Source organism: Streptomyces sp. NPDC028368, from assembly GCF_055565615.1.
Window position 1 is genome coordinate 170,797 of sequence record NZ_JBVHTY010000004.1, and the last position, 57,671, is coordinate 228,467.

6 protein-coding genes (2 of these 6 only partly in view) are annotated in these 57,671 nt (G+C 73.3%); all 6 read left to right on the forward strand.

The features are described 5' to 3' along the window. Positions 1-2,639, forward strand: the 3' portion of a protein-coding gene (locus ACZ4S3_RS10990) for a helix-turn-helix transcriptional regulator (RefSeq protein WP_467930293.1). 148 nt of this gene lie to the left of the window's left edge; only the last 2,639 of its 2,787 coding nucleotides appear in the window; the start codon falls outside the window, past its left edge; it ends in the stop codon at positions 2,637-2,639. Positions 2,640-2,939: 300 nt separating this feature from the next. After that, positions 2,940-3,689, forward strand: coding sequence for a LuxR C-terminal-related transcriptional regulator (locus tag ACZ4S3_RS10995; RefSeq protein ID WP_467930298.1), 750 nt, complete (start codon positions 2,940-2,942; stop codon positions 3,687-3,689). A gap of 353 nt (positions 3,690-4,042) precedes the next feature. Further along, a complete protein-coding gene (locus ACZ4S3_RS11000; protein WP_467930302.1) occupies positions 4,043-32,617 on the forward strand; it encodes a type I polyketide synthase in 28,575 nt (9,524 codons plus the stop codon). Between the two features lie 56 nt (positions 32,618-32,673). Next, positions 32,674-39,036 (forward strand): type I polyketide synthase, encoded by a 6,363-nt coding sequence (locus ACZ4S3_RS11005; RefSeq protein ID WP_467931532.1) that lies wholly within the window; start codon positions 32,674-32,676, stop codon positions 39,034-39,036. Between the two features lie 36 nt (positions 39,037-39,072). After that, positions 39,073-51,240 carry an SDR family NAD(P)-dependent oxidoreductase gene (locus ACZ4S3_RS11010; protein ID WP_467930307.1) on the forward strand — a complete coding sequence of 4,056 codons (12,168 nt, stop codon included), beginning with the start codon at positions 39,073-39,075 and terminating at the stop codon, positions 51,238-51,240. Positions 51,241-51,448: 208 nt separating this feature from the next. After that, positions 51,449-57,671 carry the 5' end (the start) of a type I polyketide synthase gene (locus tag ACZ4S3_RS11015; RefSeq protein WP_467930311.1) on the forward strand. 14,237 nt of this gene lie beyond the right edge of the window, so 6,223 of the gene's 20,460 nt are visible here — the first part of the coding sequence; the start codon lies at positions 51,449-51,451; its stop codon lies beyond the right edge, outside the window.

The following is a 57,671-nucleotide window of genomic DNA, read 5'->3' on the forward strand; positions in this document are numbered from 1 at the left end:
ATACCTTAAGGGTGTTACGGGCCAACGCCGCATCCATGGAGCAGAACTTCGCCTTCGGCATCGTCCACCAGCTCTTGGGCCCCCTCCTGGCCGGTGGCCTCACCGTCCCCGGCGGCCAGGACGCAGGCGGCGCCGCCCGGCCGGACCCCACCGGCGCCCTCCCCGCTCCCGGCGACCAGGACGCCCCCGCCTCCGAAGCCGTCCTGCACGGCCTGTGGTCCCTGCTGGCCGAAGCCTGCGCCACCACCCCCGTGCTCATTCTCGTCGATGACCTGCAGTGGGCCGACCTCCCCTCCCTGCGCTGGCTGGCCTACGTGGCCCGGCGCCCGCACGGGCTGCGCACCGCCCTCGTGTGCACCCTGCGTGACGGCGATCCCCGCGCCCAGCACCCGCTCATCCGCGACATCGCGGACGTCGCCGACATCCTGCGTCCCGCCCCGCTCTCGCTCGACAGCACCCGGGCCCTGATCCACCGCCACCTGGGCGAACCCGCCGATGACAGCTACGCCCACGCCTGCCACGACACCTGCGCCGGCAACCCCCTCTTCCTCCAGTCCGTCCTGCGCGACCTGGCCCTGAGCGGCCACCGCCCCACCGTCGAATACGCCCACCAGGCCCGCGTGCAGCGCCCTGCCCAGCTCCGCGACCGCCTGGCGGGCTGCCTGTACACCCAGCCCGGCCCCGTACACGACCTGGCCGCGGCCATCGCCGCCTTCGGCGGCCACGGTGAGCCCGACCTCATCCAGCGCCACGCGCGGCTGGACACCATCGGCTACCAGCAGGCCGTGCGCACCCTGCACCACCTCGGCCTGCTCGCCCCCCACGACGGCACCCCGCGCTTCCTCCACCGCGTCGTCCGCGACGCCGTCGAATCCGCCCTCACCGTCGCCGAACGCGAACGCTCCCGGTACGCCGCGGCCGAACTCCTCCACCAGGCCGGCCGCCCCGCCGAACACGTCGCGGACCTGCTGATGTCCGTCACCGCCACCCACCGCCCGTGGGCCGTAGAGGTACTGCGGTCAGCCGCGCGCGCCGCGCTGCGCCGCGGCGGGCCGGACACCGCCGCCCGCTACCTGCAGCGCGCCCTGCTGGAGAGCACCGCGGGCGACGGCGAGCGCGCACGCCTGCTGATCGAGCTGGCCGGCGCCGAACGTGGCAACGACCCCGCCGCCTGTGAACGCCACATCAGCCAGGCCGTCCGCCTCCTGCCCTCGGCCACCGACCGGGCCGCCGCCACCTTGCGCATCCCGCCCAACTTCCTGGGCGAGGCACCCCCCTCGGTGGTGGACCTGCTGCGCCGTGCCTCCGAAGACCTCGACTCCACGGCACCGCACCAAGGACGTGCTCGCGAGATCGCCCTGCGCCTGGAAGCGCGCCTGTGGCACGCCGGGCACGAGAACCCGACGGAACTGACCGGTGCGGTGGAACGCCTGCGCGCACTGGGCACCCCGCCCCCCTTGGACACCGGCGGCGCCCGCGAACTGGCGGCCGTTCTGACCAACGTGGCGGTTCTCTCGAGTGCCTTGCCGGCACCGGACGTCGCGGCCCTGGCCGGGCAGATCCTGGAACGCGAGCCGGTGACCGCCGCACGCGCCTGCACCGCGCTCCCGCTGGTCGCGGTGGCCCTGTACGCCGCCGACGCAGTGGAGGGCATCAACACCGGCCTGTCCAGCGAGCAGCACTCCGACCGCCCGCACGCGATGGTGTACGCCGAGAACGCCCTGATCCAGCTCGCCCGCGGCCGCCTGACCCAGGCCCGCGAACAGGGTGACCGGGCCGCCGAACTGGCCGACGCGGACTGGCGCGAGCCCACCGCCGTCATCCGGGCCGCGGTGGCCATGGAAACCGGCGACATCCAGCTGACCGAACGCCTCCTTGAAGACGCCGGCCGGCGCCGGCCGGACAGCCTCGCCCTGACGGCCATGCTGCAACTCCTCAAAGCTTCGCTCGACGCCCGCCGCGGCCGCGGCGCCCACGCCCTGGAATCCCTCTTGGCCTGCGGCCGCCAACTGGAAGCGGCCGGCTGGCGCAACTCCGCCCTCTATCCCTGGCGGCCCCGCGCCATCGTCCTCCACCACCGCCTGGGCGAGCCCCGCCCGGCCCTGGCCCTGGCGGAAGAAGAACTGGCCTGGGCGCGGCAGTGGGCGGCCCCCGCCGCCCTCGGCCGCGCCCTGCGCCTGAAGGCCCTCCTGCCCGGCGGAGGGGGCGTCCCCGTCCTGCGCGAGTCCGCCGAGATCCTCCGCACGTCCGCCAACACGCTCGAGCTGGCCCGTACGCTCCTCCAGCTGGGCCGAGCCATGGAGAGCGGCAACGAATCGAAGGCGGCGCTGCGCGAGGCCGCCGATCTCGCCACCGCCTGCGGCGCCCCCTGGCTGACCGAACGCGCCTGCGCGGTCCTGGGTACCGCCGCCCCGAGCGTGGAGGCATCGCTCACCAACAGCGAGCGGAAGGTCGTCTCTCTGGTGGGCCGGAGCCTGACCAATCAGGAAATCGCCGATGAACTGGGTGTGAGTACCCGTGCGGTGGAGAAGCATCTGACTTCGTGTTACCGGAAGTTGGGTGTTGTGGGGCGCCGCGAGCTGCTGGGAGGCCGAAGTGCGGGCAGGGCGTACGTGTCCGCGCTGAGTGCGCCGACGTGAGTGCCGCATACGGTGCGGCTTACCGGCGGTAAACGGTGCGGGGTGTTCGGGGGACCGAAAGGGCAGGGCGGGACCGTACCCTGCGGGAGTGCGACCACAGGTTTAGCGGTGGGGGACCGGGTCAGCGTTGACGCTTGTCGGATTCGCTCCTTAGTGTCGATTGTGTCGGGGGGATCGGAATTCATTCCCGACAGCTTCAGGGCCTTCGGTTTACCTGGCCCGTTTCATTCTCCGTGTTTCTCTCTCGATCTCTCTTGTGTTTCTGGTTTGCAGACGGGGGTTGGAAAGGATGTAGGTCTCTTGATGTTTTCTGCTCTGGAGGATTCTCCGCAGATTTCGGCAGGCCGGAGTGCGGTCGGCGCGCTCGACGAGGCCGGACGGCGGGAAGGGCGGCCGTCGCCCGACCAGCCGGGCATGTGCATGGCCGTACTGGACCCGGCGCTGACAATCCGTCAGGCCAACCAGGACTTCTTCCGTCACTTCGCGACCGACACCGCCGCCTCCGTCGACGTCCTCGCCTCTCCCACCTCCGATTCCTCGACAACGGCACCCGACGTCTGCGGGCGCAATTTCCGCGATCTGGTGCACCCCAGCGTGCGGCAGCCGCTCATGCGGCAGTTCGAGCGGCTGCTGATGGGCCGCCGAGACCGGTTCGCCGCGCACGTGGTGGCGCTGCGGCCGAAGGGTGACGCGTTCACCGGCTGTCTCACGGCCGCCGCCGTGAGCGGCGATGGCCCCGACCCCGCCGCGGTTCTCGTTCTGATGCGGTCAGGCCAGGGCTCGGAGGACGACGCGGTGGTGGCGCCGCGAAAGAAATTACTCAGCGAGATCGACGCGCGAATACTGGAGGGAATCGCGGCGGGCCTGTCCACGGTTCCGCTGGCGTCCCGGCTGTATCTCAGCCGGCAGGGAGTGGAGTATCACGTCACCGGACTGCTGCGGAAACTGAAGGTTCCCAACCGCGCGGCCCTGGTTTCCCGCGCGTATGCGATGGGGGTGCTGACGGTGGGGACCTGGCCGCCCCGTGTCGTGGACGACTTCATCAAGTAACACACCCGCTTCCCGAGGTTTGCCGCGCGGACTCGCGGGCCAGGGCCTGCCTTTGGGACCCGGACAGGTCCGAAAGCGAGCCAACGGGACACAAGGCGCCGGGGCGCCGCGGAGCATCCGCGGCGCCCCGGCGCCTTGGCGCGCGGCCGACCCCGGGGTCCGGCGGACTCTAGGGAATTCCATGGCCATTCCTGTCGAGAATGGGCGTGTGGCGTGCGGGAAGTCGAGCTGCCTCGTGCAGGGCACGCAGATAACTCAGTCGCTGTGGCACGACCGTCCCAGTGCCGGATGCCCACATCGAAATCCTCTGCTGTCCGCCGGTCTTGAGATGGGTTGGGTTGAACGTGGCGAACATGGACCAGGAACAGAAACTCCGCGACTACCTGAAGCGGGCCGGTGCCGATCTGCGGCGCTCCCGGCAGCGGGTGGGCGAGCTGGAGGCGGCTGCCCGCGAGCCGATCGCGATCGTGGGCATGAGCTGCCGCTTCCCGGGAGGCGTGAGCAGCCCCGAGGAGCTCTGGTCCCTGCTCGCCGCCGACGGGGACGGCATCACGGCGTCCCCCGCCGACCGCGGCTGGGAGCTGCTGGCCGAGGACGCGGGGGAGTTCTCCGGCGGATTCCTCCACGACGCGGCCGAGTTCGACGCCTCCTTCTTCGGAATATCCCCCCGCGAGGCACTCGCCATGGACCCGCAGCAGCGACTGCTGCTGGAGTCCTCCTGGGAAGCCTTCGAGCGGGCCGGCATCGACCCGGCGGCGGTCCGGGGCTCCCGGACGGGCATGTTCGTCGGGGCGATGCCCCAGGAATACCGGGTGGGCCCGGACGACGACGTCCAGGGCTTCGCCCTGACGGGCACCACCACCAGCGTCATCTCGGGCCGGCTCGCGTACTTCTTCGGGGCTGTGGGCCCGGCGGTCACCATCGACACCGCCTGCTCGTCCTCCCTCGTGGCCCTGCACCTGGCCGCCCACTCGCTGCGCCAGGGCGAGTGCTCCCTGGCGCTGGCCGCCGGCGTCACCGTGATGTCCAGCCCCACCACCTTCGTGGAGTTCAGCCGCCAGGGCGGGCTCTCCGCCGACGGGCGCTGCCGCTCCTTCGCCGACTCCGCGGGCGGCACCGGCTGGGCCGAGGGCGTGGGCGTCCTGGTCCTGGAACGCCTCTCGGAGGCCCAACGCAACGGCCACGAGATCCTGGCCGTCATCCGGGGCTCCGCCGTCAACCAGGACGGCGCTTCCAACGGCCTGACCGCACCCAACGGCCCCTCGCAGCAACGGGTGATCGAGCAGGCGCTGGTCAGCGCGCGGCTCTCGGCCGACGAGGTCGACGTCGTCGAGGCGCACGGCACCGGCACCACCCTGGGCGACCCGGTCGAGGCCCAGGCGCTGCTGGCGACCTACGGCCAGGGCCGCGACGCCGACCACCCGCTGCTGCTGGGCTCCGTCAAGTCGAACCTCGGCCACACCCAGGCGGCGGCCGGCGTGGCCGGCGTCATCAAGATGGTGCTGGCCATGCGGCACGGCCTGCTCCCGCGCACGCTCCATGTGGACGCGCCGTCCTCGCACGTCGACTGGACGCAGGGGGCCGTGCGCCTGCTCACCGAGCAAGTCCCGTGGCCGCGGGGCGAACAGCCGCGCCGGGCCGGCGTCTCCTCGTTCGGGCTCAGCGGTACCAACGCGCACACGATCCTGGAGGAGGCCCCGGCCGCCCCGTCGCCCGAGGCCGGCCAGGGGGACCAGGAAGACACCGCACGGCCGGCCGCCGCCGAACCCGTGGCGGCGGGCGCCGTCCCGTGGCTCGTCTCCGGCCGCACCCGCGAGGCGCTGCGCGCCCAGGCGGCGCGGCTGCTCGAACACCTCACGTCCCGCCCCGATCTCGCGCCCGTGGACGTGGCCCGCTCCCTGGCCACGGCCCGCTCCGGCCTGGAGTACCGCGCCGCGTTCACCGCGGCCGACCTGGACCGGGCCCGCGCCGCCCTCACCGCGCTCGCCGACGGCGCGCCGGCGCCGGGACTGGTGCAGGACACCGCCCGGACGCGGTCCAAGCTCGCCTTCCTCTTCGCGGGCCAGGGCTCCCAGCGGCCGGGCATGGGGCGTGAACTGGCAGCCCGCTTCCCCGTCTTCGCCACCGTCCTCGACGAGGTCCTCACCCACCTCGACCAGGGTCTTGAACGGCCCCTGAAGGACGTGCTGTTCGCCGCCGAGGGCACGCCCGAGGCCGCCCTGCTCGACGAGACCGGCTACGCCCAGCCCGCGCTGTTCGCGGTCGAGGTGGCGCTGTACCGGCTCGCCGAGTCCTTCGGCATCAAGCCGGACTTCCTCGCCGGGCACTCCATCGGCGAGATCGCCGCGGCGCACGTGGCCGGGGTCTTCTCCGTGGCCGACGCCGCGGCCCTGGTGCTCGCCCGCGGCCGCCTCATGCAGGCGCTCCCCGAAGGCGGCACCATGGTCTCCCTCGAGGCCACCGAGGAGGAGGTCCGGCCCCTCCTGGAGGACCGGCAGGACCGCGTCTCCATCGCCGCGGTCAACGGGCCCGCCGCCGTCGTGGTCGCCGGTCGGGCCGACGACGTCACCGCCGTCGCCGAGCACTTCGCCGCGCTGGGCCGCAAGACCAAGCGGCTGCGCGTCTCGCACGCGTTCCACTCCCCGCTCATGGAGCCCATGCTGGAGGAGTTCCGCACCGCCGTCTCCCGGCTCACACCGCAGGCGCCCGTGATCCCGGTCGTCTCCGGCCTGACCGGCACCCTCGCCACGGTGGAGCAGCTGACCTCCCCCGACTACTGGGTGGACCACGCCCGTCACGCCGTACGGTTCGCCGACGCCCTCGCCTGGCTCGACGGCCACGGCGCCGCCACCTTCCTGGAACTGGGCCCCGACGGCGTCCTGTCCGCCATGGCCCAGACCTGCCTGGCCGCGGCCGGCACCGCCGACGGTGCCCCGGGCTCCGACGGCACCCCCGGCTCCGCAGACGGCGTGTCCGCCACGCTCGCCGTGCTGCGGCCTGGCCGCCCCGAGGCCGAGACGCTCACCGCCGCGCTGGCGGGTCTGCACACCCGCGGCGTGGCCGTCCAGTGGGAGCCCTACTTCCAGGGCACCGGCGCGCGGCGCACCGACCTGCCCACCTACGCCTTCCAGCGCCGCCGCTACTGGCCCAAGAGCGCTCCCGCGACGGGCGGTGACATGCGCGCCGCCGGCCTGGGCGCGGCGCACCACCCGCTGCTGACGGCGGCCGTGTCGGTCGCCAACTCCGACGGCCTGCTGCTGACCGGCCGGCTGTCGCGGCGCACCCACCCCTGGCTCGCCGACCACGCCGTGCGCGGCACGGTGCTGCTGCCGGGCACCGCCTTCCTGGAGCTGGCCGTGCGCGCCGGGGACGAGGCCGGCTGCGGTCGCGTGGAGGAACTCACCCTGGCCGCCCCGCTGGTGCTGCCCGAAGAGGGCGGCGTCCAAGTGCAGGTGTGGGTGGGCAGCCCCGACGAGTCGGGCCGCCGCGCCGTGAGCGTCCACTCCCGCCCCGACGGGCCGGAAGAGCTCCCCTGGACCCAGCACGCCGCCGGCACCCTCGTCGCCGGCGAGCACCACGCCGGCTTCGACGCCACCGCCTGGCCCCCCGCCGACGCGCGTCCCCTGGACCTCGACGGCTTCTACGACCGCATGGCCGACACCGGCTTCGGATACGGCCCCCTGTTCCAGGGGCTGCGCGCCGCCTGGCGCAGCGGCGACGACGTCTACGCCGAGGTGACCCTGCCTCAGGCGAACAGCTCCGACACGGCGTCCGGTGCGTCGTTCGGCATTCACCCGGCCCTGCTGGACGCCGCCCTGCACGCCGCGGCCTTCGCCGACCTGGGCGAGCACGCCCGCGGCGGCCTGCCCTTCTCGTGGCAGGACGTGACCTTGCACGCGAGCGGCGCGAGCACGGTCCGCGTGAAGCTGACCCCGGCCGAGGACGACGCGGTGGCGATCGCCGTCGCGGACACCAACGGCGCCCCCGTCGCCTCCATCGGCTCGCTGGTCCTGCGCACCATGCCCGACGAGCGGATCGGCGCCGCCAACTCCCTCGTCCGCGACGCCCTGTTCGAGCTGCGCTGGACCGAACCGCGCCAGGCCGCCCAGGCGGCGCCCGCCTCGGCCGCCGTCCTCGGCCCGGACCTCTTCGGCCTGGAGCGGGCCCTTTCGTCGCCGGACCTCACGGTCACGGCGCTGCCCGGCCCGGACGCCGCCACCAACGCCCCGGAGGTGGTCCTCGCCTCCGTCGCGGGTGCGGACGGTGACGCGGTCGTCACCTCCGTGCACGCCCGCACCGCCCACGTCCTTCAGCGCCTGCGGACCTGGCTGGAGGACGAGCGGTACGCCGCGTCCCGGCTGGTCTTCGTCACCCGTGGCGCGGTCGCCACCGACGCGCGGCAGGCGCCCGACCCGGTGGCCGCCGCCGTCTGGGGCCTGGTGCGGGCCGCGCAGAGCGAACACCCCGGCCGCTTCGGACTGCTGGACCTCGACCCCGCCTCCGCCGAGCCCGCCGCCCAGCCGGTGCTGCGGGCCCTGGCCCTGGACGAGCCGCAGGCCGCCGTCCGCGGCACCGCCGTGCGCACCGCGCGGCTCGCCCGCGCCCAGGCGCCGCAGGCCGCTGCGGAGTGGGACCCCGAGGGCACCGTGGTGCTCACCGGGGCCGCCGGCGGCCTGGGCCGGGTACTGGCCCGGCACCTGGTTGCCGAGCGCGGCGTACGGCACCTGCTGCTCGCCGGCCGCCGCGGCGCCGACGCCCCCGGCGCCAGGGAACTCGTGGCCGAACTGGCCGAGCACGGTGCCCAGGTGGCCATCACGGCATGCGACCTGGCCGACCGCGCGGCCGTGCAGCGGCTGCTGGCCGGTGTGCCCGCCGAGCACCCCGTCACCGCCGTCGTACACAGCGCCGGCACCCTCGACGACGGTGTGATCGAGTCGCTCACCCCCGAGCGGATCAGCGCGGTGCTGCGGCCCAAGGCCGACGCCGTCTGGCACCTCCACGAGGCCACCCGGGACCTGGACCTGGCCGCCTTCGTCGTCTTCTCCTCCCTCTCCGGCACCGTGGGCGCGGCGGGCCAGGGCAACTACGCCGCCGCCAACGCCTTCCTCGACGCGCTCGCCCAACTGCGCCGCGCCCAGGGCCTGCCGGGGCTCTCCCTGGCCTGGGGCCCGTGGGAGCCCACCGCCGGAATGACCGGCGGCCTGACGGACGAGGACCTCGAGCGCCTGGCCCGTATGGGCACGCCCGCGCTCACCGAGGAACAGGGCATCGCCCTCTTCGACGCGGCCACCGCCATGGACGCCGCCGTCCTGCTGCCGACCCGGCTCGACCTCTCCGTCCTGCGTGTCCAAGGTCTCCAGGGCGCAGTACCGCCGCTGTGGCGCGGCCTGATCCGCACCCCGGCCCGCCGCTCGGTGGTCTCGGGCTCGGAGGCCGCCGTCACCCTCGTACAGAAGTTGTCCCGGCTGGCGGAGACCGACCGCCGCGAGGTCGTGCTCGACCTCGTGGCCGGCCAAGTGGCCGCCGTACTCGGCCACGCCGGCACCGCCGACATCGACGCGCGGCGCCCGCTGCGGGACCTGGGCTTCGACTCGCTGACCGGCGTGGAACTGCGCAACCGGCTCAGCGCGGCCACCGGCCTGCGCACCGCCGCGACGGTCATCTTCGACTACCCGACGGTGGACGCTCTCGCCGCGCACCTCCTCGCCGAACTCATGGGCTCCGAAGCCGCCGCCGCGGCCGGCGCCCCCCGGGCCGCCGGCACCGCCGGCACCGCCATCAGCGAAGACCCCATCGTCATCGTCGGCATGAGCTGCCGCTACCCGGGTGGCGTCGCCTCGCCCGAGGACCTGTGGCGGCTGGTCAGCGAGGGCACCGACGCCATTTCGGGCCTGCCCACCGACCGCGGATGGGACCTGGACGCGCTCTACGACCCGGACCCGGACCGCACCGGCACCTCCTACTCCCGCTTCGGCGGATTCCTGCACACCGCCGCCGACTTCGACCCGGCCTTCTTCGGCATGAGCCCCCGCGAGGCCCTGGCCACCGACACCCAGCAGCGACTGCTCCTCGAAGCGTCCTGGGAGGCCATCGAGCGCGCGGGCATCGACCCGGTGTCCCTGGGCGGCAGCCAGACCGGCGTGTTCGCGGGCGTGATGTACAACGACTACGCCACGGTGCTCTCCGGCGGGCAGTTCGAGGGCCACCAGGGCAGCGGCACCGCCCCGAGCGTCGTCTCCGGGCGCGTCTCCTACACCCTGGGGCTCGAAGGCCCCGCCGTCACCGTCGACACGGCGTGCTCGTCCTCGCTGGTCGCCATGCACTGGGCGATGCAGGCGCTGCGCGCGGGGGAGTGCTCGCTCGCGCTGGCCGGCGGCGTCACGGTCATGTCGACGCCGGGTGCGCTCATCGAGTTCTCCCGGCAGCGCGGCCTGTCCCCGGACGGCCGCTGCAAGGCGTTCTCCGACAGCGCCGACGGCGTCGGCTGGTCCGAGGGCGTCGGCGTGCTCGTCCTGGAACGCCTCTCCGACGCCCGCCGTAACGGGCACCGGGTCCTGGCCGTGGTACGCGGCTCCGCCGTCAACCAGGACGGCGCCTCCAACGGCCTGACCGCCCCCAACGGCCCCTCCCAGCAGCGGGTGATCCGGCAGGCGCTGTCCGCCGCCGGCCTGTCCGCCACGGACATCGACGCGGTGGAGGGCCACGGCACCGGCACCACCCTCGGCGACCCCATCGAGGCCCAGGCCCTGCTCGCCGCCTACGGCCAGGACCGCGACCCGCAGAGCCCGCTGCTGCTGGGCTCCGTCAAGTCCAACGTCGGCCACACCCAGGCCGCGGCCGGCGTCGCCGGCGTCATCAAGATGGTCATGGCCATGCGCCACGGCGTGCTGCCCCGCACCCTGCACGCGGACGTGCCGTCCTCGCATGTGGAGTGGGGCTCCGGAGCGGTGCGTCTGCTGACCGAGGAGACGCCCTGGCCGCAGGCCGACCGGCCGCGCCGCGCCGCCGTCTCCTCCTTCGGCTTCAGCGGTACCAACGCCCACCTCATCGTCGAGGAGCCGCCGGCCGCCCCCGACCAGCGCGAACAGCCGGCGCTCACCCCGGCCGTCGTGCCCTGGACGCTGTCGGGCAAGAGCCGGGCGGCGCTGCGGGACCAGGCCGCCCGCCTGCGGTCCTTCCTCGACGAGCGCCCCGCCCTCGACCTGGCCGACGCCGCCCTCTCCCTCGCCACCACCCGCTCGGCCTTCGACCAGCGCGCCGTCGTCACCGGCGACCGCGACGAACTGCTGCGCGCACTGGCCGACCTGGCCGCCGACCGGCCCGGCTCCGCACTCACCGAGGGCGAGATCGGCGGCGCGGGCAAGCTGGCCGTGCTGTTCGCCGGGCAGGGCAGCCAGCGCCCCGGCGCGGGCCGTGAACTCGCCGCCCGCTTCCCCGCGTTCGCCCAGGCCCTCGACGAGGTGACCGCCGCCCTCGACGTGCACCTGGACCGTCCCCTCAAGGACGTCCTGCTCGCCCCGGAGGGCAGCCCCGAGGCGGCGCTGCTGGACCGCACCGAGTGGACCCAGCCCGCTCTGTTCGCCTTCGAGGTCGCGCTCTACCGGCTGCTGCGCACCTGGGGGATACGCCCCGACGTCCTGCTGGGCCACTCGGTCGGTGAGATCGCCGCCGCGCACGTCGCGGGCGTCCTCTCGCTCCCCGACGCGGCCCGTCTGGTCGCCGCGCGGGCACGGCTGATGCAGGCACTGCCCGCCGACGGCGCGATGATCTCCCTCGAAGCCACCGAGGACGAGGCCGCACCGTTGCTCGCCGGGCGCGAGCACGAGGTGTCCCTCGCCGCCGTCAACGGCCCCCGCGCCGTCGTCGTCGCCGGAGACCTGGCCGCGGCCGAGGAGATCGCCGCCCACTTCGCCGCACAGGGCCGCAAGACCAAGCGCCTGAAGGTCAGCCACGCCTTCCACTCGCCGCTCATGGAGCCCGCGCTCGACGGCCTGCGCGAGGTCGCCGCGCAGCTCACCTACGGCGCGCCGGAGGTGACCGTCATCTCCGGCCTCACCGGACGGCCCGCCACCGACGACGAACTGCGCTCGGCGGACTACTGGGTCGCACACGCGCGCGACGCCGTCCGCTTCGCCGACACCGTGCGCGCCGCGCAGACCTGCGGCGCCGGCACCTTCCTCGAACTCGGTCCCGACAGCGTGTTGTCGGCCCCGGCCCAGGACACCCTGGGCGATGACCCGGACGCGGACTTCGTCCCACTGCTGCGCGCCGGGCGCGGCGAGGAGCGCTGTGTGGCCACCGCGCTGGCCCGCCTGCACGTACGCGGCACGGCCGTCGACTGGCCCGCGTACTTCGCCGGCACCGGAGCACGCACGGTCGAGCTGCCCACCTACGCCTTCCAGCACGAGCGCTACTGGCCCGAACCGGCCCAGGTCCGCCTCGCGCAGGCCGCCGCCGACCCCGCGGACGCCGAGCTGTGGGGCGCCGTCGAACGCGGCGACGCCGCGGAGCTGGCCGCTCTCCTCGGGCTGCGCGACGAACAGCACGCCTCCCTGTACGCGCTGCTGCCCGCGCTGTCCTCCTGGCGCCAGCACCGGCACGAGAAGGCGCTGCTGGACTCCACCCGCTACCGCGTCGCCTGGCGCCCCGTGCAGGCGGCCGCCGCGCCCGTACTCGACGGCACCTGGCTGCTCGTCACCGCCGACAGCATCGACAGCGACGAGATCCTTGACGCGCTGCGTGGCCACGGCGCCCAGTTCGAGACCCTCGTACTGGACGATGCCTGCCGCGAACGCGCCGAACTCGCCGCCCGGCTCGACGCCGCAGGCGCGGCGACAGGCGCCTTCTCCGGCATCCTGTCCCTGCTCCCGCTCGCCGACCGGCCCGGCCACCGGCCCGGCGCCGAACCGTCGGCCGGGCTCGCACTCAGCCTCGTGCTGACCCAGGCGCTCACGGACACCCGGCTCGACGCCCCCCTGTGGACCTTGACCCGCGGCGCGGTCACCACCGGCCCGGCCGACCCGCTCACCAATCCCCTCCAGGCGGCGGTCTGGGGGCTGGGCCGGGTCGCCGCCCTGGAGCACCCGCAGCTGTGGAGCGGCCTGATCGACCTGCCGGCCACCCTCGACGCCCCCGCCACGCAGCATCTCGTCAGCGCGCTGGCAGCACAGGGCGGCGAGGACCAGATCGCCGTCCGCGGCACCGGAGCACTCGGCCGGCGCCTGGTGCGCCACCCACAGGCAGAACTGCCGCCCGCCGACGCGTTCACCGCGCGCGGCACCGTGCTCGTCACCGGCGGCACCGGAGCGCTCGGCGCCGAGGCCGCCCGCTGGCTCGCCCGCAGCGGCGCCGACCACCTCCTCCTCACCAGCCGCCGCGGCCCCGACGCCCCCGGGGCCGCTGAACTGGCCGCGGAAATCGAGGAGCTGGGTGCCAAGGTCACCGTCGCGGCCTGCGACACCGCCGACCGCGGCGCGCTCACCGCACTCCTGGCCTCCGTACCCCCGAAGCACCCGCTGACCGGCGTCGTGCACGCGGCCGGCGTCGGCCAGAACGCCCCCCTGACCGAAACCCCCCTGGACGCCGCCGCACAGGCGATGGCCGCCAAGATGCTCGGCGCGGCCCACCTCGACGCCCTCCTGGACGGCCACGACCTCGACTTCTTCGTCCTCGTCTCCTCGATCGCCGGAGTGTGGGGCAGCGCCGGGCAGAGCGCCTACGGCGCCGCCAACGCCTACCTCGACGCCCTCGCCGAGCAGCGGCGCGCCCGCGGCCTGCCCGCGACCTCGGTGGCCTGGGGACCCTGGGCCGAGGCAGGCATGGCCACTCACGAGGCCGTCACCGACCAGCTCCACAAGCGCGGACTGCGCTTCCTCGCGCCCGCGAGCGCCCTGGCCGAACTGCGTCGCGCACTCGTCCACGACGATGTCACGGTCACCGTCGCCGACATCGACTGGGAGCGCTACCACCCCGTCTTCACCTCCGCCCGCCCCAGCGTCCTGTTCGACGAACTGCCCGACGTCCAAGCCCTCGGACGCGCCGACGGCGACGCCGAGAGCGCCGCGCCTCAGTTCGCCGCACGCCTCAGCGGCCTGGACCGGGACGAGCAGGAGCGGCTGCTGGCCGACCTGGTGCGTGCCGAGGCGGCCATCGCCCTCGGCCACGACTCCGCGGACGCCATCGCGGAGCGGCGGGCCTTCCGCGACGCCGGCTTCGACTCACTCACCGCCGTGGAACTGCGCAAGCGGCTGGCCGCCCGCACCGGCCTGGCCCTGCCCGCCACCCTCGTCTTCGACCACCCGACCCCCGCCGTCCTCGCCCGCCACCTGCGCGAGGAACTCCTGGGCACCGGCGGCGATCCGACCGCGGCCGTGGCTGTGTCGTCATCGGGCCGCTTCGACGAGCCCATCGCCATCGTCGGCATGAGCTGCCGCTTCCCCGGCGGCGTCCGCTCCCCGCGGCAGCTGTGGGACCTGGTCAGCGAGGGCGTCGACGCCATCACCGACTTCCCCGTCAACCGCGGCTGGAACACCGGCCTCTACCACCCCGACCCGGACAACCCGGGCACGACGTACTCCACCCAGGGCGGATTCCTGCACGACGCGGGCGAGTTCGACGCCTCCTTCTTCGGCATCTCGCCGCGCGAGGCCCTGTCGATGGACCCCCAGCAGCGGCTGCTGCTGGAGACCACCTGGGAGGCGTTCGAGCAGGCCGGCATCGACCCCACCACCGTCCACGGCACCGCGACCGGGACCTTCATCGGCTCCACCTACCAGGAGTACGGACTCGGCGTCGAGGACAGCTCCGCCGGCCACCTGGTGACCGGCACCAGCCCCAGCGTGCTCTCCGGGCGCCTGGCCTACCTCTTCGGCCTCGAAGGTCCTGCGGTCACCGTCGACACCGCCTGCTCCTCGTCCCTGGTCGCCCTGCACCTGGCCTGCCAGTCACTGCGCAACGGCGAGAGCGCGCTGGCGCTGGCCGGCGGCGCGACCGTGATGACCAACCCCAACCCGTTCGTCGCCTTCAGCCGGCAGCGGGCCCTGGCCGGCGACGGCCGCTGCAAGGCGTTCTCCGACAGCGCCGACGGCATGACCCTCGCTGAAGGCGTCGGCGTCCTCGTCCTGGAGCGCCTCTCTGACGCCCAGCGCAACGGGCACGAGATCCTCGCCGTCGTACGCGGCTCGGCCATCAACCAGGACGGCGCCTCCAACGGCCTGTCCGCCCCCAACGGCCCCTCCCAGCAACGCGTCATCCGCCAGGCCCTGGCCAACTCGGGGCTGGCCCCGGCGGACATCGACGCCGTCGAGGCCCACGGCACCGGCACCGCCCTCGGCGACCCCATCGAGGCCCAGGCCCTGCTCGCCGCCTACGGCCAGGACCGCGACCCGCAGAGCCCGCTGCTGCTGGGCTCCGTCAAGTCCAACATCGGCCACACCCAGTCGGCGGCCGGCGTCGCCGGCGTCATCAAGATGGTCCTGGCCCTGCGCCACGGACAGCTGCCGCGCACCCTGCACGCCGACACCCCCTCCAGCCACGTCGACTGGGCCCCCGGCACCGTTTCCCTGCTGCACGAACCCGCCGACTGGCCCGAGGGCGAGCGCCCGCGCCGCTGCGCGGTCTCCTCCTTCGGCATCAGCGGGACCAACGCCCACACCGTCCTCGAAGAGGCCCCCCGCCCGCACGAGACAACCCCCGCGCGGGCGGTACCCCCGGCCGGCGGCGCCATCCCCTGGGTGCTGTCCGCCCGGACCCCGGGCGCGCTGCGCGCCCAGGCGGTCAACCTCGCCGCCCGCCTCGACGGCGAGCAGGCACCCGACGCCCTCGACGTCGGCCACACCCTGGTGGCCACGCGCACCCTCTTCGACCACCGCGCCGTCGTCGTCGGCACCGACGACCAGACCCGGCGCGCAGCCCTCGACGCCCTCGCCACCGGCGGCTCCGCACCCGGCGTCGTCCAAGGTGCGGCCGGCACCGACGGCAAGACCGTCTTCGTCTTCCCCGGCCAGGGCTCCCAGTGGATCGGCATGGGAGCGCGGCTCCTCGAGGAGTCCCCGGTCTTCGCCGAGCGCCTGACCGAATGCGCCACCGCCCTCTCGGAGTTCGTCGACTGGTCCCTGCTCGACGTGCTGCGCCAGGCCGAAGGCGCGCCGACCCTGGACCGCGTCGACGTCGTCCAGCCCGCCTCCTTCGCCGTCATGGTCTCCCTGGCCGCGCTGTGGACCTCCCACGGCATCACCCCCGACGCCGTGGTCGGCCACTCGCAGGGTGAGATCGCCGCGGCCGCCGTCGCCGGGGCGCTCTCCCTGGAGGACGCGGCCCGCGTCGTCGCGCTGCGCAGCCAGGCCATCGCCCGCGGGCTGGCCGGATCCGGCGGCATGCTGTCGGTCCCGCTGCCCGTCGCCGACGTCGAACAGCGCCTCGGCGCGTACGAGGGCCTGTCCGTCGCCGCCGTCAACGGGCCGCGGTCCGTCGTCGTCGCCGGCGCCACCGCGCCGATGGACGCCCTGGTCGCCGAGCTGACCGCCGAGGACATCCGCGCCAAGCGCATCGCCGTGGACTACGGCTCGCACTCCGCGCAGGTCGAGCTGCTGCGGGACGAACTCCACACCGTCCTCGCGCCCATCAGCCCGCGCCCCGCCCAGGTGCCCTTCTTCTCCACCGTCACCGGCGACTGGCTGGACACCACCGGCCTCGACGCCGACTACTGGTACACCAACCTCCGCCAGACCGTCCGCTTCGAACCCTCCATCCGTGAACTCCTCGCCCACAACCACCGCTTCTTCATCGAGGTCAGCTCCCACCCCGTCCTCTCCATGGCCATCCAGGAGACGGCCGAAGGGGCCGGCGGCCCGGCCGCCGTACTCGGCACGCTGCGGCGCGAGACCGGCGGCATGGACCGCTTCTTGACCTCGCTCGCCGAGGCGTTCGTCCGTGGCGCCGACGCCAACTGGACCGGAGTCTTCGCCGCCACCGGCGCCCGCCGGGTGCCGCTGCCCACGTACGCCTTCCAGCGCGAGCACCTGTGGGCGATCCCCGACCGGTCCCAGGACCGGCGCGAAGCGGACCCCGCGGACGCGGAGTTCTGGACGGCGGTCGAGGAGGAGGACGTCGACGCGCTCGCCTCCAGCCTGCGCCTGGACCGCACCTCCCTGGCCCCGGTCCTTCCGGCCCTCTCGCACTGGCACAAGCGCCGCCGCGACCTGTCCACCGTGGACTCCTGGCGCTACCGCGCCACCTGGAAGCCGCTGACCAGCCTGCCCACGGCGGCCCTGACAGGCACCTGGCTCGTCGTCGCCCCCGAAGGGGCCGATACCGACACCCTCACCGGTGTCCTCACCGCCCACGGCGCCGACCCGCGCACCCTCGTCCTGGACGACGCCTGCGCCGACCGCGCGACCCTGACCGCGCGCCTGACCGGCCTCGGCGACGCGGCGGACCTCACGGGCGTGGTGTCCCTGCTGGCCGAGGCCGAGGAGGGGAGCGCAACGCACCCGGCGCTCACCCGCGGACTCGCCCTGACCCTCGCGCTCGTCCAGGCACTCGGCGACGCCGGAATCGACGCACCCCTGTGGTGCCTGACCCAAGGAGCCGTCTCCACCGGCCGCGCGGACCGGCTGACCCACCCCGACCAGGCCCAGATCCTCGGCCTCGGCTGGACCGCCGCCCTCGAACACCCGCAGCGCTGGGGCGGCCTGGTCGACCTGCCCGAGCGGCTCGACCAGCGAGCCGGTGAGCGCCTGGCCGCCGTCCTGACCGGCCGCAGTGGCGAGGACCAACTCGCCCTGCGTGCCTCGGGTGTCCTCACCCGCCGCGTCGTACGCGCAGCCGGTGCCGTCCCCGCCCCGGCTCGCCCCTGGACGCCGCGGGGCACCACCCTCGTCACCGGCGGCACCGGCACCCTCGCCCCGCACCTGGCCCGCTGGCTCGCCCAGCAGGGCGCCGAGCACATCGTGCTCACCAGCCGCCGCGGCCCGGCGGCACCCGGCGCCGACGAACTCGTCCGGGAACTGGCCGAGTCGGGCTGCGAAGCCAGTGTCGTCGCCTGTGACCTGACCGACCGCGACGCGGTGGCCCAGATGCTCGCCGCGCTGGAGGCCGAGGGCCGCAGCGTACGCAATGTCGTGCACACCGCCGTCACCATCGAGCTGGCGGCGCTGGACGAGACGACTCCCGACGACTTCGCGAAGGTCATGGACGCCAAGGTCACCGGCGCCCGGCATCTGGACGAACTCCTCGGCGACGACCTCGACGCCTTCGTCCTGTACTCCTCCACCGCCGGCATGTGGGGAAGCGGCGCGCACGCCGCCTACGTCGCCGGCAACGCCTACCTGAACGCCCTGGCCGAAAACCGCCGCACCCGCGGCGCCCGTGCCACCGCCGTCTCCTGGGGCATCTGGGCCGACGACCTCAAGCTCGGCCGCGTCGACCCCGGCCAGATCCGCCGCAGCGGACTGGTCTTCATGGACCCCCAACTGGCCCTCACCGGCCTGCGGCAGGCCCTCGACGACGACGAGACGGTCCTGGCCATCGCGGACGTGGACTGGGAGCGCTACTACCCCGTCTTCACCGCCGCACGGCCCACCCCGCTCTTCGAAGACCTCCCCGAGATCCGGCAGTTGGAACAAGAGGGCACCGAAGGCTCGGACTCCCGCAGCGAGTTCGCCACCCGGCTCCTCGGGCTGGAAGCCGTTGAGCAGGACCGGCTTCTGCTGGACCTCGTCCGCACCGAGGCGGCCACCGCACTCGGCCACGCCTCACCCGAGGTCCTCTCCGAACAACGCGCCTTCCGCGACGTCGGCTTCGACTCGCTGACCGCCGTCGACCTGCGCAACCGCATCGCCGCCGTGACCGGGCTCGCCCTGCCGAGCACCATGGTCTTCGACTACCCCAACCCGCTCGCGCTCGTCGCCTTCCTCCGCGAGTCCATCGCCGGGTCCGCCACGGGCACCGCCGCCGCCACAACCACGACCACCGCCGTCGCCGACGACGAGCCCATCGCCATCATCGGCATGAGCTGCCGCTACCCCGGCGGCGTCGGCTCCCCGGAGGACCTGTGGCGCCTGGTCGCCGAAGGCGGCGACGCCATCAGCGAGTTCCCCGCCGACCGCGGCTGGGACACCGAGGGCCTGTACGACCCCGACCCGGACCGGGCGGGTCACACGTACTCGGTCCGCGGCGGATTCCTGCACGACGCCGCCGACTTCGACGCCTCCTTCTTCGGCATCTCGCCCCGAGAGGCCCTGGCCATGGACCCCCAGCAGCGCCTGCTGCTGGAGACCTCCTGGGAGGCGATGGAGCGCGCCGGGATCGACCCCGCCACCCTGCGCGGCAGCGGCACCGGCACGTTCATCGGCGCCAGCTACCAGGACTACGGAGCCTTCGGCGCGAGCCCGGACAGCGCCGAGGGCCACCTGATCACCGGCACCATCTCCAGCGTCCTGTCCGGCCGGCTCTCCTACACCTACGGCTTCGAGGGCCCGGCCGTCTCCCTCGACACCGCCTGCTCCTCCTCCCTGGTCGCCCTGCACCTGGCCTGCCAGTCCCTGCGCAACGGCGAGAGCTCCCTGGCCCTCGCAGGCGGCGTCAGCATCATGTCCACGCCCGGCGCGTTCGTCGGCTTCAGCCGGCAGCGCGCCATGGCGGCCGACGGCCGCTGCAAGGCCTACTCCGACCAGGCCGACGGCATGAGCCTGGCCGAAGGCGTCGGCCTCGTCCTCGTCGAGCGGCTGTCCGACGCCCGCCGCAACGGACACCAGGTCCTGGCCGTCATCCGGGGCTCCGCCGTCAACCAGGACGGCGCCTCCAACGGACTGACCGCGCCCAACGGCCCCTCCCAGCAGCGCGTCATCCGCCAGGCCCTGACCAACGCCGGCGTCCCGGCTGCCGAGGTCGACGTCATCGACGGACACGGCACCGGTACCGCCCTCGGCGACCCCATCGAGGCCCAGGCCCTGCTCGCCACCTACGGCCAGGACCGCGACGTACACAGCCCGCTGCTGCTGGGCTCCGTCAAGTCCAACATCGGCCACACCCAGATGGCGTCCGGCGTCGCCAGCGTCATCAAGATGGTCATGGCCATGCGCCACGCCACCGTGCCGCAGAGCCTGCACATCGACCAGCCCTCCTCGCACGTCGACTGGGGCTCCGGCGCCATCCACCTGCTCACCGAGCCGCTGCCCTGGCCGAGCACCGGACACCCGCGCCGCGCGGGCGTCTCCTCCTTCGGACTCAGCGGCACCAACGTCCACACCATCCTCGAACAGGCCCCGGAAGACCGGCCCGAGACAGACGAGGAAGGCACTGCCACCGCACCGGCCCGCCCGGCCGACCCCACCCCCCTCCCCCTGACCCTGTCCGGACGCACCGAAGCGGCCCTGCGGGCCCAGGCCGGACGGCTCCTGACCCACCTCGCCGACCACCCCCACCTCCCGCTCACCGACCTCGCCCTCTCCCTCGCCACCTCCCGCGCCGCCCTGGAGCACCGCGCGGCCGTCGTCACCGACGACCCCGACACCCTCACCCGCGCCCTGACCGCGCTGCGCGACGCGGCCCCCGACGGCTCACTGCTCACCGGCAGCCCGGACCGCGGCCGGCTGGCCTTCCTCTTCACCGGCCAGGGCAGCCAGCGCCCCGGAATGGGACGCGAGCTCTACGACCGCCACCCGGTCTACGCCGAGGCCCTGGACGCCGTACTGGCCCGCTTCGACCTCGAACTCGACCGCCCGCTGCGGGAGATCCTCTTCGCCGAGCCCGGCACCCCCGAGGCCGAGCTGCTGGACGACACCGGCTACACCCAGCCGGGCCTCTTCGCCCTCGAAGTGGCGCTGTTCCGCCTCGCCGAGTCCTGGGGCCTGCGCCCCGACTACGTCGCGGGCCACTCCATCGGCGAGTTCGTCGCGGCGCACGCCGCCGGAGTCCTCTCCCTGGAGGACGCCTGCACCCTCGTCGCGGCCCGCGGCCGCCTGATGGCGGCCCTGCCCCCGGGTGGCGCCATGGCCTCCGTCGAGGCCGCCGAGGACGAGGTGCTGCCCCTCCTCCCGGAGTACGAAGGGCGCCTGTCCGTCGCCGTCGTCAACACCCCGACGTCCCTGGTCGTCTCGGGCGACGAGGACGCGGTACGCGCCGTGGCGGCCCACTTCCACGAGCTCGGCCGCCGCACCAAGCGGCTGCGGGTCAGCCACGCCTTCCACTCGCCGCACATGGACGCGATGCTGGACGACTTCGCCCGCGCCGCCGAAGGCGTCACCTTCCACGCGCCGTCGCTGCCGCTGGTGTCGACCCTGACCGGCGAGCCGACCACGGCCGATGAACTGTGCTCGCCGCAGTACTGGACCCGGCAGGTCCGCGACACCGTCCGCTTCGCCGACGCCGTACGGCACCTCACCGAGCACGGTGTGACGACCTTCTTCGAGCTCGGCCCGGACGCCGTACTCAGCGGCGCGGTACGCGAGTGCACCGGCGAGCAGACCTCCGCCACCGCCATCCCGGCCCTGCGCCGCGACCGGCCCGAGGCCCCGGCACTGACCACGGCACTGGCCCGGCTCCACCTCAACGGGGTACGCGTCGACTGGACCGCCGTGTTCGCGGGCAGCGGCGCCCGGCGGATCGATCTGCCCACCTACCCCTTCCAGCGCGAGCGCTACTGGCCCGAGGCAGCCGCCGAAACCGCCGCACCCGCACACCCCGCCGACGCGGCGGACGCGGAGTTCTGGTCGGCCGTCGAGCGCGCGGACCTCGAGTCCCTGGGCTCCTCGCTGGACCTGGACGACGACACCCTCACCGCCGTCGTGCCCGCCCTCTCCTCCTGGCGGCGCAAGAGCCGGGAGCGCTCCACCGTCGACGGCTGGCGCTACCGGACCACCTGGAAGCCCCTGACCGGCACGTCCGCCGCCGGACACCCGGCCGGGACCTGGCTGGTGCTCGCACCGGCCGACGGCGACCGCGCCTGGACCGACTCGGTCGTCGGCGCCCTGGGGACCGACTCCGTACGGGTCGAGGTGACCGCTGCGCAGCGCCGGGACCTGGGCGAGCGACTGAGTGAACTCGCCGTCGAACACGGTGAGTTCGCGGGCGTCCTGTCCCTGCTGGCGACGGCCGGCGAAGGCGCCGAGGGCGACGATGACGCCACGAACGCGGGCCTGCTGCTGACGGCGACCGCCGTCCAGGCCCTGGGTGACGCCGGCATCGAAGCCCCGCTGTGGTGCGTGACCCGCACCGCCGTGGCCGTGGACCGCGCCGAACACCCGGCCCGCCCCGCCCAGGCCGCAGTCTGGGGCCTGGGCAGAGTGGCCGCGCTGGAGCACCCGCAGCGCTGGGGCGGCCTCGTCGACCTCCCCGACGAGCTCGACGGCACCACCCTGCGCCGCCTGGCCACCGTCCTGGCCGACAGCGGCGGCGAGGACCAGCTCGCCCTGCGCACCACCGCGGCCTTCGTCCGCCGGCTGGTACACCACCGCGTCGCACCGGCCCCCGAGGCGGCCGCGTTCCCCGTGTTCCGCCCCACCGGAACCGTGCTTGTCACCGGCGGCACCGGCGCGCTGGGTGGCCACGTCGCCCGATGGCTGGCCGGTGCGGGCGCCGAGCACCTGCTCCTGGTCAGCCGTCGCGGAACCGACGCCCCCGGCGCCGGTGAACTGACCGTAGAACTCGAGGACTTGGGCGCCAAGGTCACCATCGCGGCGTGCGACACCGCCGACCGCGACGCGCTCGCCGCCGTACTGGCCTCGATCCCCGACGAGCACCCGCTCACCGCCGTGTTCCACACCGCCGGCACCGTCGACGACGGCACCCTGGACACGCTCACCCCCGACCAGTTCACCTCCGTCCTGCGCGCCAAGGTCACCGCCACCCTCAACCTGCACGAGACGACCCGCGACCGGGACCTGACCGCCTTCGTACTCTTCTCCTCCGTCGCCGGCACTCTCGGCGCACCCGGCCAGGGCAACTACGCCGCCGCCAACGCCTTCCTCGACGCCTTCGCCGAACACCGCCGCGCCCACGGCCTGCCCGCCACCTCGCTGGCCTGGGGCCCCTGGGCCGAGACCGGCATGGCGGCCGACGGCACCGGCATCCAGGACCGCGTCCGCCGCGGCGGCTTCACCCCCATGGCACCCCCACTCGCCCTCACCGCCCTGCGCCAGGCGATCGAACAGGACACCACGACGCTGACCCTCGCGGACATCGACTGGCAGCGCTACGCGAGCGTGTTCACCGCACTGCGCCCCAGCCCCTTCGTCGGCGACCTGCCCGAACTGCTCCGGGCCGCGCCGCCCGCCGGGACACCGGAAGCCGCCCTGCGGGAACCGGCCCTGCGCCCGCGGCTCGCCGGACTCTCCCCGGCCGCCCGCCCGCGCTTCGTCCTGGACCTGGTACGCACCCAGGTGGCCGCCGTCCTCGGACACACCGGCACCTCGGACATCGGTGCCGACCGCGCCTTCAGCGACCTCGGATTCGACTCGCTGACCACCGTCGAACTGCGGAACACCCTGACGGCCACCACCGGCCTGAAGCTGCCCGCCACCCTCGTCTACGACTACCCGACCCCGACCGCCCTCGCCGACTTCCTGCTCGCCGAACTCCTCGGCACGCTGCCCGAGCCCGGCACCGGCACCCCGGCCCTCGCCGGCCGCGCGGCGGACGACGACCCCATCGCCATCGTCGGCATGAACTGCCGCTTCCCCGGCGGCGTACGGTCCCCCGAGGACCTCTGGCAGCTGCTGAGCCGCGGTGAGGACGCGATCGGCGGATTCCCCGCGGACCGCGGCTGGGACCTGGACGCGCTCGCCCAGGGAGCCTCCGCGACCCTCGAAGGCGGATTCCTCGACGGCGTCGGCCTCTTCGACGCCCCCTTCTTCGGCATCGCGCCCCGCGAGGCCCTGGCCATGGACCCCCAGCAGCGCCTGCTGCTGGAGACCTCCTGGGAAGCGTTCGAGCGCGCCGGAATCGACGCGACCACCCTGCGCGGCAGCCGCACCGGCGTCTTCGTCGGCACCAACGGCCAGGACTACGCCACGCTCCTGCGCCAGGGCGCCGGCACCGCCGACGTACGCGGCCATGTCGCCACCGGCAACACCGCCAGCGTCATGTCAGGACGCCTCTCGTACGCCTTCGGCCTGGAGGGCCCGGCCGTCACCATCGACACCGCCTGCTCCTCCGCGCTGGTCGCCCTGCACATGGCCGCAGGCGCCCTGCGCAGCGGCGAGTGCACCCTCGCCCTGGCCGGCGGCGTCTCGGTCATGTCCAGCCCCGACTCCTTCACCGAGTTCACGGTCCAGGGCGGGCTGGCCCCCGACGGGCGGTGCAAGCCGTTCGCCGACGCGGCCGACGGCACGAGCTGGTCCGAGGGCGTGGGCGTCCTCCTCCTGGAACGCCTCTCCGACGCGCGCCGCAACGGCCACGACGTATGGGGCATCGTGCGCGGCACCGCCGTCAACCAGGATGGCGCCTCCAACGGACTGACCGCGCCCAGCGGACGGGCCCAGCAGCGCGCCATCCGCCAGGCCCTCGCCGACGCCGACCTCACCCCCGCCGACGTCGATGTCGTCGAGGCGCACGGCACCGGCACCACCCTCGGCGACCCCATCGAGGCCAACGCCCTGATCGCCGCCTACGGACAGGACAGGCAACACCCGCTGCTGCTCGGCGCCGTCAAGTCGAACCTGGGCCACACCCAGGCCGCCGCCGGCGTCGCCGGCACCATCAAGGTGCTCCTGGCGATGCGCCACGGCGTCCTGCCCAAGACCCTGCACCTCAACTCCCCGTCCTCGCACGTCGACTGGACGGACGGCACGGTCTCGCTCCTCACCGAGCAGCAGGAGTGGCCGGAGACCGGGCATGCCCGGCGGGCCGGCGTCTCCGCCTTCGGCGTCAGCGGCACCAACGCCCACGTCATCATCGAGCAGGCGCCGGACGCCGAGGAGCCCGTGGCACCGGAGCCCGCCACGGTGCCAGGCGTCGTGCCCTGGCCGGTGTCGGGCAAGTCCGAGGCCGCGCTGGCGGCAGGGATCGAGCGGGTCTCCGCGCTGACCGGTCCCTCACCGGTCGACGTGGGCCACTCCCTCGCGACCGGCAGGGCGGCGTTCGCCCACCGCGCGGTCCTCGCGGCAGACGGAGAGGGCGTACGGGAACTCGCACGCGGCGTCGCCCAGGAGACCGACGGGAAGCTGGCGGTGCTGTTCTCGGGCCAGGGCGCTCAACGAGTGGGCATGGGCCGTGAGTTGTACGGCCGCTTCCCGGTGTTCGCCGAGGCGTTGGACGAGGTGCTGGGGCACTTCGACGCCGGGTTGCGGGAGGTGATGTTCGGCGATGCGGAGGGCTTGGACGAGACCGGGTTCACCCAGCCGGCGCTGTTCGCCATCGAGGTGGCGCTGTTCCGTCTGACCGAGTCCCTGGGTGTGCGGCCGGACTTCGTGGCCGGGCATTCGATCGGTGAGATCGCGGCGGCGCATGTGGCCGGGGTGTTCTCGCTGGCGGACGCGTGTGCGCTGGTAGCGGCGCGGGCGCGGCTGATGCAGGCCCTCCCGGCCGGTGGTGCGATGGTGGCCGTCCAGGCGACGGAGAGCGAGGTGGCCGAGCGGCTGGTCGACGGGGTGTCGATCGCGGCGGTCAACGGCCCGGAGTCGGTGGTGATCGCAGGGGCGGAGTCACACGTCCTGCGGATTGCCGCGGAGCTGGCGGCCCAGGGGCGCAAGACCCAGCGCCTGTCGGTGAGCCACGCCTTCCACTCGCCGTTGATGGAGCCGATGCTGGAGGACTTCCGGCGGGTGGCCGAGGGGCTGTCGTACGAGGCTCCGCGGATCGCGCTGGTGTCGAACCTCACCGGTGAACTCGCCACCGAGGACGTCGTCCGCTCGGCGGAGTACTGGGTGCGGCATGTGCGCGAGACCGTGCGTTTCGCCGACGGTGTGCGTGCCCTGGCCGCCGAAGGGGCGACTGTCTTCCTGGAGCTGGGCCCGGACGGCGTGCTCACCGCGATGGCCCAGCACACCCTGGACGGCACCGCGACCGCCGTTCCGGCCCTGCGCAAGGACCGGCCCGAAGAGACCGCCCTGCTCACCGCCCTCGCGCACCTGCACGTCGTAGGCGTCGAGGTGGACTGGTCCGGGATCTTCACCGGCACCGGCGCCCGCCGCGTGGACCTGCCCACCTACCCCTTCCAGCAGCAGTGGTACTGGCCGGACGGCGCGCCCGCGGCGGATGCGCGGACCGGTTCGCAGGACCCCGTGGACGCCGAGTTCTGGGACGCGGTGGAGCGCGCGGACCTCGCGTCGCTCTCGGCCGACCTGGAGCTGGACGACGCCGCGCTGTCGGCGCTCGTACCCGCCCTGTCCGCCTGGCGCCGCAAGCGCGTCGAGCGCTCAACCGTAGACGGCTGGCGCTACCACGTCACCTTCAAGCCGCTGACCGGCACCGCTCCCGGCACCCTCGCCGGACCGTGGCTGGCGCTCGTTCCGACGGGCGGCGCCGACGACGAGTGGACCGCCGCCGTGCTCGCGGCCCTCGGCGAGTCGGCCGTCACCGTTGAAGCCGACGCGACCGACCGCGGCGCGCTCGCCGGACGGCTCGTCGAACTCGCCGCACAGGGAACCGAGTTCACCGGAGTGGTGTCCCTTCTCGCGGCCTCGTACGCCGACGCCCTCCCCTCCGGACCGGCATGGCCCGACGAGGCGCTGCGGGCACTGGCCGACGCCGGAATCGCCGCCCCGCTGTGGTGCGTCACCCGCGGCGCCGTGTCGGTGGGCCGCTCGGAAACCGAAGTCAGCGTCGCCCAGGCGGCGGTATGGGGGCTCGGCAGGGTCGCGGCCCTGGACCACCCGGACCGCTGGGGGGGCCTGGTCGACGTACCGCAGGTGCTCGACCGGCGCTCGGCCGAACGGCTCCGCGCCGTACTGTCCGGCACCGGCGACGAGGACCAGGTGGCACTGCGGCCCTCCGGAGTCTTCGGGCGACGGCTGGTGCGCGCCACGGACGACCCCCCCACAGCCCCGTGGCAGCCGACCGGCACGGTCCTGGTCGTCGGCCCGGCGTCCGGCACCGGCGGACACTGCGCCCGCTGGCTCGCCGAACAGGGCGCCCGGCACCTGCTGCTGGCCGACCCCACCGCGGCGGACACGGCGCGGCTGCGCGCCGAACTCGACGCCCTGGGCGTTCTGTTGACGGTGCTCGACTGCGCACCGGCCGACGGCGAGGCGCTGCTGACCGCGCTCGCCGCGCTCCCGGCACAGGAGCCGCTGACCGCCGTGGTCCACACGGACGGGCCGTCCGACGCCGACGCGTACGGACCCGCCACCGCCGAGGACCCCGGCGCCGCTCTGGCTGCGCTGTACGCGGACGTGGAGAGCCTGGCGGCCGTGGCCGAGGCGGCGGCCGGCGACCGCCCCCTGGACGCGTTCGTCCTCTTCTCCTCGATCGCCGGGACCTGGGGTGCCGGAGGCCGGGGCACCGAGGCGGCGGCCGGAGCCCAACTCGAAGCCCTCGCACGCACGTTGTGCGCACGCGGACTGCCCGCCATGTCCGTCTCGTGGGGCGGCTGGGCCGACACCGCCTCCGACAGCCTGGCCGCCCACCTGAGGGCCAACGGGCTGCCCGCGATGGACCCCGCGCGGGCCCTGACCGCGCTTGCTCGCTCCCTTGGCACCGGCGCCCCCTCGGTGACGGTCGCCGACGTACGGTGGGACGCCTTCGCGCCCGCCTTCACCCGCAACCGGCCGAGCGCCCTCTTCGCGGAACTGCCCGAGGCCCGCGAGGCGCTGGCGGACCTGGGCGGCACCGAGACGGACACGGCGGGCACCGCCACCGGCCTGCGGGCCGAACTCGCCACCCGCCCGGACGCGGAACGCACCGAGATCCTGGTGGCCCTGGTCCGCGACCGGGTGGCCGCGGTGCTCGGCTTCGCGGACGCCGGCGCCGTACCCTCCGGCCAGGCGTTCAAGGACCTCGGCCTCGACTCGCTGACCGCCGTCGACCTGCGCAACAAGCTCGCCACCGCGACGGGGCTGACCCTGCCCGCCACCCTCGTCTTCGACTACCCCACGGCCGACGCGCTCGCCGATCACCTACGGGCCGAACTCCTCGGCGAGGACGGGGAGGAACTCCCCGCGGCGGCGCGGGCGAAGGACGCCGGCACCGCCGAGGACCCCGTCGTCATCGTCGGCATGAGCTGCCGCTACCCGGGCGGGATCCGCTCGCCCGAGGACCTGTGGCAGCTGGTCATGGGCGAAACGGACGCCATCGGAGGCTTCCCCACAGACCGCGGCTGGGACCTGGACCGGCTGCTGCACGGCGACCGGGACGGCCGCGGCCGCACCGTCACCAGCGAAGGCGGATTCCTCTACGGCGTAGCCGACTTCGACCCCGGATTCTTCGGGATCTCACCGCGCGAGGCCATGGTGATGGACCCGCAGCAGCGCATCCTCCTGGAAGCCACCTGGGAGGCCCTGGAGGGCACCGGCATCGACCCCGCCCAGCTGCGCGGCGGCGACACCGGCGTGTTCATCGGCGGCGGATCGGGCGACTACCGGCCCGAAGCGGGGCAGCTGGGCCACGCGCAGACCGCACAGTCGGCCAGCCTGCTCTCCGGCCGGGTGTCCTACACCTTCGGTCTGGAAGGCCCGTCCGTCAGCGTGGACACGGCCTGCTCGTCATCCCTGGTGGCCCTCCACCTGGCCGCCCAGGCACTGCGCAACGGCGAGTGCTCCATCGCGCTCACCGGCGGTGTGACGGTGATGTCCAGCCCGGTGAACTTCGTCGAGTTCGGCGAGATGGGAGCCCTCGCGCCTGATGGCCGCTGCCGGCCCTTCGCGTCCGCCGCGGGCGGCACCGGCTGGTCCGAGGGCGTGGGCGTCCTCGTCCTGGAACGGCTCTCGGACGCCCGCCGCAACGGGCACGAGGTCCTCGCGGTGCTGCGCGGCTCGGCCGTCAACCAGGACGGCGCCAGCAACGGCCTCACCGCGCCCAACGGTCCCTCGCAGCGCCGCGTCATCCAGCGGGCGCTGGCCGACGCCGGGCTGGCACCGGCCGACGTGGACGCCGTGGAGGCACACGGCACCGGCACCACCTTGGGTGACCCCATCGAGGCGCAGGCGCTGCTGGCCACGTACGGACAGGCCCGCGACCCCCGACTGCCGCTGCTGCTGGGGTCGGTGAAGTCCAACATCGGCCACACCCAGGCGGCCGCGGGCGTCGCCGGTGTGATCAAGATGGTGCTGGCGATGCGCCACGGCGTGCTGCCCAGGAGCCTGCACATCGACGAGCCCTCGGCACACGTCGACTGGAGCGCCGGAGCCGTCGAACTGCTGGCGGACGCGGCCGACTGGCCGCGTACGGGCCGCCCGCGCCGGGCCGGAATCTCGGCCTTCGGCGCCAGCGGCACCAACTCCCACGTGATCATCGAGCAGCCCACGGAAACCATGGCGGACGAGCCCGAGAGCCCCCAGGAGACAGGCGGCCCGCTGCCGGTGCCCGTGTCCGGCGCCGTGCCGGAAGCGCTGCGGGCCCAGGCCCGGCAGCTGCACGCCTACGTGGCCGCCCGGCCCGACCTCACCGTCACCGAGTTCGCGCTGTCCACGGCCACCGCCCGGTCGGCCTTCACCCACCGGGCCGCCGTCCTCGCCGAAGGCCGCGAGGAGCTGCTCACCGGCCTGGCCGCGCTCGCCGACGGACTTGACACCCCCCAGGTCCTGCGGGGCCAGGCGGCGGAGCGCCGCGGCAAGCTCGCGGTGCTGTTCTCCGGCCAGGGTTCGCAGCGCGTGGGCATGGGCCGTGAACTCCACGCCCGCTACCCGGTGTTCGCCGAAACCCTGGACGCGGTGACGGCACGCCTGGACACGGAACTGGAACTCCCGCTACAGGACGTCATGTTCGAGGACGCGGAGCGGCTGAACCAGACGGGCTTCACCCAGCCCGCACTGTTCGCCATCGAGGTGGCGCTGTTCCGCCTGGTCGAATCCTGGGGCATCCGCCCGGACTTCGCCGCCGGGCACTCCGTCGGCGAGATAGCGGCCGCGCACGTGGCCGGGGTCTTCTCCCTGGACGACGCGTGCCGGCTGGTGGCCGCACGGGCGCGGCTGATGAACGCCCTGCCCGCGGGCGGCGCCATGGTCGCCGTACAGGCCACCGAGGAGGAGACCCGGGCGTACCTGACCGACGGCGTGTCCATCGCCGCGGTCAACGGACCGCGGTCGGTGGTCCTCTCCGGCGACGAGGCCACCGTCCTCGGCATCGCGGAGAAGTTCACCGCCGACGGGCGCAAGACTAGGCGTTTGCGGGTGAGCCATGCGTTTCACTCACTGCACATGGACGCCATTCTCGAGGACTTCCGGCGAGTCGCCCAAAGCGTCAGCTACGACGCTCCGGCGATCCCGCTCGTGTCCAACGTGACCGGCGAGGCGGCAACCGAGCAGCAGGTGTGCTCCCCCGACTACTGGGTGCGCCACGTCCGCGAGGCCGTCCGCTTCGGCGACGGCATCCGCACCCTCGCCGAGCGCGGCGTGACCGCTTTCCTGGAGCTCGGCCCCGACGGCGCCCTGTGCGCCATGGCCCAGGACACCCTGGACACCCTGCCCTCGCAGGCGGTCACCGTACCGGCGCTGCGCCGGGACCGCGGTGAGCAGGAGTGTGTCGTCACCGCGCTCGCCCGGCTGCACGTCGACGGACTGAGCCCGCACTGGCCCGCCGTACTCACCGGGGCCCCGGCCGCCCCCCGCCGCACCGACCTGCCCACCTACCCCTTCCAGCACCAGCGGTTCTGGCCGGCCACCCAGCCCGCCACCGACCCCGCCCCGGCGACCGCCGCGGACGACGGCTTCTGGTCGGCGGTACGGGAGGCGGACTTCGCCGAACTCGAAACCACCCTCCACGTCGAGCGCGACGCGCTGTCCAAGGTGCTCCCCGCGCTCGCGGACTGGCGCCGCAGGCGCGAGGAAGCCGGCACGGTCGACGGCTGGCGGCAGCAGATCACCTTCAAGCCGCTGACCCGCACGCCCTCCCGCACCCCGGCGGGCACCCATCTCGCCGTCATCCCGGCAGGGCACGAGCAGGACCCGTGGGTCGCCGACGTCGTCGCCGCCCTGGGCCCGGACACCGTGTGCCTCACGGCGCCCGGCACCGACCGCGCTGCCCTGGCCGACCTGCTGCGCCAACAGGCCGCCGAAGGGCGCGAGTTCGCCGCCGTGGTCTCCCTGCTCGCCCTCGCCACGGAACCCGCCCACCCGGCGCACGCCCCCGAGGCGCTGGCACTCACCACCGCCTTGATCCAGGCGCTCGGCGAAGCGGACCTCGCCGCACCCCTGTGGTGCGTCACCCGCGGCGCGGTCGCCGCCGCGCCCAGCGAGCCGGCGCCCGGACCCGCCCAGGCCGCCGTGTGGGGACTGGGACGGGTGGCCGCCCTGGAGTACCCGGAGCGCTGGGGAGGTCTGATCGACCTGCCCGGCACCCTCGACGACCGGTCCGCGGCCCGCCTCACCGAAGTGCTCGCCGCCCCCGACGGCGAGGACCAGATCGCGATCCGGCCCTCCGCCATCCTCGGCCGCCGGCTGGTACCCGTACCGGCCGGGCGGAACACCCGGGAGTGGAACCCCACCGGAACCGTCCTGGTCACCGGCGGCACCGGAGCACTGGGCGCCCACGTGGCACGCGAACTGGCCCGATCGGGCGCACGGCACCTGCTGCTCCTCAGCCGACGGGGCCCGGACGCGCCCGGCGCGGACGAACTGCGGGCCGAACTCACCGCGCTCGGCGCGGACGTCACCCTCACCGCATGCGACGCCGCCGACCGCGACGGGCTCGCGAAGGTCCTGGCGGACATCCCCGAGGAGGCGCCCCTGACCGGCGTCGTCCACACCGCCGGCATCATCGACGACGGTGTCCTGGACAGCCTCACCCCGGACCGCTTCGAGGACGTCTTCCGCGCCAAGGCCGCCTCGGCCCTGGCCCTGCACGACCTCACCAAGGACCTGGACCTGGCGGTGTTCGCCCTGTTCTCCTCGTCCTCCGCCGCGGTCGGCAACCCGGGCCAGGCCAACTACGCCGCCGCCAACGCCTACTTGGACGCCCTCGCCGAGCGGCGCCGGGCCGAGGGCCTGGCCGCGACCTCGATCGCCTGGGGCGCCTGGGACGGTGGCGGCATGGCCGCCGGAGAGCGGGCAGCCGCCGCGGCCCAGCGCACCGGAATCCGCCCCCTGAACCCGGACCTCGCCGTCACGGCGCTGCGCCGGGCCGTCATGGACGGCCGCCCCACCGAGGTCGTCGCCGACGTCGAACGCGACCGGTTCGTACAGTCCTTCACCGCCGTACGGCCCAGCGCGCTCCTCGCGGAGCTGGCCGAGGCCACCACCGAGACCCACGCGTCCCACCCGGCCGGGCCCTCCGGCGAGGAGGACAGCAATGCCGCCTTGCGCGAGCGGCTGACGGGCCTGCCGCCCGCACAGCGCTCCGAAGCCGTACTGAACCTCGTACGCACCCGGGCCGCCGCCGTACTGGGCCACCCCACTCTCGACGCCGTCGGCGCCGACCGGGCCTTCAGGGACCTCGGCTTCGACTCCCTCAGCGCCGTCGAGCTGCGCAACCAGCTGGGCGCCGCCACGGGGCTGACCCTGCCCGCCACGCTCGTCTTCGACCACCCCAACCCCCGCGACCTGGCCGCTCACTTCCTGAGCCTGCTCGTCCCGGAGGACGGGACGCGCGAAGCGGCCGGCGACGACCTCGACCCGTCCGGCATCAGAGCGCTGCTCGCCTCCGTCTCCGTGGCCCAGCTGCGCGAGATCGGCGTGCTCGAACCCCTGCTGAAGCTCGCCGCCGAGCAGACCGCGGCGTCCGACGCCGAGGCCGCCGCCGCCACGGCAGCAGACGCCTACGACGAGTCGATCGACGCGATGGACGTCGCCGACCTGGTGCAGGCGGCATTTGACGGCAATTCCTCCCAAGAGCGCTGAAAGAGCGGACCATGACTACCTCCAGTGAAACCGTCGTCGCAGCCCTCCGCGCCTCGTTGAAGGAAGCCGAGCACCTGCGCCGCCAGAACCACAAGCTCGTCGCCGAGGCCACGGAACCGATCGCGATCGTGGCGATGGCCTGCCGCTACCCCGGCGGCGTGCACTCGCCCGAGGACCTGTGGGAGCTCCTGACCGCAGGCGAGGACGCGATCGGCGCGTTCCCCACGGACCGCGGCTGGGACCTGGACGCCCTGCGGGACGCCGGGGTCGACCAGCGCGGCAACGCGGTCAGCCAGGAAGGGGGCTTCCTCGACGGAGTGGGGGACTTCGACGCCGGCTTCTTCGGCATCTCGCCACGTGAATCCGTCACCATGGACCCGCAGCAGCGGCTGCTGCTGGAGACCTCCTGGGAGGCCATCGAGCGCGCCGGCATCGACCCGACCACCCTGCGCGGCAGCCGCACCGGCGTATTCATCGGCACCAACGGCCAGGACTACGCCTACCTGCTCGTACGCTCCCTGGCCGACGCCACCGGCGACATCGGCACCGGAATCGCCGCCAGCGCCACGTCCGGCCGGCTGTCCTACACGCTGGGCCTGGAGGGCCCGGCGGTGACCGTCGACACGGCGTGCTCGTCCTCGCTCGTGGCCCTGCACACGGCGACCCATGCCCTGCGGGCCGGTGAGTGCTCGCTGGCCCTGGTCGGCGGGGTGAACGTCATGTCGTCCCCCGGTTCCCTGATGGAGTTCAGCAGGCAGGGCGGGCTGGCGGCGGACGGCCGGTGCAAGGCGTTCTCCGACGCGGCCGACGGCACCGGGTGGTCCGAAGGCGTGGGTGTCCTCGTCGTGGAGCGGCTGTCCGACGCGCGCCGCAACGGGCATGAGGTCCTCGCGGTCGTACGGGGCTCGGCCGTCAACCAGGACGGCGCCTCCAACGGCTTCACCGCGCCCAGCGGGCCCTCCCAGCAGCGGGTGATCCGGCAGGCGCTGGCGAGTGCCGGCCTGTCGGCTTCGGACGTGGACGTGGTCGAGGCGCACGGCACGGGCACGCCGCTCGGCGACCCGATCGAGGCCCAGGCGCTGCTGGCCACCTATGGCAAGGACCGTGATCCCGAACGTCCTTTGCTGCTGGGGTCGGTGAAGTCCAATCTCGGCCATACGCAGGCGGCGGCCGGTGCGGCGGGGATCATCAAGGCGGTCCTGGCGATGCGGCACGGCGTCCTGCCGAAGACGCTGTACGCCGATGTGCCGTCGTCGCATGTGGACTGGTCGTCCGGTGCGGTGGAGTTGCTTACGGAGTCTCAGGAGTGGCCCAAGGCCGACCGGCCGTGGCGGGCCGGCGTGTCGTCGTTCGGCATCAGCGGCACCAACGCCCACGTGATCGTGGAACAGGCGGAACCGGCCGAAGAGCCGGTGACGGAACCGGGGCCGGCGCCCGCCGTAGTGCCGTGGCTGGTGTCGGGCAGGACCGAGGAAGCGCTGGCGGCGCAGATTGAGCGGATCTCCTCGCGCACGGGCACGTCGTTACCGGTGGACGTGGGGTTCTCGCTCGCCTCGGGCCGTTCGACGTTCGAACACCGCGCGGTGCTGCTGGCGCAGTGCCCCGACGGCGAGCTGTCCGAGGCGGCCCGGGGCCGCGCGGAGGCGGGCCGCCGGCTCGCGGTGCTGTTCTCGGGCCAGGGTGCGCAACGGGTTGGTATGGGCCGGGAGTTGTACGGTCGCTTCCCGGTGTTCGCCGAGGCGTTGGACGAGGTGCTGGCGCACTTCGACGCCGAGCTGGAGCGTCCGCTGCGGGAGGTGATGTTCACCGACGCGGAGCGGTTGGACGAGACCGGGTATACGCAGCCGGCGTTGTTCGCCTTCGAGGTGGCGTTGTTCCGGCTGGCCGAGTCCTGGGGCATCAGGCCGGACTTCGTGGCCGGGCATTCGATCGGTGAGATCGCGGCGGCGCATGTGGCCGGGGTGTTCTCGCTGGAGGATGCGTGCCGGCTGGTGGCGGCGCGGGCGCGACTGATGAACGCCCTGCCCGCCGGCGGTGCGATGGTGGCTGTCCAAGGCACCGAGGAGGAGGTGGCGGCGCGGCTGGCCGACGGGGTGTCGTTGGCGGCGGTCAACGGTCCGGAGTCGGTGGTGATCGCGGGCGGTGAGGACGAAGTCCTTCGCATTGCAGCGGAGTTCGCCGGCGAGGGCCGCAGGACGCGTCGTCTGCCGGTGAGCCATGCCTTCCACTCGCCGCTGATGGAGCCGATGCTGGAGGACTTCCGGCGGGTGGCCGAGGGGCTGTCGTACGAGGCTCCGCGGATCCCCGTCGTCTCCAACGTGACCGGCGAGCTGGCCGCCGGGGACCTCGTCCGCTCGGCCGACTACTGGGTCCGGCACGTCCGCGACACCGTCCGCTTCGCCGACGGCGTCCGCACTCTTGCCGCACAAGGCGCCGGGGTCTTCCTGGAGTTGGGCCCCGACGGGGTCCTGACCGCGATGGCCCAGCAGACGCTGGACGGCACCGCGACCGCCGTTCCGGCCCTGCGCAAGGACCGCCCCGAAGAGACCGCCCTGCTCACCGCCCTCGCGCGGCTGCATGTGGTGGGCGTGGGCGTGGACTGGGCCGAGTGGTTCGCGGGGATGGGTGCTCGTCGTGTGGAGCTGCCTACTTATCCCTTCCAGCGTGAGCGGTATTGGCCTCGGCTTGCGGTGCTGTCCGGGGATGTGACCGGTGCGGGGCTCGTCCCTGCGGGGCATCCGTTGTTGGGTGCGACGCTGACGCTTGCGGATTCCGGTGAGGTGGTGTTGACGGGCAGGCTGTCGCTGCAGAGCCATCCGTGGCTGGCTGACCATGTCATGGGTGGCAGCGTCCTTTTCCCGGGAACGGGTTTTCTGGAGCTGGCTATGCGGGCGGGTGATCAGGTCGGTTGTGGCCGGGTTGAGGATCTTGTCCTGATGGCGCCGCTGGTGCTTCAGGAGGAGGGTGCTGCGCAGGTTCAGGTGTTGGTTTCGGCGCCCGATGAGGTGGGTGCGCGGACGGTTTCGGTGCACTCGCGTCGTGATGGCGATGCCGGCCAGTCGTGGACGCAGCATGTGGGTGGCACGCTGACCGGTGGTGAGCGGATCGGGGACTTCGGTTCCCAGGTGTGGCCGCCGCGGGATGCGGTGGTTGTCGACCTGGAGGGTTTTTACGAGGGGTCCGGTTATGGTCCCGCGTTCCAGGGGCTGCGTTCGGTGTGGCGGCGTGAGGGCGAGGTGTTCGTCGAGGTTGCGTTGCCGAGCCAGGTTGTGGAGGAGGCGGGGCTGTTCGGGCTCCATCCGGCGTTGCTGGATGCGGTGTTGCAGTCCCACCGGATGGCTGGTGTCGGCGGTGAGGATGACCAGTTCCTGCCGTTTGCCTGGCGGGGCGTGTCGCTGCATGCCGGGGGTGCGTCGGTCCTGCGGGTGCGGGTGGTGAAGACCGGTGAGGACTCGCTGTCCATTGCGGCCGTCGACGTCGAAGGCGCACCCGTACTGTCCGCCGAGGCGATGGTGATGCGGGCCTACCGGAATCCCGGCCCCGGCCAGTCGGCGGCGCGGCGCGGCACGGAACACGGCGCGCTGCTGTCGCTGGAGTGGGTGGCGGCCCCTGAGGTTCAGCCCGCCGAGGTGCGGTGCGTGTCCTTGGGAGCGGACGAGCTGGGCGTGGGTGCGTCGGTCGCGTCCCTGGCGGATCTCACGGGGGATGAGGACCTCGTGGTGGTCCCCGTGTCCGGTGCCGGCGAGGACGTGCCCGCCCGCGCTCACGAGCTCACCGCCCGGGTTCTGGGACTGCTGCAGGAGTGGGCGGACCGGGAGGAGTCCGGAGCGGCGCGCCTGGTGTTCGTCACCCGCGGCGCCGTCTCTGCCGAGGAGGGCGAGCCCGTACGGGACGTGGCCGCGGGCGCGGCGTGGGGTCTGGTGCGTTCGGCGCAGTCGGAGCACCCCGGACGGATCGCGCTGGTGGACCTCCAAGACGGGGTCGAGGACGGAGATTTCGCCGCGGTGTCGGCGGACCTGCCGGGTCTGCTGGCGACCGGGGACACCCAGTTCGTGGTGCGCGACGGTGCCGTGCGTGTGGGTCGACTGGCTCAACTCGGCAATGCCGCAGGGCTGTTGCCGCCCGCCGGGGTGCCGTGGCGGCTGGACAGCGCGGCCAAGGGCAGCCTGGACAAGCTGGTGCTGGCGCCCTGCCCGGAGGTCCGGGAGCCGCTCTCGGAAGGCCAGGTCCGTATCCAGGTCCAGGCCGCCGGCGTGAACTTCCGCGACGTGCTCAATGCTCTGGGGATGTATCCGGGCGAGGCCGGGCTGTTGGGCGCCGAGGCCGCCGGTGTGGTCACCGAGACCGGGCCGGGGGTGCAGGGACTGCGCCCGGGGGACCGGGTGATGGGCATGGTCTTCGGTGGCTTCGGCCCGGTGGCGGTGACCGATCAGCGTCTTTTGACCCGCGTCCCCGACGGATGGACCGCGGATCGGGCAGCCTCGGTGCCGCTGGTCTTCCTGACCGCTCTCTACGCCCTGAAGGATCTTGCGGAGTTGCGGCCGGGGCAGTCGATCCTGGTGCATGCCGGTGCTGGTGGCGTTGGTATGGCGGCGATCCAGCTGGCGAAGCATCTGGGGGCGGAGGTGTTCGCCACGGCCAGTGAGGGCAAGTGGGACACCCTGCGGGAGTTGGGCGTCGCGGAGGACCACATCGCCTCGTCCCGTAGCACCGAGTTCGAGGAGCGCTTCCGGGCGGTCACCGATGGCCGTGGTGTGGATGTGGTGCTCAACGCCCTGGCGGGTGAATTCGTCGATGCCTCCCTGCGGTTGACCGCCCCCGGTGGCCGTTTCCTGGAGATGGGCAAGACCGATATCCGTGATGCCGGGTCGGTACGGGCGGTGCGTTACCGGGCCTTCGATCTCGCCGACGCCGGTCCCGATCGGGTCCAGGAGATGCTGGCTGAGCTGCTGGATCTGTTCGCCGCCGATGCGCTGCGGCCGTTGCCGGTGGCGACGTGGGATGTGCGGCGCGCGCCGGAGGCGTTCCGTTTCATGAGCCGGGCGCAGCACATCGGCAAGATCGTGCTGACCCTGCCGCGTGCCTGGGACCGGGACGGCACCGTGCTGATCAGTGGCGGCACCGGCGGCCTGGCCGGCGCCCTGGCCAGGCACTTGGTGACCGAGCGCGGCATGCGCCATCTGCTGCTGGCCAGCCGTAGCGGACCGGATGCTCCGGGCGCCGCCGAGCTGCGGGATGAGCTGGCCGCTCGTGGTGCCGAGGTGACGCTGACTGCCTGTGATGTGGCCGACCGGGAGGCGGTGGCCGCGCTGGTGGCCTCGGTTCCTGTGGCGCATCCGCTGACCGCCGTCGTCCACACGGCCGGTGTTCTCGATGACGGTGTGGTCACATCCCTGACGCCCGAGCGGCTGTCGGCCGTGCTGCGCCCGAAGGCGGACGCGGCCTGGCATCTGCACCAGGCGACCAAGGACCTCGACCTGGCCGCTTTCGTACTGTATTCGTCCATCTCGGGCGTGCTCGGCACTCCGGGTCAGGGCAACTACGCCGCGGGCAATGTCTTCCTCGACGCGCTCGCCCGGCACCGTACGGCGCGGGGCCTGCCCGCCCAGTCCCTGGCATGGGGCGCCTGGGCCCCGAGCGGCGGGATGACCGCCACCCTGTCGGACGCGGACCTGCAGCGGATCGCGTCCTACGGGGCGACGCCTCTGACCGTCGGGCAGGGGCTGGCGTTGTTCGACGCCGCCACCGCGACCGACGCGGCGCACCTCGTCCCGATGGGGCCGGTCGCCGCGGGCGCTTCGGACCGTGGCTCGGTGCCGCCGGTGTTGCGGGGCCTGGTCAAGGGTGCCCGCCGTGCGGCCGCGGGAGCCTCGAGGGGCACCGATGCGGCGGCGACGCTGGGCCGCCGACTGCGGGAGGCGCGGCCGGAGGAGCGTACGCGCGTGATGAGTGACCTCGTACGGTCCGAGGCCGCCGCCGTGCTCGGGCATGCCTCGGCCAAGGCGATCGATACCCGGCGGGAGTTCAACGACCTGGGTTTCGACTCGCTGACCGCCGTTGAACTCCGCAACCGGCTCTCCACCGCGACGGGCCTGCGGCTGACCGCCACCCTCGTCTTCGACTACCCCAACCCCACCGCACTCGCCGACCACCTCGTCTCGGAGCTCGTTGACGAGGCCGCCACGGGCCCAGCCCTCCTGGCGGAGCTCGAACGGCTCGACTCCGCGCTCGCCGCAAGCGAGCCCGACGCCCGCACCAGGGCCGCGGTCGCCACCCGTCTGTCGCAGATCCTGGACAGCTGGCGAGACGCCCAAGCGGAGGAGGACGGCGCAGAGGTCGCCGAGCGGATCGAAGCCGCCAGCACCGATGAGATCTTCGCCTTCATCGACAACGAGCTCGGCCGTCACAGCGATCACTGAGTCCGGCCCCCTTATTCACGCGGAAGGTTCCACGTCATGCCGAACGACAACAAGCTCGTTGACTACCTCAAGTGGGTCACGAACGACTTGCACCAGACCCGCCAACGGCTTCGAGAGGCCGAGTCCGCCAAGCAGGAGCCCATAGCCATTGTCGGGATGTCCTGCCGACTGCCGGGGGGAGTGCGATCCCCGGAAGAGCTCTGGCACATGCTGAAGGACGGCCGGGACGGTATCTCGGCATTCCCCACGGACCGCGGCTGGAACCTCGACATCCTCACCAGCGACGGAAGCGGCAGCAGCGCGACGGCCGAAGGCGGCTTCGTCGACGCCGCCTCGTTCGACGCGGACTTCTTCGGCATCTCGCCCCGCGAGGCCGTGGCGATGGATCCCCAGCAGCGCATCCTGCTGGAGACCTCCTGGGAGGCACTGGAGCGCGCCGGTATCGACCCGGTGTCCCTGCGGGGCACCGAGACCGGAGTCTTCGTGGGCACGAGCGGTGTCGACTACATCAACGCCGTGATGAACTCCCGCGAGGACATCGAGGGGCACGGCAGCACCGGCCTCGCCGGCAGCATCCTGTCCGGGCGGCTCTCGTACAACTTCGGCCTGGAGGGCCCGGCCGTCACCGTCGACACGGCGTGCTCGTCCTCGCTCGTCTCGCTGCACCTGGCGGTCCACGCGCTGCGCAACGGCGAGTGCTCGCTGGCGCTCGCCGGAGGCGTGACGGTGATGTCGTCGCCGATGAGCTTCGCCGGATTCAGCAGGCAGGGCGGGCTGGCGGCGGACGGTCGGTGCAAGGCGTTCTCCGACGCGGCCGACGGCACCGGGTGGTCCGAAGGCGTGGGCATCTTCGTCGTGGAGCGGCTGTCCGACGCCCGCCGCAACGGGCATGAGGTCCTCGCGGTCGTACGGGGCTCGGCCGTCAACCAGGACGGCGCCTCCAACGGCCTGACGGCGCCCAACGGCCCCTCCCAGCAGCGGGTGATCCAGCAGGCGCTGGCGAGTGCCGGCCTGTCGGCCTCGGACGTGGACGCCGTGGAGGCCCACGGCACCGGAACGACCCTGGGCGACCCGATCGAGGCCCAGGCGCTGCTGGCCACCTATGGCAAGGACCGTGATCCCGAACGTCCTTTGCTGCTGGGGTCGGTGAAGTCCAATCTCGGCCATACGCAGGCGGCGGCCGGTGCGGCGGGACTCATGAAGATGGTCCTGGCGATGCGGCACGGTGTCCTGCCGAAGACGCTGTTCGTGGATGTGCCGTCGTCGCATGTGGACTGGTCGTCCGGTGCGGTGGAGTTGCTTACGGAGTCTCAGGAGTGGCCCAAGGCCGACCGGCCGTGGCGGGCCGGCGTGTCGTCGTTCGGCATCAGCGGCACTAACGCCCACGTCATCATCGAGCAGGCTCCGGCCGCCGAGGAGCTCGACGAGCAGGAGGAGAGCGCGCCTCAGACCACGCCGTCGGCCGTGCCGTGGCTGGTCTCCGCGAGGTCCGAGGAAGCACTGGCCGCACAGCTTGAGCGGATCTCCGCGCTGACCGACCAGTCGCCCCTCGACCTGGGATTCTCGCTGGCGACCACCCGGGCACACCTGGAGCACCGCGCGGTACTGCTGTCCGAGGGCGGCGAGACCGTCGAGGTGGCGAACGGGTTCGCCGAGGACACGGCAGGGAAGTTCGCGGTGCTGTTCTCGGGCCAGGGTGCGCAACGAGTAGGTATGGGCCGTGAGTTGTACGGTCGGTTCCCGGTGTTTGCCGAGGCGTTGGACGAGGTGCTGGCGCACTTTGACGCCGAGTTGGAGCGTCCGCTGCGGGAGGTGATGTTCACCGACGCGGAGCGGTTGGACGAGACCGGCTTTACGCAGCCGGCGTTGTTCGCCTTCGAGGTGGCGTTGTTCCGGCTGGCCGAGTCCTGGGGCATCAGGCCGGACTTCGTGGCCGGGCATTCGATCGGTGAGATCGTTGCGGCGCATGTGGCCGGGGTGTTCTCGCTGGGGGATGCGTGCCGGCTGGTGGCGGCGCGGGCGCGACTGATGCAGGCGCTGCCGGTGGGCGGTGCGATGGTGGCCGTCGAGGCGGCGGAGGACGAGGTGGCGGCGCGGCTCGTCGAGGCGGTGTCGGTCGCTGCGGTCAACGGTCCCGAGGCGGTCGTGCTCGCCGGGGACGAGTCCGAAGTCCTCCGCATCGCCCAGGAGTTGGCGTCCGAGGGCCGCAAGACGCGTCGTCTGCCGGTGAGCCATGCCTTCCACTCGCCGCTGATGGAGCCGATGCTGGAGGACTTCCGGCGGGTGGCCGAGGGGCTGTCGTACGAGGCTCCGCGGATCCCCGTCGTCTCCAACGTGACCGGCGAGCTGGCCGCCGGGGACCTCGTCTGCTCGGCCGACTACTGGGTCCGGCATGTGCGCGAGACCGTGCGTTTCGCGGACGGGGTGCGGGCTCTTGAGGCCGAAGGTGCCTCGGTGTTCCTGGAGTTGGGTCCCGACGGCGTGCTGACGGCGATGGCCCAGCACGGCACGGGCGAGGGCGCGGTGTTCGTCAGCGCGCTGCGCAAGGACCGGGCGGAGGAGACGGCCCTGCTGACCGCCTTGTCGCGGCTGCATGTGGTGGGCGTGGGCGTGGATTGGGCCGAGTGGTTTGCGGGGATGGGTGCTCGTCGTGTGGAGCTGCCTACTTATCCCTTCCAGCGTGAGCGGTATTGGCCTCGGCTTGCGGTGCTGTCCGGGGATGTGACCGGTGCGGGGCTCGTCCCTGCGGGGCATCCGTTGTTGGGTGCGACGCTGACGCTTGCGGATTCCGGTGAGGTGGTGTTGACGGGCAGGTTGTCGTTGCAGACCCATGCGTGGCTGGCTGACCATGTCATGGGTGGCAGCGTCCTTTTCCCGGGAACGGGCTTTTTGGAGCTGGCTATGCGGGCGGGTGATCAGGTCGGTTGTGGCCGGGTTGAGGATCTTGTTCTGATGGCGCCGCTGGTGCTTGGGGAGGAGTGTGCTGCGCAGGTTCAGGTGTTGGTTTCGGCGCCCGATGAGGTGGGTGCTCGGACGGTTTCGGTGCACTCGCGTCGTGATGGCGATGCCGGCCAGTCGTGGACGCAGCATGTGGGTGGCACGCTGGCCGGTGGTGAGTGGATCGGGGACTTCGGTTCCCAGGTGTGGCCGCCGCGGGATGCGGTGGTTGTCGACTTGGAGGGTTTCTACGAGGGGTCCGGTTATGGCCCCGCGTTCCAGGGGCTGCGTTCGGTGTGGCGGCGTGAGGGCGAGGTGTTCGTCGAGGTTGCGTTGCCGAGCCAGGTTGTGGAGGAGGCGGGGCTGTTCGGGCTCCATCCGGCGTTGCTGGATGCGGTGTTGCAGTCCCACCGGATGGCTGGTGTCGGCGGTGAGGATGACCAGTTCCTGCCGTTTGCGTGGCGGGGCGTGTCGCTGCATGCCGGGGGTGCGTCGGTCTTGCGGGTGCGGGTGGTGAAGACCGGTGAGGACTCGGTGTCCATTGCGGCCGTCGATGTCGAAGGCGCACCCGTACTGTCCGCCGAGGCACTCGTCCTGCGTCGCCAACCGGACTATGCGGCAAGCTCGTTGACGACACGGCGTGGAGCGGAGTACGACGCGCTGCTGTCGCTGGACTGGGTGGCGGCCCCTGAGGTTCAGCCCGCCGAGGTGCGGTGCGTGTCCCTGGGAGCGGACGAATTCGGTGTGGGTGCTTCGGTCGCGTCCCTGGCGGACCTCACGGGGGATGAGGACCTCGTGGTGGTCCCCGTGTCCGGTGCCGGCGAGGACGTGCCAGCCCGCGCTCACGAGGTGACGGCCCGGGTCCTGGGGGTGCTTCAGGACTGGGCAGACCGGGAGGAATTAGTAACCTCACGCCTGGTGTTCGTCACCCGCGGCGCCGTTTCCGCCGACGAGAGGGAGCCCGTACGGGACGTGGCCGCGGGCGCGGCGTGGGGCCTGGTGCGTTCGGCACAGGCGGAGCACCCCGGACAGATCGCGCTCGTGGACCTTGAGGACGGGGATCTCGCTGAGGTGCTCGCGGACCTGCCGGGTCTGCTGGCCACCGGGGACACCCAGTTCGTGGTGCGTGAGGGCGCCATCCGAGTGGCGCGGCTCGCCCCCGTCGGCAACGGTGCGGGACTGTTGCCGCCCGCCGGGGTGCCGTGGCGGCTGGACAGTGCGGCCAAGGGCAGCCTGGACAAGCTGGTGCTGGCGCCCTGCCCGGAGATCCGGGAGCCGCTCACGGAAGGCCAGGTCCGCATTCAGGTCCAGGCCGCCGGCGTGAACTTCCGCGACGTGCTGGACGCCCTGGGCATGTATCCGGGTGAGGCCGGGGCGCTGGGTGCCGAGGCCGCCGGTGTGGTGACCAAGACCGGTCCCGGGGTGAGTGAGTTCCGTCCGGGAGACCGGGTGATGGGCCTGGTCTTCGGCGGCTTCGGCCCGGTGGCCGTCACCGACGAGCGACTCCTCGCCCGCATCCCCCAGGACTGGACACCCGCCCAGGCGGCGTCGGTGCCGCTGGTCTTCCTGACCGCTCTCTACGCCCTGAAGGATCTCGGGGAGTTGCGGCCGGGGCAGTCGATCCTGGTGCATGCCGGTGCTGGTGGCGTTGGTATGGCGGCGATCCAGCTGGCGAAGCATCTGGGGGCGGAGGTGTTCGCCACGGCCAGTGAGGGCAAGTGGGACACCCTGCGGGAGTTGGGTGTTGCGGATGACCACATTGCCTCGTCCCGTAGCACCGAGTTCGAGGAGGGCTTCCGGGCGGTCACCGATGGCCGTGGTGTGGATGTGGTGCTCAACGCCCTGGCGGGTGAATTCGTCGATGCCTCTCTGCGGTTGACCGCCCCCGGTGGCCGTTTCCTGGAGATGGGCCAGACGGACATCCGCGAGCCCGAGTCCGCCGCCGGAGTGCACTACCGCGCTTTCGATCTCGCGGAGGCGGGCCCGGACCGTACCCAGGAGATGCTCGCTGAGCTGCTGGAGCTGTTCGCCGCCGATGCGCTGCGGCCGTTGCCGGTGGCGACGTGGGATGTGCGGCGCGCGCCGGAGGCGTTCCGATTCATGAGCCGGGCGCAGCACATCGGCAAGATCGTGCTGACCCTGCCGTGTACCTGGGCTGCGGACGGCACCGTGCTGATCACCGGTGGCACCGATGGTCCGGCCGGCGCGCTGGCCAGGCACTTGGTGACCGAGCGCGGCATGCGCCATCTGCTGCTGGCCAGCCGTAGCGGACCGGATGCTCCGGGCGCCGCCGAGCTGCGGGATGAGCTGGCCGCTCATGGTGCCGAGGTGACGCTGGCTGCCTGTGATGTGGCCGACCGGGAGGCGGTGGCCGCGCTGGTGGCCTCGGTTCCTGTGGCGCATCCGCTGACCGCCGTCGTCCACACGGCCGGTGTTCTTGACGACGGTGTGTTCGATGACGGTGCGGTCACGTCGCTGACGCCTGAGCGGCTGTCGGCCGTGCTGCGCCCGAAGGCGGACGCGGCCTGGCATCTGCATCAAGCCACCAAGGATCTCGACCTGGCCGCTTTCGTGGTCTTCTCCTCGGTCGCGGGCATCGTGGGCAGCGCCGGTGGGGGCGACCACACCGCGGGCGACGTCTTCTTCGACGTGCTCGCCCAACACCGTGTGGCACAGGGCCTGCCCGCCCAGTCCCTGGCATGGGGCCCCTGGGCACAGGAGAGCGGGACGGCATCCGCGCCGTCCGACGCGAACCTGGAGCGGATCGCGTCCTACGGGGCGACGCCTCTGACCGTCGGGCAGGGGCTGGCGTTGTTCGACGCCGCCACCGCGACCGACGCGGCGCATCTCGTGCCGATGGGGCCGGTCGCCGCGGGCGCTTCGGACCGCGGCTCGGTGCCGCCGGTGCCGCCGGTGTTGCGGGGCCTGGTCAAGGGTGCCCGCCGTGCGGCCGCGGGAGCCTCGAGGGGCACCGATGCGGCGGCGACGCTGGGCCGCCGACTGCGGGAGGCGCGGCCGGAGGAGCGTACGCGCGTGATGAGTGACCTCGTACGGTCCGAGGCCGCCGCCGTGCTCGGGCATGCCTCGGCCAAGGCGATCGATACCCGGCGGGAGTTCAACGACCTGGGTTTCGACTCGCTGACCGCCGTCGAACTCCGCAACCGGCTCTCCACCGCCACGGGCCTGCGGCTGACCGCCACCCTCGTCTTCGACTACCCCAACCCCACCGCACTCGCCGACCACCTCGTCGCCGTACTCCTCGACGAGCACGGAGAGCCCAACGCTCCCGCCGTGACGACCACGGTGGCCGCTGAGGACCCGATCGTCATCGTCGGCATGGCCTGCCGGCTGCCCGGCGGCGTGCGGTCCCCCGAAGACCTGTGGGGGCTCGTCCTCGACGGGCGCGGCGGCATCACCGACTTCCCCACCGACCGGGGCTGGGACCTGGAAACCCTGCTGGGCGGGGCGGAGGGCGACCAGGGCCGCAGCGCGGCGTCCAAGGGCGGCTTCCTGGACGACCTCGGAGAATTCGACGCCCCCTTCTTCGGGATCTCACCCCGCGAAGCCATGGCGATGGACCCGCAGCAGCGGCTGATGCTGGAGACCTCCTGGGAGGCCATCGAGCGCGCCGGTATCGACCCGGTGTCCCTGCGGGGCACCGAGACCGGTGTCTTCGTCGGCACCAGCGGCTCCGACTACGGCAGCATCCTGATGAACTCCCGCGAGGACGTCGAGGCCCACGCCAGTACCGGACTCGCGGGCAGCGTCCTCTCCGGGCGGCTGTCCTACACCTTCGGCCTGGAAGGCCCCGCGGTCACCGTCGACACGGCGTGCTCGTCCTCGCTCGTCTCGCTGCACCTGGCGGTCCACGCGCTGCGCAACGGCGAGTGCTCGCTGGCGCTCGCCGGAGGCGTGACGCTGTTGTCCACGCCGATGAGCATCGCCGGATTCAGCAGGCAGGGCGCGCTGGCGACGGACGGCCAGTGCAAGGCGTTCTCGGACGCGGCCGACGGCACGGGCTGGGCGGAAGGCGTGGGAGTGCTCGTCGTGGAGCGGCTGTCCGACGCCCGCCGCAACGGGCATGAGGTCCTCGCGGTCGTACGGGGCTCGGCCGTCAACCAGGACGGCGCCTCCAACGGCCTGACGGCGCCCAACGGCCCCTCCCAGCAGCGGGTCATCCGTCAGGCCCTGGCGAACGCCGGGCTGTCGACCGGCGATGTGGACGCCGTCGAGGCCCATGGCACCGGCACCTCGCTCGGCGACCCGATCGAGGCCCAGGCGCTGCTGGCCACCTACGGCCAGGACCGGGCCGAGGGACAGCCGCTGCTGCTCGGCTCGCTCAAGTCGAACATCGGCCACACCATGGCGGCGGCCGGCGTCTCCAATGTCATCAAGATGGTCATGGCGCTGCGGCACGGCGTGCTGCCGCGCACCCTCCACGTCGACACACCCTCGTCCCACGTCGACTGGACGGCCGGTGACGTCAAGCTCCTCACGGAAGCCACCGAGTGGCCGGACACCGGCCGCCCGCGCCGCGGTGCGGTCTCCTCGTTCGGAATGAGCGGCACCAACGCCCACGCCATCCTCGAACAGGCCCCGGAGAGCACCGAGCGGACCGGCCGGGACACCCGGTCCATCGAGCCGGGGGCCGTCCCGTGGCTCGTTTCGGGCAAGTCGGCCCAGGCACTGTCCGACGGGATCGAGCTGCTGCGCGACTGGGTCGCCGCGCGGCCGGAACTCGCACCGGCCGACGTGGGCCTCTCGCTGGCCACGGGGCGCTCGGCGTTCGCGCACCGCGCGGTGCTCCTGGCAGGCGACGAGGTCGCGCGGGGCACGGCCGAGGACCGCTCGCTGGCGATGCTCTTCCCGGGCCAGGGCGGGCAGCGGGTCGGCATGGGCCGCGAACTGTACGACCGGTTCCCGGCGTTCGCGAAGTGCCTGGACGAGGTTCTGGCCCACTTCGACGACGAGCTGCGCGAGGTGATGCTCACCGACGCGGAGCGCCTGGACCAGACCCGGTTCACCCAGCCGGCCATGTTCGCCATGCAAGTGGCGCTGTTCCGGCTGGTCGAATCGTGGGGCGTGAAACCCGACTTCGTCGTCGGGCACTCGTTCGGCGAGATCGCCGCCGCACACGTCGCCGGGATCCTCTCGCTCAAGGACGCCTGCACCCTGGCGGCGGCCCGCGGCCGGCTGATGAACACCCTTGAGGGGCAAGGCGCCATCATGGTGGCGATCCAGGCGAGTGAGGAGGAGGCGGCCGGGCGACTGATCGACGGCGTCTCGATCGCGGCGATCAACGGGCCGGAGTCGGTCGTCATCGCCGGCGACGAGGGCCCCGTGCGGAGCATCGCCGAGGCGTTCATCGCCGAGGGACGCAAGACGCGGCAGGTGGCGGTGAAGGTCGCGGGACACTGCCCGCTGATGGACCCGATTCTGGACGACTTCCGCCAGGTCGCCGAGGGCCTCGCCTACCAGGCGCCGCGCATCCCTGTCGTCTCGACCGTGACCGGCGGGCCGGCCTCGGAAGAGCTGATGCGCTCCGCCGACTACTGGGTCCGTAACGTCCGCGAGCCCGTCCGCTTCGCCGACGCCGTACGAGCCTTGGCGGCCGACGACGTCTCGGCCTTCCTGGAGTTGGGCACCGACGGCGTACTGACCGGAATGGTCCCGCACAACGTGGATGGCACCGTGGTCGCCGCCAGCACCCTGCGCAAGGACCGCCCTGAGGAGACGGCCCTGCTCACCGCCCTGGCGCAGCTGCACGTCGCAGGCGTCGAAGCGGACTGGGCGCAGATCTTCGACGGCACCGGTGCCCGCCGCGTCGACCTGCCTACCTACCCGTTCCAGCGTCAGCGCTACTGGCCGAAGCGGACGGTTCTGGCAGGCGATGTGGCCTCCGCGGGCCTGCTGCCCACGGAGCATCCGCTGCTGGGCGCGGCGGTACCGCTGGCGGACGGCGGCGGAATGCTGTTCACCAGCCGGCTGTCGACGGACACCCACCCCTGGCTCAAGGACCACGTGGCAGGCGGGACGGCCGTTTTCCCGGCCTCCGGCTTCGTCGAGCTCGCCATCGTGGCCGGTGACCAGTTCGGCTGCGACAACGTCGCCGAACTCGACCTTGGCACGCCGTTGGTGCTCACCGACGGCGCGGCCCTGGCGCTCCAGGTCTGGCTCGGCGCCCCGGACGACGAGGGCAGGCGGGGGATCCGGTTCTTCTCACGGCCCCAGGCCACACCGGACGAGCCGTGGACCCAGCACGCCACCGGTACCCTTGCCACCGGCGGGCACACCGAGTCCCTCGACGTGTCCGACTGGCCGCCCAGCGACGCGTCCGACGTCGACCTGGACGGATACTACGAAGGGTCCGAATTCGGCCCGGCTTTCCAAGGGCTGCAAGCGGCCTGGGTCCGCGGCGACGAGACCTACGTCGCAGCCGAACTCCCGGACGGCATCGCCTCCGATGCCCAGTCCTTCGGCCTGCACCCCGCACTGCTCGAAGCGGTCCTGCACGGCACCACCTTCAGTGGCGCGGGCGACGAGGAGCACGTCTCGTACGCCGCCTCCTGGAAGGATGTATCGCTGCATGCCTCCGGCGCCTCGGCGATACGGGCACGGATCACGAAGACCGGTGAGGACACCGTCAGCGTCACGGTGGTCGACGCCGCCGGGGAACCCGTGCTGTCGGCGCACACCCTCACGCTGCGCGCCCTGACGGAAGCCCCCAAGCGTGCCGTCCGCAGCCGGCGGGAGCGGCTGCTGCGCCTGGAGTGGATCCCGGCACCGCGGACGGAGGACGTGCCCGACACCCGGAGCACCGTCCTGGCGCCCCTGGGGACCGCGTCGCTCGCCGACATCACGGGCACCCCGGACCTGGTTGTGGTTCCCGTGCCCCGTACGGAGGACGGCTTCCCCGAGGCCGTGCACGAGCTGACGACACAGGCCCTGCTCCTGGTGCAGGACTGGATCGCCGACGAACGCCTCACCGCCGCGCAACTGGTGTTCCTGACCAGGGGCGCGGTCGACGGCGATGACCTGACCGGTTCCGCCGTCTGGGGCCTGGTGCGCTCCACGATGGCGGAGCACCCCGGCCGCTTCGTGCTGGCCGACGTCGAGGACACGGGCGAGCACGGCGACGGCGGTGACGTGGAGGTGCTCCTCGCCGCCCTGCCGGGCCTGCTGCCCTCCGGAGAATGCCAGTTCGCCGTACGCGACAAGACGGTACGCATGGCACGGCTGGCCTGGCTGCCCGCCGACGCCGACACCCGGTCGCCGCAGTGGGACCCCGAAGGGACCGTACTGATCACCGGCGGCACCGGCGGCCTGGGCCGCGAGCTCGCCCGGCACCTGGCCACGACCGGCATCCGGCACCTGCTGCTGGCCAGCCGCAGTGGCCCGGCGGCACAGGGAGCGGCCGAACTGGCCGACGAACTACGGGGCTTGGGTGCGCAGCCCACGATCGTGGGCTGCGACACGGCGGACCCGGACGCGCTCGCCGGCCTCCTGGCCGGCATCCCGGCGGAGCGCCCGCTGACCGCGGTCATCCACCTCGCCGGCATCCTCGACGACGGCGTGGTCACCTCCCTGACGCCCGAGCGCCTGACGCCGGTCCTGCGGCCGAAGGTGGACGCCGCCTGGCATCTGCACGAGGCCACCAAGGCCCTCGACCTCGCCGCGTTCATCACGTTCTCCTCCGTCTCCGGCACGCTGGGCGCCCCGGGCACGTCCAACTACGCCGCCGCGAACGCCTTCCTCGACGGCCTGGTCCAGCACCGCGCCGCCCTGGGCCTGCCGGGCCAGTCGCTCGTATGGGGCCACTGGGACGTCGGCGGCATGGTCGGGGCGCTGAACCCGGCCCTCGTGCAGCGCATGCGCGGCAACGGCATGGCGCCGGTCTCCGCCGAAGAGGGCATGGAACTGTTCGAAGCCGCGCGCCGCTACGCCGAGCCCGTCGTGATGGCGGTCGGCCTGATCCCCGGCGCCCGAGCACCGCAGGCCGAGATTCCCCAGATGTTCCGCGGGCTGGTCCGCCAGAGCAGGCGGACCGCCTCGAACGCCACGAGCACGTCCGGCACCCCGGCCACCTTCGCCCAGAAGCTGCTGGAGCTGCCGGAAGGGGAGCGCGTCGGCCACATCGTCGACCTCGTCCGCGGCGAGGCCGCCCTCATCCTCGGCTACCCGTCCGCGGCGGAGATCGAGCCCCGCCGGGACTTCTACGAGCTCGGCTTCGACTCGCTGACCTCGATCGAACTGCGCAACCGGCTCGCCACGGCCACCGGACTGCAACTGCCGGCGACACTGGTCTTCGACACCAAGACCCCCACCGACCTCGGCACACGGCTGCGCAGCGAATTCGCCGCACAGCCCGGACTCGCCGGCTCCGCGTCCGAGGCGGGCCTCCTCCTGGCCGGGCCGGAACCCGAGTCGCTGGAGCGGCTGTTCCTCGACGCCATGGACCGCGGCAAGTTCCCGGAGGCCAGGCTCATGCTGCGGGCCCTGACCGGCCTGCGCCAGACCTTCGAGAACACGGCCGAACTGGAGGAACTGCCGCTGCCGACCACGCTCGCCGAAGGCCCCGCCGAACCGCGGATGATCTGCATCAGCACACCCACCGCCAACGGCGGCGTCCACGAGTACGCCAGGTTCGCCGCACCCTTCCGGGGTGAACGGCACATCAGCGCGCTGCCCCTGGTCGGCTTCGCCGCCGGGGAACGGCTGCCGACCACGGCGACGACCGCGGTCAGGACCATCGCGGAGAGCGCACTGCGCGCGAGCGAAGGCAACCCCTTCATCCTGGTCGGGCACTCCTCCGGCGGTACGTACGCCTACGCCGCAGCCGGTCTGCTGGAGGCCACCTGGGGCATCAAGCCCGAAGCCGTGGTGCTGCTGGACTCCGTCAGCATCCGGCACGACGACCGGGAGGAGATCGACTACGACAGCCTGATGCACCGCAGCTTCCTGGCCGACGAGGAATCGCCGGTGCGGGTGACGAACTCCAGGCTGTCCGGCATGGGGCGGTGGATGAACCTGCTCGGCCAACTCGAGGTGTCGCACACGACCGCCCCCGTGCTGGTCATCCGCGCCACCAAGGAGGCCTTCGCCATGGAGGGCATCGCGGCCGCCGAGGGCGAGGAGGCGAAGAGCGAGGCGTTCCCGACAGCCGAGGTGCGCATCATGGACGCGGACCACTTCTCCATGGTTCGCGACGACGTCCCGGAGACCGCGCGGATCGTCAAGGAATGGCTGGACTCCCTCGGCGGGGAGTGACCCAGGCGCAGTGCGCAACGCCCCGGCGGGCGGCCAACCGGCCGCCCGCCGCGGCGTGTCCCGGCACAGTTCACCTCTGGTGAATTGCGGATCAAGTCCTAGGGAAACCCGCAGTCCGCCTCGTGGAAGATGGCGAGGAAACGGTCGGACGTGCGTGTCGGCGCTCTGTGCCCCAGGTCCGGCATTCCACCGAGCGATTGGCGTCTTGATGTCGAACGAGGAGAAGCTGCGCGAGTACCTCAAGCGCGCGATCGCGGACCTTCACGAGACTCGTCAGCAATTGGACGAGACGGAGGCGAAGCAGACCGAGCCCATCGCGATCGTCTCGATGGCCTGCCGCTTCCCGGGCGGCGTCCGCTCGCCCGAAGGGCTGTGGGAGCTTCTGCGCGACGGCGTCGACGCGATCTCCTCCTTCCCCCGCAACCGCGGCTGGGACCTGGACGCGCTCCACCACCCCGACCCGGCCCACCAGGGCACCACCTACGCCCGCGAGGGCGGATTCCTGCACGACGCGGGCGAGTTCGACCCCGGCTTCTTCGGGATCTCCCCGCGCGAGGCGCTCGCCATGGACCCCCAGCAGCGGCTGCTTCTGGAGACCGCGTGGGAAGCCGTCGAACGGGCCGGCATCGACCCGGAATCCCTCGCGGGCAGCCGCACCGGCGTGTTCGTCGGCACCGGCCACGGAGGGTATGACGCCGAGGGCGGGCGGCGCGCCGACGAGGTCGGCGGACACCTGCTGACCGGCAACCACATCAGCATCGCCTCCGGCCGGATCTCCTACGTCCTGGGCCTGGAAGGCCCCGCGCTGACCGTTGACACGGCCTGCTCCTCGTCGCTGGTCGCCCTGCACCTGGCCGCGCACGCGCTGCGGCGCGGCGAGTGCGCCATGGCCCTGGTGGGCGGCGCGACCGTGATGTCCACGCCGCAAATGTTCGTGGAGTTCTCCCGCCAGCGCGGGCTGGCCGCCGACGGCCGCTGCAAGCCGTTCGCGGCGGCCGCCGACGGCACCGGCTGGAGCGAGGGCGTCGGGCTGCTGCTCGTCGAGCGGCTCTCCGACGCCGTACGCAACGGCCATCCCGTACTCGCCGTGCTGAAGGGCTCGGCCGTCAACCAGGACGGCGCGTCCAACGGCCTGACCGCCCCCAACGGCCCCTCGCAGCAGCGCGTCATCCGCCAGGCGCTGACCAGCGCGGGCCTGGCCGCCTCGGAGATCGACGCGGTGGAGGCGCACGGCACCGGCACCACCCTCGGCGACCCCGTCGAGGCACACGCCCTGCTGGCCACCTACGGGCAGCAGCGCCCCGCGGACCGGCCCGTGCTGATCGGCTCCATGAAGTCCAACATCGGGCACACCCAGGCCGCCGCCGGTATCGCGGGCGTGATGAAAATGGTCCTGGCGATGCGGCACGGGCAACTGCCCAAGACCCTGCACCTGGACGAGCCCACCGGGCACGTCGACTGGAGCGAGGGCAACGCCGGACTCCTCGCGGAGCCCGCGCCCTGGCCGACCGCCGACCGGCCGCGCCGCGCCGCCGTCTCCTCATTCGGCATCAGCGGCACCAACGCCCACGTCATCCTGGAACAGGCGCCCGCCCACGAGGCCGAAGCCCACAAGGCCGGACCGGACCCCGAGCCGGCCGCCCGGCCGGGCGTGCTGCCCTGGATCCTGTCCGCCCGCACCGAAGCGGCCCTGCACGCCCAGGCCGCACGCCTCGGCCGCCACATACGGGACCGCGCCGACCTCGAACCGGCCGCCGTCGCCCACGCCCTCGCGGGCACCCGGTCCCTCATGGAACACCGCGCGGCACTCGTCGCGGGCAACCGGGAGGCGTTCCTGCGCGGCCTGGACGCCCTCGCCGCGGGCCGCACCGCCGCCGGTCTGGTCAGCGGCGTCGCCACCAAGGCCCGCACCGCGTTCGTCTTCGCCGGGCAGGGCTCCCAGCGCCCCGGAATGGGACGCGAACTGCACGCCGCGTACCCGGAGTTCGCCGACGCCTTCGACGCGGTGTGCGCCGCACTCGACCCGCACCTGGACCGGCCGCTGCGCGACGTCGTCTTCGCCGAGGAAGGCAGCGCCGAGGCCGCCCTGCTCGACCGGACCGCCTACACCCAGGCCGCGCTCTTCGCCCTGGAGACCGCCCTGTTCCGGCTCGTCGAATCCTGGGGCGTGGCACCGCAGTTCGTCGCCGGACACTCCATCGGCGAGCTCACCGCCGCCCACGTCAGCGGCGTTTTGACGCTCCAGGACGCCGCACGGCTGGTCGCCGCGCGCGGCACGCTCATGCAGGCGCTGCCCGATGGCGGCGTCATGGTGGCGGTCCAGGCCACCGAGGAGGAGATCCGCGACCGCCTCGCCGGCCACGAGGACCACGTCGCCCTCGCGGCGGCCAACGGGTCCAATTCCCTTGTCATTTCGGGCGACGAACAGGCCGTCACCGAGATCGCGGCCCACTTCGAGGCACAGGGCCGCCGCACCAAGCGGCTGCGGGTCAGCCACGCCTTCCACTCCCCGCACATGGACGGCATGCTGGAGGACTTCGGGCGCGTCGCCCGCGGCCTGACCTTCCACGCCCCCCGCATCCCCGTGGTGTCCACGGTGACCGGCGCGCTCGCCACCGAGGAGGAACTGCGCTCGCCCGACTACTGGGTCAGGCAGGTCCGCGAAACGGTCCGCTTCTGCGCCGCCGTGCGCACCCTCGAAGCCGAGGGCGTCACCACCTTCGTGGAGTTCGGCCCCGGCGGCGTCCTGACCCCCATGGTCCAGGACAGTCTGACCACCCTCGAAGGGCCCGTCCCCCCTGTCCCCCCTGTTTTGGTCTCCCTCCTTCGAACCGGCCGCCCCGAAGCGCCCGCCCTCACCGAGGGCATCGCCACCGCCTTCGCGCACGGTGTCCGCGTCGACTGGCCCGCCTGCCTCGGCACGCTCGACGCCCCCCGCGCCGAGCTGCCCACCTACGCCTTCCAACGCCAGTGGTACTGGCTGGACCCGGCCGGCCGCGACGAGGGGGAGGCGGCCGCCTCCGAAGCGGGCGAGGCCGGATTCTGGGCGGCCGTCGAACGCGAGGACCTCCAGGAGCTGTCGGCCGTCCTGGCCATCGACGGCAGCGAGACGGACTCCCTGGGCAGCCTCCTGCCCACCCTCTCCTCCTGGCGCAGGCAGCGCAGGACCCAGGCCGCCGCGGACCGCTTCAGCTACCGCACCCACTGGGCCCCGCGCACCGCCTCCAACGGCCCCGCCGCCACCGGGCACTGGCTCGTCGTCCTGCCCGACGGCAGCACCGACGACCCGTGGACCGCCCACCTCCTGGACGCCCTGCGCGACCACGGCCTGCACGTTGACGTACGCGAACTGCCCGGCACCCACGAACCCGGCGACCCCTTCGCCCGGCCCGACACCCCCGTCGACGGCGTGCTCTGTCTGCTGGCCCTGGACGAGCGACCCCACCCGCGCCTGCCCTCCGTACCACGCGGCCTGGCCGCCACCACCACGCTGCTGCGTGCCCTGGAGGCCGCCGGCATCCAGGCACCGCTGTGGTGCGTGACCCGCCGCGCCGTCGCCGTCGACCGTCACGAGGCGCTCAACAGCCCCTTACAGGCACAGATATGGGGCCTGGGCCGGGTGGCCGCGCTGGAGTCCCCGCAGAGCTGGGGCGGGCTCGTCGACCTCCCCGAGAACCTGGACGGGCGGGCCGTCTCCGCGCTGCTGAGCACCCTCGCCTCGGAGGAGGACCAGGTCGCGATCCGCCCGGCCGGGATCTTCGCCCGCCGCCTGGAACGGATCACACCCGGCGGCGACACCGGCGACCGGTGGAGCACCCACGGCACCGTCCTGGTCACCGGCGGCACCGGTGCCCTGGGCGCACACCTCGCCCACTGGCTGGCCGACGCCGGAGCCGAACACCTCGTGCTCACCAGCCGCCGCGGCCCGCAGGCCCCCGGCGCACCGGAACTCGCGGCCGCGCTCACCGACCGGGGAGTCAAGGTCACCCTCGCCGCCTGCGACGCCGCCGACCGCGACGCTCTGGCGGCCGTCCTCGCCGACATCCCGCCGCACCTGCCGCTGACCGGCGTCGTCCACGCCGCGGGCATCCTGGACGACGGCGTCCTGGACGCGCTCACCCCCGAGCGCTTCGAGACCGTCCTGCGACCCAAGGCGAGGGCCGCACAGAACCTGCACGAACTCACCCAGGACCTGGACCTGGACCACTTCGTGCTGTTCTCCTCGATCGTCGGCGTCCTGGGCAACGCCGGACAGGCCAACTACGCCGCCGCCAACGCCTACTTGGACGCCCTCGCCGAACAGCGTCACCGGCAGGGGCTCCCGGCCACCTCCGTGTCCTGGGGCCCCTGGGCGGGCCACGGCATGGCCACCGACAGCGACGCCGCCGACCGGATGAGCCGCGACGGCCTGCTGCCCATGGCCGCGACCCCCGCGCTCGCCGCCCTGCGCCAGGCCCTCGCCCAGGGCATGACGCACGTGACCGTGGCCGACATCGACTGGAGCGCCTACGCCCCCGCCCTGACCGCCGTCCGCCCCAGCCCCCTCATCGGAGACCTGCCCGAGGCCCGCCGCGCACTCGGCCCCGCCGACGGACCGCGCCGGGAACGCTCCCCCCTGCGCGAACGGATCGGAGCACTGCCGCCCGCCGAACAGGAACAGGCATTCCTGACCATGGTCAGGGAAGAGGCCGCGAAGGCTCTCGGACACCCCTCACCGGACACCGTCGACGCCCAACGCGCCTTCCGTGAGCAGGGGTTCGACTCGCTGATGGCCGTCGATCTGCGCAACCGGCTCTCCGCCGCGACGGGCCTGCGGCTGCCCGCCACCCTGCTGTTCGACCACCCCACCTCCGTCGCGGTCGCCGCATACCTGCGCTCCGAAGTCCTGGGCGCCGCGGGGCCCGCCACGGTCGTACGGGCGTCGGCCGCCGCCCTCGACGAACCGGTGGCGATCGTCGGCATGGCCTGCCGCTTCCCCGGCGGCGTGAACTCACCCGAGGCCCTGTGGCGGCTGCTGGCCGAGGGCGGCGACGCCATCGCCCCCATGCCCGCCGACCGGGGCTGGGACCTGGACCGCCTCTACCACCCCGACCCCGACCACCAGGGCACCAGCTACGCCCGAGGCGGCGGATTCCTGGACGGCGCGACCGACTTCGACGCGGACTTCTTCGGCATCTCGCCGCGCGAGGCCCTCGCCATGGACCCCCAGCAGCGGCTGCTCCTGGAGACCACCTGGGAGGTGCTCGAACAGGCGGGTATCGCCCCGGAGTCGCTACGGGGCAGCAGCACCGGTGTCTTCGCAGGCACCAACACCCAGGACTACGGCGCGGTCTTGGACACGGCACAGGACGAAGCCGGCGGGCACCGGCTCACCGGCAACGCGATGAGCGTCGTCTCCGGCCGGGTCTCCTACACCTTCGGCTTCGAGGGCCCGGCCGTCACGGTGGACACGGCCTGCTCCTCCTCGCTGGTGGCCCTGCACATGGCGGCGCAGGCGCTGCGCCAGGGCGAGTGCTCCCTGGCGGTCGCGGGCGGCGTGACGGTGATGTCCACCCCGTCCTCCTTCGTGGAGTTCGCCCGGCAGCGCGGGCTGGCCCCCGACGGCCGCTGCAAGCCGTTCGCGGCGGCCGCCGACGGCACCGGCTGGAGCGAAGGCGTCGGCCTGCTGCTGGTGGAACGGCTCAGCGACGCCCGCCGCAACGGCCACCAGGTGCTCGCCGTCGTACGCGGCTCGGCCGTCAACCAGGACGGCGCGTCCAACGGCCTGAGCGCACCCAGCGGCCCGTCCCAGCAGCGGGTGATCCGCCAGGCCCTGGCCAACGCCCAGCTGGCCGCCTCCGAAGTCGACGCCGTGGAGGCGCACGGCACCGGCACCACGCTCGGCGACCCGATCGAGGCCCAGGCGCTGCTGGCCACCTACGGCCAGGAGCGGCCGCCGGAGAGGCCGATGCTGCTGGGCGCGGTGAAGTCCAACCTCGGGCACACCCAGGCCGCCGCCGGTGCGGCGGGCGTGATGAAGATGGTGCTGGCGATGCGACACGGCGTGCTGCCGCGCACCCTGCACGTCGCCGAGCCCACCGGGCACGTCGACTGGACCGCGGGCGCGGTCGAGCTGCTCACCGAGCACACGGACTGGCCCGAGACCGGCCACCCCAGGCGAGCCGCGGTCTCCGCGTTCGGCATCAGCGGCACCAACGCGCACGTGGTCCTGGAACTGCCCCCGGCCACGGACCCCGAAGCGCCCGCCACTGCGCTCGAAGCACCCGCCACCGCGCCCGACGAGACGGCACCGCTGCTGCTCTCCGCCAAGAGCGAGAGCGCCCTGCGCGCCCAGGCCGCCCGGCTGCGCACCCACCTCGACCGCGAGCCCGCGCCCCGGCTCACGGACGCCGCCTACACGCTGATGACGCGCCGCACGGCCTTCGCCCACC

Bases quoted from the DNA above. Each gene is read 5' to 3' on its own strand.
- ACZ4S3_RS11010 (WP_467930307.1), top strand. From the start codon at position 39,073: ATGCCGAACGACAACAAGCTCGTTGACTACCTCAAGTGGGTCACGAAC.
- ACZ4S3_RS11000 (WP_467930302.1), top strand. From the start codon at position 4,043: ATGGACCAGGAACAGAAACTCCGCGACTACCTGAAGCGGGCCGGTGCC.